General features: G+C 72.1%; 53 protein-coding genes. 20 read left to right on the top strand and 33 right to left on the bottom strand.

What is annotated here, in order from left to right; translation table 11 throughout:
• Positions 1-308: 308 nt before the first annotated feature.
• The 21 genes from ADK67_RS44780 to ADK67_RS44685 all read right to left on the bottom strand — a co-directional run bounded on the left by ADK67_RS44780 (position 309) and on the right by ADK67_RS44685 (position 20,325).
• On the bottom strand, positions 309-1,358 hold the full coding sequence (locus tag ADK67_RS44780; RefSeq protein WP_053722701.1) for a lysophospholipid acyltransferase family protein: 1,050 nt from the start codon (positions 1,356-1,358) through the stop codon (positions 309-311).
• 58 nt (positions 1,359-1,416) lie between these two features.
• On the bottom strand, positions 1,417-2,454 hold the full coding sequence (locus ADK67_RS44775; RefSeq protein WP_053722700.1) for an NAD-dependent epimerase/dehydratase family protein: 1,038 nt from the start codon (positions 2,452-2,454) through the stop codon (positions 1,417-1,419).
• Between the two features lie 221 nt (positions 2,455-2,675).
• The gene (locus ADK67_RS50180; RefSeq protein WP_015105422.1) at positions 2,676-2,777 is read right to left on the bottom strand and encodes a 30S ribosomal protein bS22; all 102 of its coding nucleotides are present in this window, start codon (positions 2,775-2,777) and stop codon (positions 2,676-2,678) included.
• Between the two features lie 122 nt (positions 2,778-2,899).
• Positions 2,900-3,103, bottom strand: coding sequence for a helix-turn-helix domain-containing protein (locus ADK67_RS44770; protein ID WP_053722699.1), 204 nt, complete (start codon positions 3,101-3,103; stop codon positions 2,900-2,902).
• A 120-nt stretch (positions 3,104-3,223) separates the two neighbouring features.
• Positions 3,224-4,036, bottom strand: a complete 813-nt coding sequence (gene proC / locus ADK67_RS44765) for a pyrroline-5-carboxylate reductase (RefSeq protein WP_053722698.1) — start codon at positions 4,034-4,036, stop codon at positions 3,224-3,226.
• A gap of 171 nt (positions 4,037-4,207) precedes the next feature.
• Positions 4,208-5,014, bottom strand: a complete 807-nt coding sequence (locus ADK67_RS44760; RefSeq protein WP_082404786.1) for a thioesterase family protein — start codon at positions 5,012-5,014, stop codon at positions 4,208-4,210.
• An 8-nt stretch (positions 5,015-5,022) separates the two neighbouring features.
• Entirely contained in the window at positions 5,023-5,943 is a 921-nt protein-coding gene (locus tag ADK67_RS44755; protein ID WP_053722712.1) for a proline dehydrogenase family protein, read from the bottom strand.
• A gap of 149 nt (positions 5,944-6,092) precedes the next feature.
• Positions 6,093-6,878, bottom strand: a complete 786-nt coding sequence (locus tag ADK67_RS44750; RefSeq protein ID WP_053722696.1) for a sugar phosphate isomerase/epimerase family protein — start codon at positions 6,876-6,878, stop codon at positions 6,093-6,095.
• The gene (locus ADK67_RS50175; RefSeq protein WP_082404784.1) at positions 6,875-8,062 is read right to left on the bottom strand and encodes a hypothetical protein; all 1,188 of its coding nucleotides are present in this window, start codon (positions 8,060-8,062) and stop codon (positions 6,875-6,877) included. Before ADK67_RS50175 ends, ADK67_RS44750 begins: the two co-directional genes overlap by 4 nt.
• Positions 8,062-9,072: a Ppx/GppA phosphatase family protein gene (locus tag ADK67_RS44740; RefSeq protein WP_053722711.1), complete on the bottom strand. Its 1,011-nt coding sequence runs from the start codon at positions 9,070-9,072 to the stop codon at positions 8,062-8,064. Before ADK67_RS44740 ends, ADK67_RS50175 begins: the two co-directional genes overlap by 1 nt.
• 27 nt (positions 9,073-9,099) lie before the next feature.
• Positions 9,100-9,780 carry a response regulator transcription factor gene (locus tag ADK67_RS44735; protein WP_053722695.1) on the bottom strand — a complete coding sequence of 227 codons (681 nt, stop codon included), beginning with the start codon at positions 9,778-9,780 and terminating at the stop codon, positions 9,100-9,102.
• Positions 9,777-10,976 (bottom strand): sensor histidine kinase, encoded by a 1,200-nt coding sequence (locus ADK67_RS44730; protein WP_053722694.1) that lies wholly within the window; start codon positions 10,974-10,976, stop codon positions 9,777-9,779. The genes ADK67_RS44735 and ADK67_RS44730 overlap by 4 nt, the downstream gene beginning before the upstream one ends.
• A gap of 287 nt (positions 10,977-11,263) precedes the next feature.
• Positions 11,264-12,010 carry a phosphoglyceromutase gene (locus ADK67_RS44725; RefSeq protein WP_053722693.1) on the bottom strand — a complete coding sequence of 249 codons (747 nt, stop codon included), beginning with the start codon at positions 12,008-12,010 and terminating at the stop codon, positions 11,264-11,266.
• A gap of 114 nt (positions 12,011-12,124) precedes the next feature.
• Positions 12,125-12,385, bottom strand: a complete 261-nt coding sequence (locus ADK67_RS44720; RefSeq protein ID WP_053722692.1) for a hypothetical protein — start codon at positions 12,383-12,385, stop codon at positions 12,125-12,127.
• Positions 12,386-12,503: 118 nt separating this feature from the next.
• Positions 12,504-13,247 carry a hypothetical protein gene (locus ADK67_RS44715; RefSeq protein ID WP_157621597.1) on the bottom strand — a complete coding sequence of 248 codons (744 nt, stop codon included), beginning with the start codon at positions 13,245-13,247 and terminating at the stop codon, positions 12,504-12,506.
• Between the two features lie 134 nt (positions 13,248-13,381).
• Positions 13,382-14,944 carry an AMP-binding protein gene (locus tag ADK67_RS44710; RefSeq protein WP_053722690.1) on the bottom strand — a complete coding sequence of 521 codons (1,563 nt, stop codon included), beginning with the start codon at positions 14,942-14,944 and terminating at the stop codon, positions 13,382-13,384.
• Between the two features lie 368 nt (positions 14,945-15,312).
• Positions 15,313-16,203: a DUF4349 domain-containing protein gene (locus ADK67_RS44705; protein WP_063797938.1), complete on the bottom strand. Its 891-nt coding sequence runs from the start codon at positions 16,201-16,203 to the stop codon at positions 15,313-15,315.
• Between the two features lie 68 nt (positions 16,204-16,271).
• Positions 16,272-16,754 carry a YbjN domain-containing protein gene (locus ADK67_RS44700; protein ID WP_053722688.1) on the bottom strand — a complete coding sequence of 161 codons (483 nt, stop codon included), beginning with the start codon at positions 16,752-16,754 and terminating at the stop codon, positions 16,272-16,274.
• Positions 16,751-18,004: a D-inositol-3-phosphate glycosyltransferase gene (gene mshA / locus ADK67_RS44695; protein WP_197289923.1), complete on the bottom strand. Its 1,254-nt coding sequence runs from the start codon at positions 18,002-18,004 to the stop codon at positions 16,751-16,753. The genes ADK67_RS44700 and mshA overlap by 4 nt, the downstream gene beginning before the upstream one ends.
• Complete coding sequence (locus ADK67_RS44690; RefSeq protein WP_053722687.1) at positions 18,001-18,798, bottom strand: alpha/beta fold hydrolase; 798 nt, start codon at positions 18,796-18,798, stop codon at positions 18,001-18,003. The genes mshA and ADK67_RS44690 overlap by 4 nt, the downstream gene beginning before the upstream one ends.
• Positions 18,799-19,179: 381 nt before the next feature.
• Positions 19,180-20,325 (bottom strand): L,D-transpeptidase, encoded by a 1,146-nt coding sequence (locus ADK67_RS44685; RefSeq protein WP_053722686.1) that lies wholly within the window; start codon positions 20,323-20,325, stop codon positions 19,180-19,182.
• Positions 20,326-20,415: 90 nt separating this feature from the next.
• Here ADK67_RS44685 and ADK67_RS44680 point away from each other — a divergent pair, with 90 nt between their 5' ends.
• Positions 20,416-21,147, top strand: a complete 732-nt coding sequence (locus tag ADK67_RS44680; RefSeq protein ID WP_053722685.1) for an SDR family NAD(P)-dependent oxidoreductase — start codon at positions 20,416-20,418, stop codon at positions 21,145-21,147.
• Here the strand turns inward: ADK67_RS44680 and ADK67_RS44675 are convergent, their stop codons facing one another.
• Both ADK67_RS44675 and ADK67_RS44670 read right to left on the bottom strand, forming a co-directional pair.
• Positions 21,148-22,110: a hypothetical protein gene (locus ADK67_RS44675; RefSeq protein ID WP_053722709.1), complete on the bottom strand. Its 963-nt coding sequence runs from the start codon at positions 22,108-22,110 to the stop codon at positions 21,148-21,150.
• A 171-nt stretch (positions 22,111-22,281) separates the two neighbouring features.
• The gene (locus ADK67_RS44670; RefSeq protein ID WP_053722684.1) at positions 22,282-23,391 is read right to left on the bottom strand and encodes a UDP-N-acetylmuramate dehydrogenase; all 1,110 of its coding nucleotides are present in this window, start codon (positions 23,389-23,391) and stop codon (positions 22,282-22,284) included.
• On the opposite strand from ADK67_RS44670, the gene ADK67_RS44665 reads away from it, so the two are divergent.
• The 6 genes from ADK67_RS44665 to ADK67_RS44640 all read left to right on the top strand — a co-directional run bounded on the left by ADK67_RS44665 (position 23,390) and on the right by ADK67_RS44640 (position 28,552).
• Positions 23,390-23,884, top strand: coding sequence for a DUF2505 domain-containing protein (locus tag ADK67_RS44665; protein WP_053722708.1), 495 nt, complete (start codon positions 23,390-23,392; stop codon positions 23,882-23,884). The two genes, ADK67_RS44670 and ADK67_RS44665, sit on opposite strands and share 2 nt — an antisense overlap.
• Positions 23,863-24,666 carry a methylase gene (locus tag ADK67_RS44660; protein WP_053722683.1) on the top strand — a complete coding sequence of 268 codons (804 nt, stop codon included), beginning with the start codon at positions 23,863-23,865 and terminating at the stop codon, positions 24,664-24,666. The genes ADK67_RS44665 and ADK67_RS44660 overlap by 22 nt, the downstream gene beginning before the upstream one ends.
• A 9-nt stretch (positions 24,667-24,675) precedes the next feature.
• A complete protein-coding gene (locus ADK67_RS44655; RefSeq protein ID WP_082404776.1) occupies positions 24,676-25,410 on the top strand; it encodes a maleylpyruvate isomerase family mycothiol-dependent enzyme in 735 nt (244 codons plus the stop codon).
• A gap of 12 nt (positions 25,411-25,422) precedes the next feature.
• Complete coding sequence (gene purU / locus ADK67_RS44650; protein ID WP_053722682.1) at positions 25,423-26,301, top strand: formyltetrahydrofolate deformylase; 879 nt, start codon at positions 25,423-25,425, stop codon at positions 26,299-26,301.
• A gap of 98 nt (positions 26,302-26,399) precedes the next feature.
• Positions 26,400-27,314 carry a hypothetical protein gene (locus tag ADK67_RS44645; RefSeq protein WP_053722681.1) on the top strand — a complete coding sequence of 305 codons (915 nt, stop codon included), beginning with the start codon at positions 26,400-26,402 and terminating at the stop codon, positions 27,312-27,314.
• 170 nt (positions 27,315-27,484) lie between these two features.
• Positions 27,485-28,552: an LOG family protein gene (locus ADK67_RS44640; protein ID WP_053722680.1), complete on the top strand. Its 1,068-nt coding sequence runs from the start codon at positions 27,485-27,487 to the stop codon at positions 28,550-28,552.
• Here ADK67_RS44640 and ADK67_RS44635 read toward each other — a convergent pair.
• Positions 28,524-29,924 carry an amidase gene (locus ADK67_RS44635; protein WP_197289922.1) on the bottom strand — a complete coding sequence of 467 codons (1,401 nt, stop codon included), beginning with the start codon at positions 29,922-29,924 and terminating at the stop codon, positions 28,524-28,526. The two genes, ADK67_RS44640 and ADK67_RS44635, sit on opposite strands and share 29 nt — an antisense overlap.
• Positions 29,925-29,940: 16 nt before the next feature.
• Between ADK67_RS44635 and ADK67_RS44630 the strand changes: the two genes are divergently transcribed.
• A complete protein-coding gene (locus tag ADK67_RS44630; protein WP_053722679.1) occupies positions 29,941-30,441 on the top strand; it encodes a TetR/AcrR family transcriptional regulator in 501 nt (166 codons plus the stop codon).
• On the opposite strand, the gene ADK67_RS44625 is transcribed toward ADK67_RS44630, so the two are convergent.
• Positions 30,438-30,986 (bottom strand): YbaK/EbsC family protein, encoded by a 549-nt coding sequence (locus ADK67_RS44625; RefSeq protein ID WP_053722678.1) that lies wholly within the window; start codon positions 30,984-30,986, stop codon positions 30,438-30,440. The two genes, ADK67_RS44630 and ADK67_RS44625, sit on opposite strands and share 4 nt — an antisense overlap.
• Before the next feature lie 71 nt (positions 30,987-31,057).
• Between ADK67_RS44625 and ADK67_RS44620 the strand changes: the two genes are divergently transcribed.
• Complete coding sequence (locus ADK67_RS44620) at positions 31,058-31,816, top strand: MerR family transcriptional regulator (protein WP_053722677.1); 759 nt, start codon at positions 31,058-31,060, stop codon at positions 31,814-31,816.
• Between the two features lie 49 nt (positions 31,817-31,865).
• On the opposite strand, the gene ADK67_RS44615 is transcribed toward ADK67_RS44620, so the two are convergent.
• The 5 genes from ADK67_RS44615 to ADK67_RS44595 form a co-directional block, all read right to left on the bottom strand.
• Positions 31,866-32,420, bottom strand: a complete 555-nt coding sequence (locus ADK67_RS44615; RefSeq protein ID WP_053722676.1) for a type 1 glutamine amidotransferase domain-containing protein — start codon at positions 32,418-32,420, stop codon at positions 31,866-31,868.
• A 9-nt stretch (positions 32,421-32,429) separates the two neighbouring features.
• Positions 32,430-33,092, bottom strand: a complete 663-nt coding sequence (locus tag ADK67_RS44610; protein WP_053722675.1) for an alpha/beta fold hydrolase — start codon at positions 33,090-33,092, stop codon at positions 32,430-32,432.
• A complete protein-coding gene (locus tag ADK67_RS44605) occupies positions 33,086-33,370 on the bottom strand; it encodes a DUF2516 family protein (RefSeq protein ID WP_269436179.1) in 285 nt (94 codons plus the stop codon). The genes ADK67_RS44610 and ADK67_RS44605 overlap by 7 nt, the downstream gene beginning before the upstream one ends.
• 116 nt (positions 33,371-33,486) lie before the next feature.
• Positions 33,487-34,185, bottom strand: a complete 699-nt coding sequence (locus ADK67_RS44600) for a hypothetical protein (RefSeq protein ID WP_053722704.1) — start codon at positions 34,183-34,185, stop codon at positions 33,487-33,489.
• A 5-nt stretch (positions 34,186-34,190) separates the two neighbouring features.
• Complete coding sequence (locus ADK67_RS44595) at positions 34,191-34,643, bottom strand: helix-turn-helix domain-containing protein (RefSeq protein WP_231648677.1); 453 nt, start codon at positions 34,641-34,643, stop codon at positions 34,191-34,193.
• A gap of 112 nt (positions 34,644-34,755) precedes the next feature.
• On the opposite strand from ADK67_RS44595, the gene ADK67_RS44590 reads away from it, so the two are divergent.
• The gene (locus ADK67_RS44590; RefSeq protein ID WP_053722703.1) at positions 34,756-35,880 is read left to right on the top strand and encodes a methyltransferase domain-containing protein; all 1,125 of its coding nucleotides are present in this window, start codon (positions 34,756-34,758) and stop codon (positions 35,878-35,880) included.
• A 118-nt stretch (positions 35,881-35,998) separates the two neighbouring features.
• Here the strand turns inward: ADK67_RS44590 and ADK67_RS44585 are convergent, their stop codons facing one another.
• Entirely contained in the window at positions 35,999-36,514 is a 516-nt protein-coding gene (locus ADK67_RS44585; RefSeq protein WP_082404774.1) for a TFIIB-type zinc ribbon-containing protein, read from the bottom strand.
• Positions 36,515-36,587: 73 nt separating this feature from the next.
• Here ADK67_RS44585 and ADK67_RS44580 point away from each other — a divergent pair, with 73 nt between their 5' ends.
• Positions 36,588-38,525: an NACHT domain-containing protein gene (locus ADK67_RS44580; RefSeq protein ID WP_231648676.1), complete on the top strand. Its 1,938-nt coding sequence runs from the start codon at positions 36,588-36,590 to the stop codon at positions 38,523-38,525.
• Here ADK67_RS44580 and ADK67_RS44575 read toward each other — a convergent pair.
• Positions 38,505-39,677 (bottom strand): pyridoxal phosphate-dependent aminotransferase, encoded by a 1,173-nt coding sequence (locus tag ADK67_RS44575; protein WP_053722672.1) that lies wholly within the window; start codon positions 39,675-39,677, stop codon positions 38,505-38,507. The two genes, ADK67_RS44580 and ADK67_RS44575, sit on opposite strands and share 21 nt — an antisense overlap.
• 29 nt (positions 39,678-39,706) lie before the next feature.
• On the opposite strand from ADK67_RS44575, the gene ADK67_RS44570 reads away from it, so the two are divergent.
• The gene (locus tag ADK67_RS44570; protein ID WP_053722671.1) at positions 39,707-40,963 is read left to right on the top strand and encodes a DUF445 domain-containing protein; all 1,257 of its coding nucleotides are present in this window, start codon (positions 39,707-39,709) and stop codon (positions 40,961-40,963) included.
• 143 nt (positions 40,964-41,106) lie between these two features.
• Here the strand turns inward: ADK67_RS44570 and ADK67_RS44565 are convergent, their stop codons facing one another.
• The gene (locus ADK67_RS44565) at positions 41,107-41,643 is read right to left on the bottom strand and encodes a CGNR zinc finger domain-containing protein (RefSeq protein WP_082404772.1); all 537 of its coding nucleotides are present in this window, start codon (positions 41,641-41,643) and stop codon (positions 41,107-41,109) included.
• A 152-nt stretch (positions 41,644-41,795) separates the two neighbouring features.
• On the opposite strand from ADK67_RS44565, the gene ADK67_RS44560 reads away from it, so the two are divergent.
• From ADK67_RS44560 to ADK67_RS44525, 8 genes are all read left to right on the top strand, one after another.
• Complete coding sequence (locus ADK67_RS44560) at positions 41,796-42,320, top strand: PadR family transcriptional regulator (RefSeq protein WP_053722669.1); 525 nt, start codon at positions 41,796-41,798, stop codon at positions 42,318-42,320.
• Positions 42,321-42,346: 26 nt separating this feature from the next.
• Positions 42,347-43,042: an ABC transporter ATP-binding protein gene (locus tag ADK67_RS44555; RefSeq protein ID WP_053722702.1), complete on the top strand. Its 696-nt coding sequence runs from the start codon at positions 42,347-42,349 to the stop codon at positions 43,040-43,042.
• Complete coding sequence (locus tag ADK67_RS44550) at positions 43,039-45,339, top strand: FtsX-like permease family protein (protein WP_053722668.1); 2,301 nt, start codon at positions 43,039-43,041, stop codon at positions 45,337-45,339. Before ADK67_RS44555 ends, ADK67_RS44550 begins: the two co-directional genes overlap by 4 nt.
• Positions 45,340-45,518: 179 nt before the next feature.
• Entirely contained in the window at positions 45,519-47,690 is a 2,172-nt protein-coding gene (locus ADK67_RS44545) for an FtsX-like permease family protein (RefSeq protein WP_053722667.1), read from the top strand.
• Between the two features lie 88 nt (positions 47,691-47,778).
• Positions 47,779-48,318: an RNA polymerase sigma factor gene (locus tag ADK67_RS44540; protein WP_053722666.1), complete on the top strand. Its 540-nt coding sequence runs from the start codon at positions 47,779-47,781 to the stop codon at positions 48,316-48,318.
• Complete coding sequence (locus ADK67_RS44535; protein ID WP_053722665.1) at positions 48,315-48,743, top strand: hypothetical protein; 429 nt, start codon at positions 48,315-48,317, stop codon at positions 48,741-48,743. The genes ADK67_RS44540 and ADK67_RS44535 overlap by 4 nt, the downstream gene beginning before the upstream one ends.
• On the top strand, positions 48,740-49,633 hold the full coding sequence (locus ADK67_RS44530) for a CHAT domain-containing protein (RefSeq protein WP_053722664.1): 894 nt from the start codon (positions 48,740-48,742) through the stop codon (positions 49,631-49,633). The genes ADK67_RS44535 and ADK67_RS44530 overlap by 4 nt, the downstream gene beginning before the upstream one ends.
• A gap of 369 nt (positions 49,634-50,002) precedes the next feature.
• On the top strand, positions 50,003-50,893 hold the full coding sequence (locus ADK67_RS44525; RefSeq protein ID WP_053722663.1) for a hypothetical protein: 891 nt from the start codon (positions 50,003-50,005) through the stop codon (positions 50,891-50,893).
• Positions 50,894-51,338 lie beyond the last annotated feature (445 nt).

Raw genomic sequence — 51,338 nt, 5'->3', positions numbered from 1 at the left:
CACTCCACTGGCAGGTCTTTCCTCAAAAGCAGGGCTTCGTGTCATCCCGCCGACCTGGCGCAGCCCTACCGCGCGTGTCAAGGGGGGCGCCTGTCCACCAATGCCTGGCGGCATCGACTGTGGGCCGCGCCCCCCTTGATACGTGTGGTAGCCCTTGTGGAGGTCGGTGGGATGACACGGAGCCCGGACCAACAACGGACCCGCCACAGAACCAGGCAGTTGGGGTCATCCTGCTGATCTGCCCGTCCGGCGAGGACATGCTTTTAAGCTTTTGATCTTTACGACGTCACCCACCACGTCGTGACCACTCACCCCAGGAACACGTTCCGACGCTGCGTGAGCAGCCGGTACAGGGTCTGCTGGATCGTCTCCCGCACCTGATCGGTCAGGTTGAACACGAGCATCGGGTCATCCGCCGCGTGCTCGCCGTAGACGTCGGTCCGGATCGGCTCCCCGAACTCGATGTACCACTTCGACGGCAACGGGATCGCGCCGAGCGGGCCCAGGAACGGGAAGAACGGCGTCACCGGGAAGTAGGGGAAGCCGAACAGCCTGGCCAGCGCCTTGATGTCGCCGATCTTGGGGTAGATCTCCTCGGCGCCCACGATCGAGCACGGGATGATCGGCACGCCGGTGTTCAACGCCGCCGACACGAAACCGCCGCGTCCGAACCGCTGGAGCTTGTACCGGTCCTTGAACGGCTTGCCGATGCCCTTGAAGCCCTCCGGCCACACGCCGACCAGCTCACCCGACCTGAGCAGGCGTTCCGCGTCCGGGTTGCACGCCAGCGTCTGCCCAGACTTGCGGGCCAGCGCGCCCAGCACCGGCGTCTTGAACACCAGGTCGGCGCCCAGCATCCGCAGGTGGCGGCGCTTCGGGTGGTCGGCGCGCACCGCGAACGCGGTCATCGTGGCGTCCAGCGGCAGGGTACCGGAGTGGTTGGCGACGATCAGCGCGCCGCCCTCGCCCGGCACGTTGTGCATCCCGATCGTCTCCACCCGGAACCACTTCTCGTACAGCGGCCTGAGCGGCGGCATCAGGACGTTGTCGGTCAGGTCCGGGTCGAAGCCGAACTCGTCGACCTCGTAGTCGCCCTGGATGCGCCTGCGGGCGAACGCCAGCAGACCCGCCAGGCGCCGCTCCCAGCCCGCCTGCTCCGCCCCGGACTCGTCCGCACCCATCGGATCCGCACCCATCGGATCCGCCGCGTGCTCCTCTGCGTGCTCCTCCGAGGGCGTCGCGTCCGACGCGGGCGGTTCGGGCACGGGAACCGGCCCGGGAGCCCGGTCCGCGGCGCGCCGTCGTCGGGCAGCCTCCCGGTCCGCACCGTGCAGCGGGATCACCCGTGCCTCTGCCACGCGTCCACCTCCTCGCCCTCGATCTCGCCCTCGTTCGGAACCCTCAAGCGGGAACCCTCTAGCGGAACCTGGCAGCCAGGTCGAGCACGCCCCGCTCGACCGACGCCACCAGTTCCGGGTCGATGAGCGGACGCAGCGCGCGCCCGCTCACGTAGTCGTCGAACGCCTGCTGGGTGGTCCACCTCGGAGTGAACCCGAACTCCCGCTTGAGCAGCGTCGTGTCCACCACCCGACCCCAGTTCAGGAACCTCATCTGGTCCGGGGAGAAGTCCACCAGCCGCGCGCTGCGGAAGAACCGGCCCATCGTCGGCACCGCCGCGCTCGGCACGGGCAGGCTGATCCGGCCCGCCCTCCGGATGGCCTGCGACAGCATCAGCACGCCGTCACCGCCCACGTTGTAGACGCCGGGCAGGTCGTGCAGCGCGGCCCGTTCCAGCACGGCCAGCGCGTCCTCGGAGTGCAGCAACTGCACCCTGGCGTCGTACCCCATCACCGTCGGCACGACCGGCAGGGCGAAGTACCTGGTCAGGACCGTGTCGATGCGGGGGCCGATGAAGTTGCTGAACCTCAGCGCGGTGACGTCCACGTCCGGCCTGCGGCGCGCGAACCCGCGCACGTACCCCTCGACCTCGACCGCGTCCTTGGCGTACCCGCTGGACGGCAGGTCCTTCGGGCCCATGTCCTCGGTGAACACCGCCGGATCGCGCGAGCTGGTCCCGTACACCGCGCTGGTCGACTTGACCACGAGCTTGCGCACGTGCGGCGACTTCTGGCACGCGGCCAGCAGCTGCATCGTGCCGATGACGTTCATCTCCTTCATCACGGTCCGCCCGGTCGGGCCGGCCGGGTTCGCCGTCACCGACGCGTGCACGACCGTGTCGACGTGCGCGGTGGCGATGACCTTCGCGATGAGGGGGTTGCGGATGTCGGCGCGCACGAACTCGGCGCGGCCCATGCGGCGCTGCAGGTCGCGCGACGGCGGTTCGGTGTCCACGCCGAGCACGCGGTCGATGTCGGGGTTCGCCGCCAAGCGCGCGGCGAGGTGACCGCCGAGGTATCGGCTGCATCCGGTGACGAGAACGACCTTGGGCGCCATGCGACTCCCTGTGCGGGTGGTGCGACTCGACGATGCTAACCGGGATCCGGTGGGGCTATCGGTCGCGGAACGTCGTCTTGACGCAGGTCACCGAGGCTTTACCGGTGAATCACCCGGATGGCGGGACGGCCCCGGAAGGGCCGGGGCGCCGTGGAACGAAGACACCGCCAGTCCCGCGACCGGTGAGGCCGGGGACTGGCGGTGCTAGAACCCGCAGGGGCTTACTTGCCGCGCTTCCTGCGCTGGACCCGCGTCTTGCGCAGCAACTTGCGGTGCTTCTTCTTCGACATGCGCTTGCGGCGCTTCTTGATGACCGAGCCCATGCGGGTTCCTTCACTACTAGACGTTGGTGGTCTCCACGCGCCGGTGGAGACACCCGTCAAGTGGGCGCGCCGACACCAGGCACGAACGGCCTATGAGTTTACCCGCCTGCCCGGACGCGCCCTCACCCGGCGTCGAAGTAGGCGTTCCGCAGGTACTCGTGGACCGCCTTCTCCGGCACTCTGAACGACTTTCCCACGCGCACCGCCGTCAGCTCACCGGAGTGGACCAGGCGGTACACCGTCATCTTCGACACGCGCATCATCAGCGCGACCTCGGCGACCGTCATGAATCTGACTTGACCGAGCGACTTCTCCTCCGCAGGCATGGATCACCGCGTCCTTCGACACGCGTCGTGCCGTCGGCTTCCCCACCGACGGTTCGACACGCACGTGCTGCCTTGAGGGTAACGGGACGGGTGGGACTGGTGCGACGGCCAATGGCGGTATCAGTCCGCCTCGTGGGCGCGTCCCAGTTCCACCGAACGGTCGCGGGCCGCCTCGATGGCCGCCAGCATGGCCGCGCGCACGCCGTGCTTCTCCAGCTCGCGGATGGCCATGATGGTGGTGCCGGCGGGCGACGTGACGGCCTCGCGCAGGATGACCGGGTGCTGGTCGCCCTCGTTCAGCATGGTGGCCGCGCCGACCGCCGACTGGATGATGAGCCGGCCGGCCAGGTCGCGCGGGATGCCGAGCAGGATGCCCGCGTCGATCATGGCCTCGACCAGGTAGAAGAAGTAGGCGGGGCCGGAGCCGGACAGCGCGGTGACGGCGTCCTGCTGGTTCTCCGGGACGCGGGCCACCTTGCCGACCGTGGTCAGCAGCTCCTCGACCAGGTTCAGGTGCTCGTCGGTGGCGTACTTGCCCGCGGAGATGGCGCTCATCGCCTCGCCGACGACCATCGGGGTGTTCGGCATGACCCGGACGACCGGGGTGCTGTCGGGCAGCCTGCGCTCGTAGAGGGACGTCGGCAGGCCCGCGCACAGCGACACGACGAGCGTGCCGGGCTTGAGCACCGGTGCCAGCTCGTCCAGCAGCGGTTCGATGTCCTGCGGCTTGACCGCGACCACGAGGACGTCGGCCCGCTGCGCGGCGCCGGGCACGTCGAGGCCCTCCACCCCGTACCGCTCGGTCAGCGCGGCGGCCCGTTCCGGGTGCTTCTCGGTGAACAGCAGGTCGTCGGCCTTCCGCCCGCCTTGAAGCAGCCCCGACAGCAGCGCTTCACCGATCTTGCCAGCCCCCAACACGGCGATGGTCGTCATGCGCCAAGCCTGCCACGCCCTCACCACCGCAACACCGCAGGTCCCCACGCGTGTCCCACCTCCAGAACGCGCGAGTCCTACGTTCACGTCGCGAGAGTCCTACGTTCAGAACGCGCGTGTCCTACGCTCAGAACGCGCGTGTCCTACGCTCAGGACACCTGAATTCAACGCTCAGGTCGCCGGCGTCAGCGCCAACTGCCGCGCCTGGCACACCAGCCGCCCGGCCGAGTCGATCACCACGGCGTCCTCGTCGAACCACTGCCCGTGCACCGCGCTGCACGACACCCGCACGCGCAGCCACCCCGGCGCCGGGTTCGCCCGCAGCAACGCCGTCAGCTGCACGGTCGGCGACCACCCGAACCGGCCCAGGTTGAACGTCACCGGCATCGAGATGTCACCGGCGATCAGCGCGAAGTACGGGTCCGGCCGCTCACCGAGCGGACGCGCCCACAGCCGCAGCACCAACGGGTCGCCGACCCGCCCGGCCAGGAACCCGGCGCCCGCCTGGTCCAGCCGCACGTCGCACACCGACCCGAGCTTGTACACCCCGCCGGACCCCATCGACGCCAGGTCGATCGCGTCCACGGGCGGCGCGGCGGGCATGTCGGGCAGGTCGACGTAGTCCGGCGCGGCCGTCGGCATCCGCCCGACCGTCACCACCGCCTCCACGCAACTGCGGCCCCGCTGCTCCAACGTGGACGTCACCACGGTCGCCGTCCGCCCCGCCTTGCGCACCTCGGTCCGCACCAGCACCGGCCCCACCTCGGGCGCGCGCAGGAACTGCGTGCTCACCGCCAGCGGCGCCAGGTCGTCGGCTCCCGGCACGGCCGCCCGCGCGCTGTCCACCGCCGCCCGCGCGACCAGGGCCAGCAGGAACCCGCCGTGCGGCTTGGGACCGACGGTCCACTCGGCGGGCAGGGACGCGGTGTACGTGCCGTCGCCGAGGGGGCGGACCGCACTGGCTACCGAGAAGGACACAGGGCTCCTCACGAGCGGCTGACCAGCGAACGCAGGAAGAACGCGACGTTGGCCGGTCGCTCGGCGAGCCGGCGCATCAGGTACCCGTACCACTGCCCGCCGAACGGCACGTAGACGCGCACGACGTGCCCCTCCGCCGCCAGGTGCCGCTGCTCGCCCGTCCGGACGCCGTAGAGCATCTGGAACTCGAAGTCCTCGACCGGCTTGCCGTACCAGCGGGCGCGTTCGGAGACGATCTCGATCAGGCGCGGGTCGTGGGTGGCGAACATCGGGTAACCGGAGCCGGCCAGCAGCACGTTGGCGCAGCGCACGTAGTTGACGTCGACCTCGTGCGGGTCGACGAAGGCCACCGACGGCGGTTCGGCGTACGCGCCCTTGCACAGCCGCACGCGCGTGTCCGCGAGTTCGCGCACGTCGTCCAGGGTGCGGCGCAGGTACGCCTGGAGCACCGCGCCCACCGACGGCCAGTGGCGGCGCAGCTCGGCGAGCACGCGCAGCGTGGCGTCGGTGGTGGTGTGGTCCTCCATGTCGAGCGTGACCGTGGTGCCCGCCTGCTCGGCCGCCGCGCAGATGCGGGAGGCGTTGTCCAGCGCGACCGTCTCGCTCAGGCCGAGGCCCACGGCGGACAGCTTCACGCTGACCTCGGCGTCCGCGGCGAGGCCGACGTCGTGCAGCTGGTCGAGCAGCTCCAGGTAGGCGCGCACGGTCCGTTCGGCGGTGGCGCGGTCGGCGGTGTCCTCGCCGAGGTGGTCGAGGGTGACGCGCAGGCCGTCGCCGATGAGCCGGCCGGCCGCGTCGATCGCGTCCGCGGTGGTCTCGCCCGCCACGAACCGGCGGACCACGTCGCGGCTGACGGGGGCGGTCGCGACGACCCGGCGCACCGTGTCGTTGCCCGCGGCGGCGAGGATCAACGTGCGCAACGGGTTCACGATCAAGACCCTAGCCGCTGACCGGCGCCGGAGCGGATGCGAGTTCGCCGTCCGTCGACCTGAGCGTTGAATTCACGCGTCCTGAACGTAGGACTCTCGCGACGCGAACGTAGGACACGCGCGTTCTGAAGGTAGGACACGCGCGGAGGTCAGAGGTGGAGGCGGGCGAACAGGAGGGATTCGGCCAGGAGCTCGGACCGCTCGGCGGCGGTGCGGGCGCGGCGGGTGTTGACCTCCAGCACGACCTGCCCGGTGAAGCCCGTGCGGGTCAGGTGGGACAGCAGCTCGGCGCACGGCTCGGTGCCGCGGCCGGGCACCAGGTGCTCGTCCTTGGGCAGGCCGGAGCCGTCCGCCAGGTGCACGTGGGTGAGCCCGTCGCCCATCCGCTTGGCCAGCTCCATCGTGTCCACGTGCGCGGCCGACGCGTGCGACAGGTCGAGCGTGTAGTTCCGGTGCCCGACGTCGGTCGGGTCGATCGACGGCCGGAACGCCGTGACCTGCACCGATCGCCCCCGCCCGAGGGGACGCCGCACCGGGAACATGTTCTCCACCGCGATGGCGACGCCGCTGTCGTCCTCCAGCGACGCGACCAGGTCGGCGAAGCCCTCCGCGTACCGCCGCTGCCACACGAACGGCGGGTGCAGCACGACGGTCCGCGCGCCCAGGTCGGCGGCGGCGCGCACGCTGCGCCGCAGCCGCTCGGCCGGGTCCGGCGACCACACGCGCTGGCTGATCAGCAGGCACGGCGCGTGCACGGCCAGCACCGGCATCGCGTAGCGCTTCGAGAGCCGTTCGACCGCGCGCACGTCCTGGCTCACCGGATCGGCCCACACCATGAGCTCGACGCCGTCGTACCCCAGCTCGGCGGCGGCCTCGAACGCGGCGCCGGCGGGCTGCGGCCACACGGCCGCGGTGGACAGGCCGACCGGGATCAAGAGTTCACCAGCAGCATCGCCGCGGGCGACACCGTCACGATCAACCCGACGAGCACCGCCAGGACCGTCGTCTGGAGGTCGTCCGCACGGCGGATCTTGCGGACCATCATCACCAGGCCGACGGTCACCGCCAGTGCCACCACCAGCGCCGCGGGCGCGGCCGTGCGCCACAGGTAGTTGAAGCCCAGCCACAGGGCCGCGCCACCGATCACGCCCGCGGCCAGCTGCCCGATCATGAGCAGCCACTCCTTGCCCGCCGAACGGTCGGCGGGGCGCTCGTCGTCCTCGTCGTCGACGTCGCCCAGCCCGGCGGGCCCGTCATCGTCGAGGTCGCGGCGCTGGAAGTCGCGGCGCGAGTAGTCGTCGTCGTCTTCCTCGTCGAGGTCGACGTACGGGTGGAACGCGGTGCTCTCGCCCTCGACGGCCTCTTCCGGCTCGTCGTCGCCGAACCAGTCCTCGGCGGACTGGTCGGGCAGCGGGTCGGGCAGCCTCGGCGGCGCGGGCGGCACGATCAGCACCGACTCGGTCGGCAGCGACTCCAGCGGCACGTTCGGCGCGAGCTTGTCGGTGATGCGCGGCATCACCTCGGTCACCGGCTCGCGCACCGGCGGCTTCGCCGCGGGAGGCGCGCCGGGCGGCACGGGCCGCACCACGTTGGAGCGCGACGTCTCGGGCTTGAGCGGCGGTTTCGGCAGGTTGGGCCGGGACTGGTCACCCTGGTAGTCGGCCACGATCGGCGGCACGACGCGGGTCTCCTCGGCCGGGTCGACCTCGGGCGCGCGTCTGCGCCCGGATTCGGCCTGCTTCGGCGGGTCGAGCCGGGACACGGGCGAGTCCAGCCGCGAGACCGGCGGTTCCAGCCGGGACACCGGCGGCTCGGGACGCTCGGGACGCGCCACCGGCGGCACCGGCGGCTGGTAGGCCGTGCGCTCGGCCTCGACCGGCCGCTGCCGCTGGGGCAACGGCGGCGCGGCGGGCGGCGCCTCGGACTCGTCCCGGATGGCGCGCAGCCGTCCGCTGTCGGAGTTGACGCGGTCGATGATGGCCTGCGGAGCGGTGTCCGAGGCCTCTTCGGCACGGCGCCGTCGCCGACGCGGCGTCACCTCGCCGGAGCCCCCGCCGTACTGGGCGAGCAACTCCGCGACGGTGCGCTGGGTCTGCTCCGACTCGCTCTCTCGACTCATCAACTCCACCGTGCCCCGTGGCGGCCAGTCCGTCCAGTGTCACCCGTCCGGCGGGTGCGGTCCGGCGGGGTGTCCGGGTCCGAACCATTAGTGTGGTCCAGCCGACGCAGGATGACACCTTCCCGCAGGGCCCAGGGGCAAATCTCCAGCTCGCCGAGTGACAGGGCTCGCATGGTGGCCTCCGCCACCAGAGCGCCCGCCACCAGCTGGTGGGCACGGCTCGCGCTCACCCCTTCGAGCTCCGCCAGGTCGGCCGCGGACATCCGCGAGACGAACGCGATGAGCTGCCGCAGGCCCGCGTCGGTGAGCACGCGCCGCGCGCGCGGACCGGCCGACGACGGCGCCGCGCCGGTCAGCCTGGCCAGCGTGCGGAACGTCTTGGACGTCGCGACCACGCGATCAGGGGTGCCCACCCGGCGGATCTTCTTCGCCACCGGCGCGAGCTGCTCGGCCAGCCACTCGGTGGTCTCGCGCACCTCGGCCCTGGTGGGCGGGTCGTTGCGGAACCTGGTCCGGGTCAGCCTGCCCGCGCCCAACGGCACCGAGAACGCCTCCTCCGGCTCCTCGTCCACGCCGACCGCCAGCTCCAGCGACCCGCCGCCGATGTCCAGGCACAGCAGCCTGCCCGCCGACCAGCCGTACCAGCGGCGCACCGCGAGGAACGTGTACCGCGCCTCGTCCTCGCCGGTCAGCACCTGCAGGTCGACGCCGGTCTCGGCGCGCACGCGGTCCAGCACCTCGGCGGAGTTGCCCGCCTCGCGCACCGCGGACGTGGCGAACGCCATCAGGTCCTCGCAGCCGAGCCGCTCCGCCGCCGCCTTGGACGCGGCGACGGTGCGCACCAGCTGGTCGGCGCCCTCACGCCCGAGCAGCCCGGAGCCGTCCAGCTGCTCCGCGAGGCGCAGCACGGACTTCTCCGAACTCATCGGCGTCGGGTGGGCACCACGATGAGCGTCCACCACCAAGAGGTGGACGGTGTTGGACCCGACATCAAGCACCCCTAGGCGCACGCGGTGCACCGTACCTGGTCGGGATGATCAGGATTCGAACTTGTATCCCAGTCCGCGCACGGTGACGAGGTACCGCGGCGCCGACGGGTCTGGCTCGATCTTCGACCGCAGCCGCTTGACGTGCACGTCCAGGGTTTTGGTGTCCCCGACGTAGTCCGCGCCCCACACCCGGTCGATCAGTTGGCCGCGGGTCAACACCCGGCCGACGTTGCGCAGCAGGTACTCCAAAAGGTCGAACTCCTTGAGCGGCAGGCTGACCTCGGCGCCGTCCACGGTCACCACGTGCCGCTCGACGTCCATCCGCACCGGCCCCGCCTCCAGGACCTGCGGCAGCAGCTCCTCGGACTCGCCGCCGCGCCGCAGCACGGCCCGGATCCGGGCGATCAGCTCGCGGGCCGAGTACGGCTTGGTGACGTAGTCGTCCGCGCCCAGCTCCAGGCCGACGACCTTGTCGATCTCGCTGTCCCGGGCCGTGACCATGATCACCGGCACGGCGGAGCGGGCGCGCAGCTGCTTGCACACGTCCGTGCCGCTCATCCCGGGGAGCATGAGGTCGAGCAGCACGATGTCGGCGCCGTTGCGGTCGAACTCCTCCAGCGCCTCCTGGCCGGTGGCCGCGAGCGCCGCGGTGAAGCCCTCCTTGCGCAGCAGGAAGGCGAGCGGATCGGCGAAGGACTCCTCGTCCTCCACGATGAGCACCCTGGTCACAGCTCTCCTCCGTGGTTGCTGCCCGCGCCGCTCGGCACGGGGCTCGCCAGCTCCTGTGTTGGCAGGTCCTGGGTGGGCTCGTCCTGGTCTGGATGAGCCGGGATGCGCAGCGTGAAGGTGGAGCCGGTGCCGGGCAGGCTCCACAGCTTCACCTCGCCGCCGTGGTTGTTGGCGACGTGCTTGACGATGGCGAGGCCGAGGCCGGTGCCGCCGGTGGCACGTGACCGGGCCTTGTCGACCCGGTAGAAGCGCTCGAACACGCGGGTCTGCTGGTCCTCGGCGATGCCGATGCCCCGGTCGGTGACGGCGATCTCGACGAAACCGTCGACGAGCTTGCGGCTGACCGACACCGGGCTGCCCGGCGGCGAGTACGCGACCGCGTTGTCCAGGAGGTTGCTCAACGCCGTGACCAGCAACGTCCGGTCGCCCTCGACCTCGAGGCCGCTCGGGTCGTCGGTGGCGATCTCGATGCCGGCGGACTCGGCGGCCAGCTTCGACCGGCTCATCGCCTCGTCGATGACCACGTCGACCTCGACCCGGCTGAGCTCCGGCAGCTTCTCCGCGCCCTGCAGCCGCGACAGCGCGATCAGCTCGGTGACCAGGGTGCCGAGCCGGGTGGCCTCCTGCATGATCTTGGCGCTGAACCGGCGGACCTCCTCCTGGTCGTCCGCGGCGTCCAGCACCGCCTCGGCCAGCAGCGCGAGCGCGCCGACCGGGGTCTTCAGCTCGTGGCTGACGTTGGCCACGAAGTCGCGCCTGGTCGCCTCCAGCCGCACCGACTCGGACTCGTCGGAGGCGTCGACCACCACGAAACCCTCGGTGAGCACCTTGACGGTGGCGTGCACGGCCTGCGGCTGGCGGCCCTTGATGACCTCCAGCGACGACAGGTCCACCGAGATCACGCCACCGTGGCTGCGGGCCATCTCGGCGGCGCGTCTGGCCCGGTCGTCCACCCGGTTGTTGCGGACCACGCCGAGGTCCTCGGCGCGGGCGTTGTGCAGCACGACGTCGCCGAAGCCGTTGAGGACGGCGATGCCGCTGGGTGAGGAGTGGACGACCCTGGCCATCAGGTCGGCGACGGTGAGGCCGCGCGGACGCGTCTCGCGAGCCCGTGCGGTGGTCCGTCCGGCGAGAAACGCGACGCCGCCGATCAGCAGAGCGCCGATCGACAGGACGAGGTAACCCGTTGCGGTCACAAGCGCATCGTAAGCAGGTCAGGCGGGGTACGGCCTAGAGCTCACGCCTGGTTCGTGACTCCTGCGACACCGTCCGGGACCGATGTTCTCCCAGGAGACGACCGCCGTTCACCCAATCGTGTCCAATTGAGTCAGGTCGCGTTCGGACAGGTGCCGATCGGCGGAAGCCGGGTTCTCCTCCAGGTGACGAGCGGAGGACGTGCCGGGAACGAAGGGTGCGGAAACGAGACGGCGGCACGGGCGCCGGGTGTTCCCGCGCACGTGCCGCCGTCGGAGTCCGACCTCGGTCAGCGACCCTGGTTGGCCACGGCCTTGATCGCGTCCGCCGCCGCGTCCGGGTCGAGGTACTCGCCGCCCGGCTTGAGCGGCTTCAGCTCCTCGTCCAGGTCGTAGCGCAGCGGGATGCCGGTGGGGATGTTCAGGCCCGCGATCGCCTCGTCCGAGACGCCGTCGAGGTGCTTGACCAGCGCGCGCAGCGAGTTGCCGTGCGCGGCGACCAGCACCGTCTTGCCCGTGCGCAGGTCCGGCACGATCGAGGACTCCCAGTACGGGATCATCCGCTTGACCACGTCCAGCAGGCACTCGGTGAGCGGCAGGTCGGGGCCGAGGTCGGCGTAGCGCGGGTCGGCGTCCTGGCTGAACTCGGTGCCGGGCTCGATCGGCGGCGGCGGGGTGTCGTAGGAACGGCGCCAGAGCATGAACTGCTCCTCGCCGAACTCCTCCAGCGTCTGCTTCTTGTTCTTGCCCTGGAGCGCGCCGTAGTGGCGCTCGTTGAGCCGCCAGTCCCGGCGGACCGGGATCCAGTGCCGGTCGGCCGCGTCGAGCGCGAGGTTGGCGGTGCCGATGGCCCGCCGCAGCAGCGACGTGTGCACCACCTCCGGCAGCACGCCCGCTTCACGCAGCAGCACGCCGCCGCGCTTCGCCTCGTTCACACCCTTCTCCGAGAGGGGGACGTCCACCCAACCGGTGAACAGGTTCTCCGCGTTCCAGACGCTCTCGCCGTGGCGGAGCAGCACCAGGGTTCCGACAGCCATGGGCGTCAGCCTGCCAGATGGACGGGGCCGGCTCACGCCGGTGGCAGGTGTGATCTTGATCGGTGCAGCGGGCGGCGGGGCCGGGCCTCTCGCGGGGCCCGGCCCGAAGCCGGATCAGCCGCCGAGACCACTGACGCCCACGAGCCCGCCGGTCAGGCCGCTGATCCCGCCGGTCCCGCCGGCCGCGCCGCCGAGGCTGGTCACCGGCGCCAGCACGCTGGACAGGGCGCCCAGCAGGTCGCCGCTGGGAACGGCGTCCATCGCACCCTTCGCCGTTCGCTCCGCCGGGGCGTCCGCGGCGTTGGCGGCGGGCGCGGCCAGCAGGATGACGGCGGTGGCGCCGGCCGCGAGGGCCAGCCTTCCGAGAATGCGCATGCGTGTCTTCTCCGATGTGTCGACTCCGATTTGCACCCGACATGGTTGTGGAGCGTGACGGGTCCGGCTCGCTGAGTGACGGGGATCAACACCATCGGGTGGTGCCGGCGAGGTGGTCCTAGCCCAACATGACGAGAACGGCGTTGGCCGCGCGCAGTCCGACGAGGTTCGACACGCCCACGGTGACCACGACCAGGGCGGTGGTCTTGGCCCAGCCCACGAAGCGCCACCGCGACACCGGTGTCTCCGCCGCGTTGGCGCGGGCGATCGCGGACACGACACCCCACATCCGGATCCAGCAGGTGGCGATCATCAGGAGGGTGAGCATGGTGGCGGTGTTGCTCACCATCCCCAGGAACCCCGAGAAGGTGAAGGCCTGGCCGCCGGGTTGTTTCGACGCGATCACCAGGGGCAGGGCCATCCGGCACCCCAGGAGGGTGCCCAGGATCGCGCCGATGCCGGCGTACTGGGCGACCCACGTCAGGAACTTCCTGGTGGGCTCCACGTCCCGGAAGAACACCAGGCAGTAGGCCAGGGTCGTCAACGTGGCCGTCGCGCCGAAGGCCACCGCCACCCACAACCCGTTCGAGTAGACCTCCCAGGCGCCGGACACCGTGGCCGGGTCGGCGAGCTGCGGTGCCGCCTCGTAGCCGAACACGATGATCGCCAGGAAGAGGAGCCCCGCGGTGATCCGGCCAGGCCGCTCCGGCAATGCCAGTGCCCTGCGCACGGCGGTGTCGCCGGCCGAACGTCGATCGCCTTCGGCGGGCGCGCTCGACACGGGTAACGGCTCGGGATCGGCCCGCTTCCGAGTGCCCCGGTTGCGCTTCTTCTTGCGGTCACGCCTCGATGGCCTCGACATCGGAGCACCCTTCATGCCGTCGCGCAGCCCAACGCCGCCTCCTGCCCGGCGCCCGCCACGGCAGGTACCCGTGACCCTGTTGGCGCAGGTCGGACCTGGTTCCAGCGGCCGACCCGCGCCAACCGGTCAGCGGATCAACGAGCTTCCCGCGCCCGGAGGTCCTTGCGCAGGATCTTGCCCGCGGCCGACTTCGGGATCGCTTCGATGAACTCCACGACCCTCACCTTCTTGTGCGGCGCCACCTGGGAGGCCACGAACTCCATCACGCCGGCCTCGTCCAGCGCCGTGCCCGGCTGGCGGACGACGAAGGCCTTCGGCACCTCCTCGCCCTCCGCGTCACGCACGCCGACCACGGCCGCGTCGGCGACCTCCGGGTGCGTCAGCAGCAGCGCTTCCAGCTCGGCCGGCGGCACCTGGTAGCCCTTGTACTTGATCAGTTCCTTGACCCGGTCGACGATGCTGACCAGGCCGTTCTCGTCGATGATCGCGACGTCGCCGGTGTGCAGCCAGCCGTCCTCGTCGAGCGTGGCGGCGGTGGCCTCGGGGTTGTTCAGGTAGCCCTTCATGACGTTCGGGCCGCGGCACCACAGCTCGCCGCGCTCGCCGACGCCCACGTCCTCGCCGGTGGCCGGGTCGATGAAGCGGCACTCCATGTTCGGCGCGATGACGCCGACCGTGCCGACGGAGATGTCGTCGCGGCCGTCCGGGATCGCGTGGCTGACCGGGCTCATCTCGGTCATCCCGTAGCCCTGCGAGACGCGGCAGCCGAGGCGCTTGGCGACGGTCGCGGCCAGGTCGACGTCCAGCGGCGCGGCGCCGGAGAAGATCGTGTCGATGCCGGACAGGTCGTACTGGTCGACCAGGGGGTGCTTGGCCAGCGCCACCGCGACCGGCGGCGCGATGTAGACGCGGTCGGTCCGGTGGTCCTGGATCACCCGCAGGAACTCGGGCAGGTCGAACTTCGGCAGCGTCACCACCGTCGCGCCGACGTGCAGGCCGTTGTTCATCAGCACCTGCATGCCGTAGATGTGGAAGAACGGCAGCACGGCGAGGATCTTCGTGCTCTCGCCGATCTTCAGCAGCGGCCCGCACTGGACGATGTTCGCGACCAGGTTGCGGTGCGTCAGCATCACGCCCTTGGCCCGGCCGGTCGTCCCGGACGAGTACGGCAGGACGGCCACGTCCTGGGCCGGGTCGATCGACACCTCCGGCGTCGGCTCGGCGTTCGCCAGCAACGACGACAGGCTGGGGTAGCCCTCGGCGGCGTCCAGCACAACGACGTCGGAGATGCCGGCCTTCTCCGCGCCCGGCGCGGCGTTCGGCAGCAGCACGGACACCGTGAACAGCATCTTCGCGCCGGCGTCCGCCAACTGGTGCGCGACCTCGTCCGCCGTGTACAGGGCGTTGATGGTGGTCGCGGTGGCGCCCGCGCGCAGGATGCCGTGGAACACGACGGCGTAGTAGGGGGTGTTCGGGCTGAGGATGCCCACCACGTCGCCCTTGCCGATCCCCCTGGCGGCCAGCGCGGCGGCCAAGCGGTCGACCGCGCTGGCCAGTTGGCGGTAGGTCAGCGACGCGCCCGAGGTGCCGTCGACCAGGGCCACCCGGTCGGCGCGCTCGCCGAGGTCGGCGAAGAGCAACTCGTGCAGCGTGACGTCCGGGACCGCGACATCGGGGAACGGACTGCGGAAGACCATGCGGCTGCCTCATTCATCCTGGGGGCCGGGATCCCGTCATCGTGAGTCAAGCCACATCGCTGGTCAAGGCGGTCGTCAGTCCCGCTACAGCGTTACTTAACTCGGCTAAGAACACACGAATGGAGTAGCGCCGGCCCTTGTGGTGATCACCGGCCATCTGCCAAGTTGGCAAGGCCCTCGCGGGTCGGCTCCCACGCACTCCGATCGACCCGCGCGGCAGAACCGCGGTTCGCAATCCCCCCGTCGAACCGCGGCCCGCTTGGAATCCCGGGCTCCCCCCGCCCGGATCCACGTCAGCGGGGAATGACGCGGGGCGGCTTGAGCTCGCGACTCCCCCTCTCTCCCAAGCCGCCCCGCGCTCCCGCCCCCTAAGGCGTGCTCGACGACGCGGCGGGCACCGCGGGCGCGACCTTCCGACGTCGCCGCCACCACAGGTAGCCGAACGCCGGCAGCCCCAGCACCACCGCGAACGGCAGCACGCCGCCCAGCACCACCAGCAGCCAGCCGAACGCCTTCACCAGCGCTCCCCAGCCACCGGCGAACGCCGCCAGGAAGTCGTTCTCGTCCTCCACGACCACCACCGGCTCGCTCTTCGCCGAGATGACGACGGTCAACGTCGACATGGCGACCTGGCTCTTCAACGTCTCGTGCCGGCGCTGCAGCGACTCCAGCTCGGACTGCCGCTTGGTCAGCTCGGCCTCGATGTCGGTGATCTCGGACGTGGTCGTGGCCCGGTCCAGCAGTCCGCGCACCCGCTCCACGCTGGCCCGCTGGTTGGCGAGCCGGACCTCGACGTCCACCAGCTGCTCGGTCACGTCCTCGGTCTGCAGTTCCCGCCTGCTGACCTCGACGCCCTCCAGCCCGCTGATCGACTCCAGCACCGGGTCCAGCCGGTCGCCGGGCACCTTCACCGTGACCGAGGCCCGGTTGGGCTGCGACTTCTCCTGCGCCGAGTACCCGCCTTCCGCGATGACCAGGTCCTTGACCCGGGACAACGCCGCGGTGGTGTCCGACGCGCGCAGTTCGACCGTCGCCGTGCGCACGAGCTGCCGGTTCTGCTGCGCCGACGTGCCCGCCTGCTTCGCCTCACCCGTGCCGGCCGACTCCTGCTTCGGCGTGCCACCCGGCTGCGCGTTGTCCTGCGCCGGCGCGGGCGCCACCGCCGCGTGGTCGGCCGCCGACCCCGACGAGCCCGCCGCGCACCCCGCCAGCGCCGCCAGCGCGAACGCGGCGACCACCAACCCCACCCGTCTGCCCATGTGACCCTCCCTGGTTTCCGGTCACCGCTGGGACGGGGCGCGGGCTCATCCCCGTTGCTCGTGCACGATCACGATTCGGACACCAGGTGCCGGAACGCCTGGAGGTTGGCCAGCGACTCGCCGCGCGAGACCCGCCAGTCCCACTCCCGCTGGATGGCGCCGGCGAACCCGATCTCCAGCAGCGTGTTGAAGTCGCCGTCGGCGGCCTCCACCACCTGCCCGAGCACGCGGTCCAGCTCGTCGGGCGTCACCGCGTGCGGGGCGAGCCGGCCGACCAGGTAGATGTCGCCGGTCGTGTCGATCGTGTAGTGGACGCCGTACAGCTTGGCGTTGCGCCGCAACAGGAACCGGTAGACGTCCTCGTGCGCCTCGTCCGGCTTGCGGCACACGAACGCCTCCACCACCAGCGCGTGCCTGCCGACGACCAGCCAGCAGTTCGTCTGGAGCTTCTTCGTGCCCGGCAGGGTCACGAAGAACCGGCCCGGCTCCTTGTTGTCGTAGCGCAGCTCGCGGTCGTCCAGGGTCGACCGGATCACGTCGTCCAGGCTCAAGCGATGACCTCCTCGCGGAACACGTCCCGTGCTTCGGCGTACCCGGCGAGGAGTGAATCAGTCGTGCGGTCCCAGGAGAACCGGCGGGCGTGGCCGACGGCGTTGCTGGCCAGTTCCTCCCGGTACGCGGGGTTCAGCGCGATGGCCGTCAGCACCCGCGCCCACGCACCGGCGTCGTGCCCGTCCACCAACGCCCCGGACACCCCGTCGCGCACCGCCACCGGCAACCCGCCGACCGCCGCCGCGACCACCGGCGTGCCACACGCCTGCGCCTCCAACGCCACCAGCCCGAACGACTCGTTGTAGCTGGGCACCGCCACCACGTCGGCCGCGCGGTAGACCCGCGCCAACGCCTCACCGCCCTGCGGCGGCATGAACCGGACCACGTCCGAGATCCGCAGCTCGGCCGCCAACCGCACCAGCTCGTCGGGCGTCTTCATCCCCGACCCCGAGGGCCCGCCGACCACGAGCACGACCAACCGCGACCGCAAGCCGGGATCGCGCGCCACCATCTCCGCCGCCGCGCGCAACAGCACGTCCGGCGCCTTCAACGGCTGGATGCGACCCACGAAAGCCAGCACGACGGCATCCGACCGCAGCCCCAGAGCCGCCCGGGTCCGGTCCCGATCACCGGGCGTGAACCGCTCCAGGTCCACCCCCGGCGGCACGACCATCACCTTCGACGGGTCCGCGTCGTACAGCTTGACCAGCTCGGCCGCCTCGACGTCGGTGTTGGCCACCAACCGGTCCGCCTCGGCGACCACCTGCTCCTCGCCGATCACCCGCATCCGGGGCTCGGGCATGTCGTCGGCCGCCAGCGCCAGGTTCTTCACCTTCGCCAACGTGTGCGCGGTGTGCACCAACGGCACCGCCCACCGCTCCCGCGCCAACCACCCGACCTGCCCCGACAACCAGTAGTGCGAGTGCACGACGTCGTAGTGCCCGGGCTCGTGCCGCGCCTCGGCCCGCAGCACACCCGCAGTGAAGGCGCACAGCTGACCGGGCAGTTCCTCCTTGCCCAGCCCTTCGAACGGCCCCGCGACCACGTGCCGCACCTTCACGCCGGGCGCCAGCTCGGCCACCGGCGGCAACTCCGAGGACGTGGCCCGGGTGAAGATCTCGACCGCGATGCCCCGCTGCGCCATCCGCGTGGCGGTCTGCACGATGTAGACGTTCATCCCACCCGCGTCGCCCGTGCCGGGCTGCTCCAGCGGCGACGTGTGCACCGACAACACCGCGACCCGCTTCACCGCGAGACCTCCGCGACGAACCGCCCGAGGTCGGCCGCGAAGCACTCCGGCCGTTCCAGGAACGGCGCGTGCCCAATTCCGTCGTAGCGGCGCAAGTCGGCTCCGGGGATCAGGGCCGCCGCGTACTCACCGGCGGCCGGGTCGACCACCTCGTCGGCGGTGCCGTGCACGACCAGTGTCGGCTTGTCGACCGCCTTCAGCACCCCGGCGCTGTCCACGTCCCTCCGGAACATGTCCCGACGGACCCACGGCGGCACCCGCAACGCCGTGCCCAACATCCGCTGCACCACGTCACCGCCCAACCCCGGCGCCTGGTCACGGCAGAACCCCGTCAACGCGGGCACGGCCACCGCCGGATCATCCGAGTACGCCTCCGGCAACACCGCGTCCGCCAGCCGCCCGGTGAGCCCACCCGGCCGACCGCGCCCCAGCTCCGTGATCGCTCCGACGAGCACCAACCCACTGAGCCCCGCCGTACCGTGAAAACGTAGGTAGTCGGCAATCACCAACCCGCCGTACGACCACCCGACCACCACCGCCGGCCGCCCGACGTGATCGAGGACGGCCTTCAGATCAGCCGCCCAGACCGCCGACTCGCGATACCCGCCGCCAGCAACCTCCGACGCGCCGTGACCGCGCAGATCCACCGCGTAACCACGCAACGACGACGGGGGCGACCACACCTCCCCGGACTGAGCCCATCCGTGCACCAGCACGACCGCAGGGGCGTCGGCGGGTCCGGACTCGCGAACCGACAACCGGACGCCCCCGGCGTCGAGGAGAGTGTTCCGCACGACCTACGACAACGCGCAAATCATCCCATCACTTCCCGCACAAGTGATTTTGCGCCATCAACCACACACGCAACGACCACCACTTGATCACCAGACACCCAGCTCAACGACCTCACAACCGCCCACCGACATCACCGCCCCAACAGCCGCACAACGGACCCGGCGCACCCCCGCAGAGGCCCGATTTGACATGGGTTCGGGTGCTTTAGGCTGGTCGAAGCCGGGCAGGCTTGGCGGACGCTCTTCCCGCCAGGCCTGCCCGGCTTTGGCCTGCCTGGAGTGCCCGTAAGGGCCCCATGTCAAATCGAGCCGGACTTGAGCGAGACCATCGGACGGAACCCGAACCACCGCACCGGACCCAACCACCGCGCCGAACTCAACTCACAGCGCCGACATCGTCTGCCACTGCGCCCAAGGGATCTGCCAGTCGTACCAGTCGAACTGCGCCGGCAACGTCGTGATCGACCCGGTCACCTCCACCGGATCACCCACCAACGCGCTGTCGTAGTACGCCTTGGCATCGGCCTCCAACAGGTTCGCGCACCCGTGCGACGAGTTGACCTTGCCGATGTTGCCCGCGTTGTCGTTGTTCTCGTGGATGAACTCACCGTGGTTGGAGAACCGCACCGACCACTTCTTCACCACGTTGGTGTAGCCGTACTGGGGGTTGTCGAAGCTCCACGTGTCGAACTTCTGCATCACGACGAACGTGCCGTTCGGCGTGGCCAGGGCCGGGTCCTCGTCCTTGCCGAACGACGCCGGGTAGGTCGCCACCGTCTGCCCGTCACGCTGCACGACCAGCTGGTGCGACGGCGTGTCGATCTTCACGACCTGGTTGCGGCCGATGGTGAAGTCACTGGTCACGTCCGCGCGGCCGTACGCGCCGCCGCCGTAGGGCACCCCGTACAGCTTCGCCTCGACGTGGATCTGCGTGTTCGCGGGCCAGTACTTCTCCGGCCGGTAGTGGACCTCGCGCGCGCCCAGCCACGCCCAACTGCCCTTGATGCCGGCCGAGTTGGTGACCGTCAACGCCTTCTCCACCGTCGCCCGGTCCGCGACGTCGGCGTCGAACTCGACCTTGATCGGCACGGCCACGCCCATGGTCTGGTTGTCGCCGGGGAACAGCGTCGCGCGCACCTGGGCAGCGGGGTTCAACGTCGTGAACCCGCCCTTCAGGTCGACCGGCCGGCCGTCCGTCCCGGTCGCCCGACCCGCGTACGCGTACGTCTTGCCGTACCCGAGCGGCTCCGTGCTGGCCCACGACTTCTTGTCGTCGGCGAGCTTGCCCTCGATCGCCTTGCCCTCGGGGTTGGTGACCGCGACCTGGTCGATCGTGCCCTCGGCCACGGCGACCTGCACCGGCACGTTCACCGGGGCATCGGTCGCGCCGTCCGCGGGCGCGGTGGTGAACTTGGCCACCGGCGGGTTGTCGCCGCCGACCGGCTTGGCCGTGCCCGTCTCCACCTTCGCCGAGCAGCCGGCCACCAGGGCCAAGCCGAGCAGCAGAGCCGCCACTGTCCTGTGCACGTTACGACCTCCTGATCGAAGGACGTCCCACCCGACTCCTGGTGCGAGTGATTCGCATCACAGCTACGTCTCGCACATAGGATCTCCGGTGTGAACCGTCCTATCGCAGTCGTGACCGGAGCCAGTGCGGGCATCGGTGAGGCCACCGCCCGCAGGCTCGCCGCCGAGGGCTTCCACGTGGTGCTCGGCGCCCGGCGGGTCGACCGCCTCAAGGCTATCGCGGATGAGATCGAGGGCACCGCGGTCGAGTTGGACGTCACCTCAGCTCCGTCGGTCGAGTCCTTCCTCGACGCCGTCCCGGCGGCGAACGTGCTGGTCAACAACGCCGGCGGCGCACGCGGCCTGACCACCGTCGCGGAGGCGGACGAGGAGCACTGGCGGTGGATGTGGGAGACGAACGTGCTGGGCACGTTGCGCGTCACCAAGGGCCTGCTGCCGAAGCTGATCGCCTCCGGTGACGGGCACGTCGTCACCGTCACCTCGGTCGCCGCCTACGAGGCCTACGACAACGGCTCCGGCTACACCTCGGCCAAGCACGCCCAGTCCGCGCTGCACCGCACCCTCCGCGGCGAACTGCTCGGCCAGCCCGTCCGCGTGACCGAGATCCTGCCCGGCATGGTCGAGACCGACTTCTCCGTCAACCGGTTCGACGGCGACGCCGACCGCGCCGCGGCCGTCTACCAGGGCGTCACCCCGCTGACCGCGGACGACGTCGCGGACGTGATCGCGTTCGCGGTGACCAGGCCGTCGCACGTCAACCTGGACCAGATCGTCCTCAAGCCCCGCGCCCAAGCCTCCGCGTCCAGGGTGCACCGGGCGTGATCACCCGGACGTGAGCAACTCCACGTCCAACTGGTCGAGCACCGGACCGATGGGGTTCGCGAATCCCCGGTCCGGGCTCCCGCCGCAGTACAAGCCGACCACGCGGTTCGCGTCGTCCAGCAGCACCGCGCCCGAATCACCGTGGTCGGCGAACCGGGGCGTCTCGATCCGGATCTGGTCGTGCAGCGTCCGCACGCCCAACCCCACCCCGAAGTCCAGCGTGATCGCCGCGTCCGTCGACGCCACCACGCCCTCGGTGACCGCCGTCGTCCGCCCGCGCTTGCGCACCCGATCACCGACCCGCGCCGACGCCCGACCCGTCACCGCGCCCAACCCCACCACCTCGGGCCGCACGCGCGGCGTGGTCAGCATGATCGCGGCCGCGTCCACCCGTGCCGACAGCGCCGCCCGCGCCAGCACGCCGATCCGGTCGTGCACCGGGTGCCCGCCGTCGACGCGGGACGGGTGCACCATCGCGTCGCCGACCGCCCAGGCGTCGTCGACGCAGGCCACGTGGAACGACGTCAACGCCATCACGGTGTGCCTGCGGCGCGGCGTGACCAGCGCGCCCAGCGTCCCGGCCACCACGTAGTCGTCCACCTCCGGCACGTCCGGCGGCACGAACCGGATCGCCCGGCTCGGCCCGATCCCGATGCCGCCGGCCAACGACTCGTGCCGCTCCGCCCCGCTCACGCCCTCGGGCGACGCGATGGTGTGGTGCAGCCAGAACGTGTCCTCGACCACGTCGGTCGGCACGCCGAGCACGTCCGGCGGGATGGCGAACTGGGCGGCGCGACCCTTGCGGCGGACGAACACGACGATGGCCAGCTCACCGGTCGGCCGGCCGCCGACGGTCTTCTCGCCGAGGTCGACCCCCACCACGCCGGGCCGGCTCAGGAAATCGTCCTCGACCAGCTTCTTGATCGGCCTGACGGCCGCGCGATCGTCGTCGGGGTAGGCCATGACGACCTCCAACGGGTGCCTCTACCTCCATGAAACGCGTGGAGTGAGGATTCGTCACACGGAGTCACCCGTTCGGCCGTTCAGCGGTGGGAGGTGATCCCAACCAGCGGACATCACCGGAGCCCGCAGGCCACCAGCGACATCACCCGAACTCGCACCCGACCGGCGACATCACCCGAGCTCGCAGCCCACCAGCACCGGTTCCGGGAGCAACTCCACCCCGAACGCCGCCCGCACCCCGTCGCGCACCTCGCGCGCCAGGTCCAGCAGGTCCTCGGTCGACGCGCCGCCCCGGTTCGTCAACGCCAGCGTGTGCTTGCCCGACAGCGCCACCCGACCGCCCGGCCCCCGGTGCCCGCGCCCGAACCCGGCCCGTTCGATCAGCCACGCCGCCGACAGCTTCGAGTACCCGACGCCCGCCGGGTACGTCGGCACGTCCACGTGCGGCCCGAGGCGTTCGGCGATCCGGATCAGCACCCCGGCCAACGTCGAGTCGTCCAGCAGCGGGTTGGTGAAGAACGAGCCCGCGCTCCACGTGTCGTGGTCGGTCGCGTCCAGCACCATGCCCTTGCCGCGCCGCAGTTCCAGCACCGCCTTGCGGGCCGCGTCGGCGGGCACCCGGTCGCCCGGCGCGACGCCGAGCACCCTGGCCAGCTCGCCGTACCGGATGGGCGCGGACTGCCCGCCCGCGGTCAACGCGAACCGCGCCCGCAGCACCACCGCGTGGTCGGTGCCCTTCAGCACGCTCGTCCGGTACGCAAGCCCCAAGCCGTCCGCGGGCACCTGGTGCACCCGGCCCGTGCGCCGGTCCAGCAGGTCCACCGACGTCAGCACCTGCGCGACCTCGACGCCGTACGCGCCGACGTTCTGCACCGGCGTCGCCCCGACCAGCCCCGGGATGCCGGACAGGCACTCCAGCCCGCCCAGCCCCTGCGCGACGGCCTCCGCGACGACCGAGTCCCAGTCCTCGCCCGCCTCCACGGTCAGCTGCACGAGGCCGTCGCCCAGCGGGTCGAGCCGACGGCCGGACGTGCCGACGGCCACCACCGTGCCGTCGAACCCGGCGTCGGAGACGACCAGGTTCGAACCGCCGCCGAGCAGCAACAACGGTTCGCCGTCCGCGTCCAACGCGCGCACGGTCTCGACGAGTTCGGCGGCTGTGGCGGCGCGCGTGAACCTCGTCGCGGGGCCACCGAGCCGCAGCGTGGTGCACTCGGCCAGCGGCACACGGGCACTGGAGGGCGGGGTGGTCACGACCGAGAACGGTAGCCTCCGCGACATGGCACGCCGCATCGAGCACCGAACCACGTCCCGCTGGCCGGCGCGGGACGTGTACGCAGCGCTGGTGGACCAGTCGTACCTGCGCGACCGGCTCGCCGAGCTGGGCGGCACGAACCCGGAGCTGGTCGCCTTCACCGCCACGGGCCAGAGCACGTCCTACCAGCTCAAGCAGGGTGTGCCCGCGGACAAGCTGCCGTCGGTGGCCCGCGGCCTGCTCGGCGGCGACCTCGTCATCGACCGCGCCGAGTCGTGGACCGAGGCCGGTTACGCGGGCACGGTCGAGGTGACGCTGAACGGCGTCCCGGGCCGGCTGGACGGCACGATCACGCTCGCCGACACCGCGACTGGGAGCGAACTCACCCTCACGGGTCAGGTCAAGGTGGGCATCCCGATCATGGGCGGCAAGCTGGAGGCGATGATCGCCGAACAGGTGTCGCTGCTGCTCGACAAGGAATCCGAGTTCACCGCCGAATGGCTCGCACGCCGCGCCTAGCCGCGGGCCGGGCCCGTGCGCTCGGCCTGCCGACGAGGGGCACCACCAACCCGAACCGCCTGCGCCGGGTCGACCGGTGGGTCGCGCACGCGTACCGCGACCTGCTCTCCACACCCGAGCCGCTGGTGGTCGACCTCGGCTACGGCTCCTCGCCGATCACCACCGTCGAGCTGGCGGCACGGCTGCGCGCGGTCAACCCGGACGTCCGCGTGCTGGGCCTCGAACTCGACGCCGAACGGGTCGCCGCGGGCAAGGAGGTCGCCGACCCGCCGCGGCTCGACTTCCGCCGCGGCGGGTTCGAGTTGGCCGGCGCCCGGCCCGTGCTGCTGCGCGCGTTCAACGTGCTGCGCCAGTACACCGAGGAGCAGGCGGCCGAGGCGTGGGACACCATGGTCGGCCGGCTCGCGCCCGGCGGCGTGCTGGTCGAGGGCACGTGCGACGAGATCGGCCGCCGTTGCTGCTGGGTGGCGTTGACCTCCGACGGGCCGCGGACGTTCACGCTCTCGTGCCTGCCCGCCGACCTGGAGACCCCGGGCGACCTGGCCGAACGGCTGCCGAAGGCGTTGATCCACCACAACGTGCCCGGTGAGAAGGTGCACGCCCTGCTGTCCGAGCTGGACGCGTGCTGGGCGACGTGCGCGCCGTTCGCGCCTTACGGCCCGCGTGCGCGCTGGGTGGAGTCCGTGCGGCTGCTGGCCGAACGCGGCTGGCCCGTGCTGGACGACCGGAAGCGGTGGCGGCTGGGCGAGGTCACCCTGCCCTGGGACGTGGTGAGTCCCTAGGCTTGTGGCGTGGACCACGCCGACTTCGTGCAGCACCTGAGGACCCAGTACGCCGCCGTGCGTGACGCGGCGGTGGCCGCCGGGCCGGACGCGCCGGTGCCCACCTGCGCGGGATGGACGGTGCGGGACCTGATCGACCACGTGGGGAGCGTCCACTCCTGGGCGTTGCGTGCCCTGCACACGCCGGCGGACGGTGAGAGGCCGCGGGCCGACGAACGCCCCGCCGACTGGGACGAGCTGCTCGACTGGTGGGACAAGAAGGTCGCCGAGCTGGCCGACACCCTGGCCGGCGCCACGCCTGACACGCCCGCGTGGACGTTCATCGGGCCGAAGACCTTCGGTTTCTGGTCACGCCGACAGGCGCACGAGACCGCGATCCACCGGCTGGACGCCGAGCACGCGCGGCACGGCGCGGACGTGCCGACGCTGCTGTTCGACGTCGAGTTCGCGGCCGACGGGGTGGACGAGTTCCTGACGCGGATGGTGGTGCGGGCCGCCCAGCGCAAGCCGGTCGAGCGGTCGGGCCGGGTGCTGTTCCACGCCGCCGACGCGGGCCGCGCCTGGGAGGTCCGGCTCACGCCCGGCCGACCGCCGGAGGCGGGTCCGATCACCGATTCGGCGACCGACGAGGACGCCACCGTGGCGGGCACCGCCGACGCGCTGTACCGGGCGGCGTGGGGCCGGCCCAGCGGCGCCATCACATCGGGTGACAGGTCACTGCTGGACGGGCTGCCGCGACCGTAGATACTTCCGGTCGTGCCTCTGCCTGAACGACGCTACGTGATCACCTTCGGCTGCCCCGACCGCACCGGCATCGTGGCCCGGATCTCCTCGTTCCTGGCCGAGCACGGCGGCTGGATCGTCGAAGCGGCCTACCACACCGACCCGACCACCAACTGGTTCTTCACCCGCCAGGAGGTCCGGGCCGACTCGCTGCCGTTCGACGTGGACGAGCTGCGGGCCCGGTTCGCGGAGGTGGCCCGTGACCTGGGCGCGCACCCCGGCTCGTGGCGGGTCGCCGACTCCGGCGAGCGCAGGCGGGTGGTGATCCTGGTGTCCAAGGAGGGGCACTGCCTGTACGACCTGCTCGGCCGGGTGGCGTCGCAGGAGCTGGACGTCGACGTGTCCGCGGTCATCGGCAACCACGCCGACCTGGCCGGGATCACCAGGGCGCACGGCATCCCGTTCCACCACGTGCCGTTCCCGGCGAACGACCCGGAGGGCAAGGCGGCGGCGTTCGCGCAGCTGCGGCAGCTCGTCGACGGGCACCGGCCGCACGCGGTGGTGCTGGCGCGGTTCATGCAGATCCTGCCCGCGGAGCTGTGCGCGGACTGGGCCGGGCGGGCGTTGAACATCCACCACAGCTTCCTGCCGTCGTTCATCGGCGCGCGGCCGTACCACCAGGCGCACAGCCGGGGCGTGAAGCTGGTCGGCGCGACGTGCCACTACGTGACCGCGGACCTCGACCAGGGTCCGATCGTGGAGCAGGACGTGATCCGGGTGGACCACACCGACTCCATCAACGACATGGTGCGCAAGGGGCGTGACATCGAGAAGGTCGTGCTGGCGCGCGGTCTGCGGTGGCACTTGGAGGACCGCGTGCTGGTGCACGGGAACCAGACCGTCATCTTCTGAGAAATTTTCTCCGAATCGGGTTGAACCGCTCCGGCGGTCCGCACGTGTCCTGGGTGTCGGCCACTCGGCGATGAAACCCTCACCATTCGGAGAATTCCATGCTGCGCAAGCATGTCGCGCCCTTTGCCGCCCTCATCGCGTTGGGTGCCCTGGCCCTGTCGGCCTGCGGTGTCGACGGCTCGGCCCAACCGGCACCCCAGGCGCAGCCCGTCGACCAGCGGGTTCAGCAGGAGTCGGCCGGTTCTGACCCGGCCGGGGTGTCGTTCCTCGCCGGGACGGCGCGGTCCAACAAAGCCGATCCGAACACCGGCGACCTCGCGCCGAAATCCGCGCCGCGCGAGGTGAAGGACAAGTGGGTGCAGTTGCGCGCCACGTCCGCCGGCGCGTTGAACCCCGTTGTGGTAAACGGCGCGGGAATGACGCTCTACCGCTTCGACAAGGACACCGCGAACCCGTCCGAGTCCACGTGCGACGGCGAGTGCGCGCAGACGTGGCCGCCGGTCACCATCGCCAAGGGCGGCAAGGTGTTCATCGCGGGCATCGCGAAGCGGGACGTCGGTTTCGTCAAGCGCGCCGACGGTCGGACGCAGCTCACCGTCGGCGGTTGGCCGGTCTACCTGTTCAGCAAGGACGTCAAGCCCGGTGACACGCTCGGCCAGGGCGTCGGCGGCACGTGGTTCGGCGTGACGCCGAACGGCCAGAAGGCGGGCACGCCCGTCGCCACCACCACGCCGCCCGCGCCGGCAGGCCCCGCCGTGCCGCCTGCCACGTCCGCGACCCTGTTCTCCGGCAAGAACTTCGACGACTTCAGCGGCACCAACTTCGCCACCGGCGTCACCGGGCCGGGCTGCCAGGACGTGCGGGGCGACTTCCTGTCGATCGCGCCCGGCGGTTCGGTGAAGCTGTGGTCCGAGCCGGGCTGCACGGGCAAGTCCGCCGTGATCACCGACGACGTCCGCGACGTGACCGCGCTCGGTTTCCCGACGGGCCCGAAGTCCCTGTTCTTCGGCTGACCTCACGTCCCGAACGTCGAACTCACCGCTCCCGAACGTAGGACTCTCGCGTCCTGAACGTAGGACTCTCGCGAGAGTCCTACGTTCGCGTCGCGCGTGTCGAACGCTCAGGTGCCGCGTGTCGAACGTTCGCGCACCCCGTGTTCAACGCTCGGCCGTAGGCTGCGCCGGTGCGCACCGAGTACACCGACCTCGACCAGGTCCGCGCGGCGGCCGAGCTGAGGCACGCCGTCCTCGTCGGGCTCGACCTGAGCGAAGAGGAGCTGCGCGTGCCGATGGACGGCGCGCTGTTCCTCGGCTGCACGCTCTCGCCGCTCGGCCAACGACGTGCGGCGGCGGCCGGCGCGCTGGTGTTCCCGACGATCCCGGACCTGCCGTACGACGTGTACCGGTCGCGGCTCTACACGCCGGCCGAGCTGTTCGCCGGGTTCGACCCGGACGACCCGCTGTCCTACGCCGACACCCCGGACGCCCTGATCTACCAGCACACCCGCGCCCAGGGCCACAACCCCGACCCGCTGCACGCGCTCGCCGAACGCCTGCACGACCACGCGATCACCGAGGCGTTGGACGACGCGCTGTCCGCACGTCCGGTCGCCGTGATGGGCGGGCACGCGCTCGGCCGCGACACGGACGGCTACCGGCGTGCCGTGCGGCTGGGCGCGGCGCTCGGCGAGGCCGGGTTCACCGTGCTGACCGGCGGCGGCCCTGGCGTGATGGAGGCCGTGCCGCTGGGCGTGCGGATCGGCGTGGACGAGCCGACGTTGAAGGACCTGGCGAAGGCTCCGGGCTTCGGCGGCGACGCCGAGTCCATCGGCCGCTGGATCGCCGCGTGCCCCACCGACCTGCCCACCTCCGACCGGCCGCGCACGATCGGCATCCCGACGTGGTTCTACGGCCACGAGCCGCCGAACCCGGCGTGCGAGCTGCACGCCAAGTACTTCGCCAACTCGGTCCGCGAGGAGGGCCTGCTCACCGTCGCCACCGGCGGCATCATCTACACGCCGGGCAGCGCGGGCACCGTGCAGGAGGTCTTCCAGGACTACTGCCAGAACCACTACGGCTCGGTCGGCCCGGCCGCGCCGATGGTGTTCCTGGGCCGGGACTTCTGGGTCGACGAGGTGCCGGCCGCACCACTGGTGCAACGCCTCGCCCGTGGCCGGGAGGCCGAGCGCTGGATCCTCGTCACGGACGACGCCGACGAGGCCGTCAGCTTCCTCCGGGAGTACGCGGCGTGATCACCCGCTCCACCACCTCGGCCGCGTCCAGGCACACGTCCTCGCGGTAGGCCCGCCCGATCAGCTGCACGCCGACCGGCAGCCCGTCGACCACCCCGGTCGGCACGGCCACCGCCGGCAGGCCCGCGAAGCTCGTCGCGGTGCACAGCCGCATCGCGCCGGTCACCAGGTCGTGCCCCTCGCGCGAACGCGACTCCAGCCCCGGCTCGGGCGGACGCGCGGTGAACACCGGCCCGAGCACCAGCGGGAACCGGCCCAGGAACTCCGCCCACGCCCGCTTCACGCCCAGCAGCACGCCGGTGAGCCGCAGGTACTCGGCGACGTCGACCGGCCCGGCCTTCGCCATCGACAGCTCGATGTACCGGTGGCCTTCCGCGCCGAGCAGGGTGCGCACCACCGGCCAGCTCGGCGTGAACTCGGTCATCAGCATGGCCCCGTACGCCGACAGCGCCTCGTCCAGCACCGGCACGTCCGCCTCGACCACCTCGTACCCGGCGTCCGACAGCACGCCGGCGGCGTCCTCGACCGCGGCCCGCACCACCGGGTCGACACCCGTCCCGCCGGGATCGGCGACCACGGCGACCCGACGCGGCACCGGCGGCCCGGTCAACGGCACGGGCACCGCCCGCGGGTCGCGCGGCGACGTGCCCGCCAACGCCTCGAACGCGAGCCGCAGGTCCCCGACGGTCCGGGCGAGCGGCCCGTCCACGACGAACAGCTGCGCGCCCAGCGGCGGGTCGTCCGGACCGAGCCGGTGGTCGGCCGGGAACCGCCCGTAGGTCGGCTTCAACCCGGCCACGCCGCAGAACGCCGCCGGGATGCGCACCGAGCCGCCGGAGTCGTTGCCCAGCCCCAACCCCGCCATCCCGGTGGCCACCGCCACCCCGTCACCACCGCTGGAGCCGCCGGGCGTGACGGTCGGGTCCCACGGGTTGACCGTGTCGCCGAACAGCTCGCTGCGCGTGTGCATGCCGGCCAACGTGAGCGTCGGCATGTTCGCGTGCCCGATGGGGATCGCGCCCGCCGCCCGCAGCCGGGCCACCGGCGGCGCGTCCAGCGGCGTCACGAAGTCCTTGAACCGCACCGCGCCGTGGGTCGTCGGCACGCCGCCGATCGCGATGCTCTCCTTCACCGTGAACGGCACCCCGGCCAACGGCCCGCGCGCACCGCCCCGGTCGACCTCCGCCGCCTCGGCCAACGCCTGCTCGGCCAGCAGCCGCGTGATCGCGTTGACCACCGGGTTCACCGCCTCGATGCGCGCCAGGTGGCTCTCCACCAGCTCGACCGCCGTGACGCGGCCCGATCGCACCGCGGCGGCCTGCTCCGCCGCCGTCCACTCCCACATGACGCCCCCGTTCCGATGCAAGTGCATCGGATAGTATCCACAGGTGCCCAAGCAGGTCGAATACGAATCCCGGCGCAGGCAGATCACCGACGCGGTGTTCCTGCTCGCCGACGAACGCGGCCTCGAAGGCGTGACGCTGAGGGACGTCGCGGCGCGCGCGGACGTCTCGATGGGCGCGGTGCAGCGGTGCTTCCGCACCAAGGACGAGATGCTGCGGTTCGCGCTGGAAGAGGTCGGCAGGCGCATCCTGGGCCGGGCGGGCGGCACCGCGGTCGAGGCGGCACGCGCCGTCGCGCTGCCCGAGCGCGCCGAAGCCAGGGTGTGGCTCGCGTTCGTCGCGCAGGCGGCCGTCAGCCCGGCGCTCGCGCCCGTCCTGCGCGCGAGCTACGCCGACCTGGAGGACATGTTCACCAGGCTCCTGGGCGACCGCGCGCGAGCGCGCACGGTGCTGGCGCTGGCCGACGGCCTCACCACGCACGTGCTCATCGGGCACCTCACGCACGACCAGGCGCGCGAGGTGCTCGACCGGCAGCTCGCGACCTAGCGGGCCAAGCCCTCGACGACCTCGGCGTTCGGCAGCTTCGCCAGCACCTCGCCCGGCACGAGGATCTTGCTGCCCCGGATGCCGCTGCCGATGACCAGTTCCGACGCCGCCGCCACCTCCGGCGACAGCAGCACGGGCCAGTCCTCGGGCAGGCCGATCGGCGTGATGCCGCCGTACTCCATGCCGCTGAGCGACACCGCGTCGTCCATCGGCGCGAACGACGCCTTGCGCGCGTCCAGCCGCCGCCGGACGACGCCGTTCACGTCCGCGCGCGTGGTCGCCAGCACGACGCACGCCGCGTACCGGACGGTGTCGCCGCGCTTGCCCGCGACGACGACGCAGTTCGCCGACGCCGCCAACGGCGAGCCGTAGTGCGCGCAGAACTCGGCCGTGTCCGCCAACGTCGGGTCGATCTCCGCGACCGCGAGCCGCGCGCCGTCCGCCATCGACCGCAGCGCCGCGGCGACCGGGTCCGCGACCAGGTCGAGCCGGTCGAGCACCGGCAAGGGGGTCAGGGTTCCTGCGATGGTCCACACACCGACCATCCTGCCGGCTGCCCTTGACGTTGACGTTACGTCAACCCCTAACGTGGTCGGCACAGGGAGGGAGCACGGGAATGGCCTGGTCGATCGCACAGGTCGCGCGCATGTCGAAGGTGACTTCGCGGACGTTGCGGCACTACGACGCGATCGGCCTGCTCGAACCGGCGTGGATCGGCGGCAACGGCTACCGGTACTACGAGCGCGAGCAGCTGCTCAAGCTCCAGCGGATCCTGCTGCTGCGCGACCTGGGACTCGGCCTCGACACCGTGGCCGAGGTCCTGGACGGGCGGCACCGGACGGTCGACGTGCTGCGCAACCACGCGCGGTGGCTGGCCGCCGAGCAGGAACGGCTGGCGAAGCTGGCCCGGACCGTCTCCCGCACGATCGAGGAACTGGAAGGGGGTGACGAAGTGAAGATGGAAGAGCTGTTCGACGGCTTCGACGCCGACCGCCAGGCCCGCTACGAGGCGGAGCTGGTGGAGCGCTACGGCGACCAGGCGCAGGAGCACATCGACGAGGGCAAGCGCCGGATGAAGGGCTGGACCAAGGCCGACGCCGACGGCTTCATGGCCGAGTGGAACACCCTCCGCCAGGCCTACGCCGAGCTGTTCGACGCCGGTGTCGCGGCCGACTCGCCGCGCGCGCTGGACGTGACCGACCGGCACTACCGGTGGGTCTGCCGCAGCTGGACGCCGAACCGGGAGTCCTACACCGGGCTCGGTGAGCTGTACGTGGACGCGCCGGACTTCAAGGTCCAGTTCGACGCGCACGCCGAGGGCTTCGCCGAGTACGTCCGCGACGCGATCGCGGCGTACGCGGCGGCCAGGCTCTAGTACGTCCACGGGGAGGTGCACATCCCCGTGGACCCGGTCCGGAACGCGGTCAGATGTCCTGGAGACCGAAGGCCTTGAGCGCCTCGCGGTTGAACGCGGGCAGGTCGTCGGGCTTGCGGCTGGTGACCAGGGTCCACCCGGCCTGGTGGCAGACCCGCACCTCCTCGTCCGACCAGTCGCCGCCCGCGTTGCGGATGTCGGTGGCCAGGCTCGGGAACGAAGTCAGCTCCTTGCCGCGGACCACGTCCGCCTCCACCAGCAGCCACGGCCCGTGGCAGATCGCCGCGACCGGCTTGCCCGCGGCGATGTGCTGCTTGACGAACTTCACGGCGTCGCGGTCCATCCGCAGGAAGTCGGCGTTGGCCACGCCACCCGGGATCACCACGGCGTCGTAGTCCATGGGGTCCGCGTGCGCGAACGGCACGTCCACGTCGAACGTGTCGGCGGGCTTGAGGTGGTCGTACGCCTGCACCGTTCCCAGCTTCGGCGCGAGCAGCCTCGGCACCGCGCCTGCCTTGTCCACGTGCTGCCAGGGGTCGGTCAGCTCGACCTGCTCGATGCCCTCCGTGTCGACCAGGAAAGCGATCCTCTTCTGTTCGGCCATGCGGTTCGGCTACCCGCGCAGGAAGTCGACCAACCACCCGCGGACGTCACCGCGATGGGTCAACCACGAGGGCACCAGCTCCAGCCTGCCGTTCGGGAACGCGGCGGCCACCTGCTTGGCCACGTCCTCCGGGTGCAGCGGGTCGTCCGTCGCGCCGATCACCAGCACCGGGGCCGTGACCTGGGCCAATGCCGCACGGTCGGTGACCGCGACCTGGCCGGGCAGCTCGGTGAGCGCGCCGTCGAGCCGCGCGAACGCCCGCCGCCGTTCCGCCTGGTAGTCGGGTGGCCCGCCGACGGCGGCGATCGCCTCCTCGCGGCCGAGCAGGCGCCTCGGCTCGTCCAGCACGGCGGGCAGCAGCAGGGCCACGCGCTCGAACGCGTCGGGTTCGCCGGCGAGCAGGGCCAGCAGCGCGCCCGCCGTCAACGACACGCCGACCGCCCGGGTCGCGCCGGTCTCCCGTGCGGCGGCACGCAGGTCGGCGGCGATGCGCCGGTAGGTCCAGTAGCCCTCGGGCGCGTCCGGCTCGTCGCCGTGCGAGGGGAGGGTGACCACGACTTTCGTGCCCGGCAGCCCGGACGTGGGCAGGCGGGCTTCGCCGGGTGTCGCGCCCAGGCCGTGGCCGACGAGCGTGACGGGCGCGCCGGAGCCGAAGCTCCGGTGCGTCACCACCGCGGGCCGCGCTGGACCTCGATCAGCCGGGGCCGGACGTCGACCACGTACACCGTGACCGCGACCAGCCCGGCGAGCCAGAACATGCCGCCGGCGGAGAACGGGTGGAAGAGCAGCAGCGCGAACGCGCCACCGCCGCTGATGCCGAGCCACGCGGGCTTGGTCATGCGCTCGGCCGCCGTGTAGGCGTCCGCCCGCTGCGAGAGCGCGTGCGCGAACGCGAACACGCCCATGACCAGCGCGGCGTAGTACGCCGCGAACATGACCCAGGCGTCCAGGTAGAGGGGACTGAAGTCTGGGAACGGTGGCAACACACCTCCAGCGTACGTGCGCGGCGTGCTCGCGGTACAGCCGAAACGGGGCGCCCCTGGTGGGACGCCCCGTCACGGTCGGGTCACTTGGCGCTGTCGGTCGGCTTCTTCGCCGTGGTCGAGCGGGCGCCGGTGGCCTTGGTCGTGCCCGTGGTCTTGGTCGCGGGCTTCGTCGCCGCGACCGGCTTCGTCGCGGCGGGCTTGCGCGGCGCGGCCTTGCGGGTGGTGTCGCGCACCTCGGCGGCGACGTCACCGCCGACCTCGACCACGGTCTCGGCCAGCTTCTCGCTCGCGTCGTCCAGGTCGTCGGCGACCTTCTCGCCGACCGCGCGGGTGCGGCGGGACACCTTGCCGAGCACGTCGTCGGCCAGCACGCGGGCGTCCGCGGCGGCGGCCTCGGTGCGCTTCTGCGCGGTGCCGACGGCCTCCTCGACCTGGTGCAGCGCCTTCTGCAGGCCCGGCTGGGTCTTCAGCTTCTCCAGCGCCTCCTCGCCGTGCTGGGCGAAAAACTGGTAGAGGTTCAGCGCGGACTGCGTGTAGGCGTCGACGACCTTGCGCAGCTCGGCCGGGTCGAGCCGGTCGCGCAGGTCCTTCTTCAGGTCGGCGGACTCGGCCGCGGTCTTCGCCGACTCGGCGCGCTCGCGGGCCTTGTTCAGCGCCTCGATGACCGCCTTGGCGGCCAGGTCACCGGCGCCCAGGGCGGCCAGCAGCGGCGTGCGGGCGGCGGCGACGGCCTGCTCGCCCGCCTTGCGCAGTTCCTCGGTGGTGGGCAGGTTCGGCATGGAGATCACTCCTCTGGCCGGGTTCGATCCGGCTTGTTCTGGTCGACGGTGGTCTGGTTGCCGGCTCCGCCGGCGGTCGTCCGACTACCGGCTCCGCCGGTGGTGTTCTCCCGCCGGAACGACTCGTAGACGTCGAGCAACACCTGTTTCTGCCGCTCGGTCAGGTCGGGGGCGGTGATGATGGCGTCCGCCAGGGCGCCACCCTCGCGCTGCTCCAGGAACCCGGCCTCGACGTACAGCGCCTCCGCCGAGATTCTCAGCCCTTTGGCGATCTGCTGCAGGATCTCCGCGCTCGGCTTGCGCAGACCGCGTTCGATCTGGCTCAGGTACGGGTTGGACACCCCGGCGAGCTTGGCCAGCTGCCGCAACGAGATCTTCGCCGTGTTGCGCTGCTGGCGGATGTACTCGCCGATGTCGCGGCCGAGATCGGCCACCGCCTCGTCGATGGACTTGTCCAACTTCGCGGCACCTCCTCGATCCGCTTCCGACGGTACGCGGAGGTGCTAGCTCCTGCAAGCGCTCTGCTAGCGATCGGGACGTGTGCTCGCCCACAGCGCTACGGTGGAGCCCGTGGACGTTGCGGCGAACCTGCGAGCACAGCTGGCCGACTCGCTGCTGGCCTCCGACGTGCTGCGCGACCTGCGGTGGGCGGACGCGTTTCGCCAGGTCCCGAGGCACGCGTTCCTCCCGGGGTTCTTCGTCCAGCGCCCCGACGGCGCCTGGGAGCCGGTGACCGCCGAGCACCCGGACCACCTCGCGCTGGTCTACCGCAACGACGTCTGCGTGACCCAGCTCGACAACGACGACCGCGCGTGGGAGCAAGCACTCACCACCGGTGCCGTGACGGGGATACCCACGAGTTCGTCGAGCATGCCCACGATCATGGCGATCATGCTGGAGGCCCTGGCCGTCGAGCCGGGCGACCGCGTGCTGGAGATCGGCACCGGCACCGGTTACAACGCCGCCCTGCTCTGCCACGTGCTCGGCGACTCCCGGGTGACCACGATCGACGTCGACCCCGGCGTGCTGGTGCGGGCCGAGGCCCGGCTGTCCGCCGCCGGCTACCACCCGACGTGCGTGCTGGGCGACGGCGAGCAGGGGCACGCGCCGCGCGCTCCTTACGACCGGATCCTCGGCACGTGCGCCGTGTCGCGCATCCCTGAGGCGTGGCTGGAGCAGACCGCGCCCGGCGGGCTGATCGTGACCACATTCAACCGGGCCATCGGCGCCGGTCTCGTGCGGCTGACCGTGCGCGACGGGCAGGCCACCGGGCGCGTGCTGCTGGAGGACGGCCGGTTCATGCCGCTGCGCGCGCACCGGCAGGCGTGGGCCGACGAGGCGCTGCTGGAGGCCCTGACCGCGGAGCCGACGACGTCCCGCACGACCCTGCTGGCCTCGCGCGCCGTGCTGGACCCGGCCAGCGCCTTCGAGTTCTTCGCCGGTCTCGCGCTGGCCGAGGTGGCGGTGGCGGCCGACCCGATCCGGCTCGTGCATCCCGACGGCTCGTGGGTCCGGCACCGCGGCGCGGTCGTCGACCAGGGCGGTCCGCGCGCGCTGTGGGACGTCGCCGAGGCCGCTCACCGCCAGTGGCGCGCGCTGGGCAAACCCCGCCGCCACCAGTTCACGTTCACCGCGACACCGACCGGGCAGCACTTCGCCCTGGACGGCACCACCCTGACCTGGCCGCTCCCGTGAGTCCTACGCCCAGCCCGCGAGAGTCCTACGTTCCCGTCGCGCGTGTCCTACGTCCAGAACGCGCGTGTCCTACGTTCGGAACACCCGAGTTCAACGCTCGGAACGCGCCGGCGGCCGTTCAGTCGAGCAGTTCCTCCAGGAAGCTGCGCTTGCGCCGCGGGTAGTGCGGCTGCGGCGCGTAGTACCCGCCCGGGTAGGCGGCCGGCGGCGGCGCGGTGCCGGGCGGCGGCTGGTACGGGGGCGGCGGACCGGTCTGCGTGCCGGGAGGCGGCTGGTAGGGCGGGGGCGGACCGGCTGCGGGCGCGGGCGGCACCGCGGCCGGCGGAACGTCGGCGGGCGGCACGGGCGACTGCTCACCCTCGACCGGCACGGCGCCGTCCGCGGGCAACGTGCCCTCGACCGGCACGAGCGCCGTCGGCCCGGCGGCGGGCACCGGCACCGGAACGGACACCGGCACCGCCACGGGCACGCCCTCCGGCCGGTACGGCTGCGCGTAGTGCGCACGCTCCGCGGCGATGATCTGTTCCAACTCGCCGCCGTCCAGGAACACGCCCTTGCAGTTCTCGCACTGCTCGATGTGCACGGAGCCACGGCTGATGGTCCGCATGAGGTCCTGGCATTTCGGGCAGATCACGCCTTCGAGGGTACGCACGACACAAGGGTCACCGCGTCACCACCATCCGTGACCGGTCAGTCATGATGCGTTGGTGTCCAGATTCCGCCAGCGGGCCGTGCTCACGGGGTGCGTGCTGGCCGCCGTGCTCGCCGCGGCCGGCCTGTTCGTCACCGACTACGGCATCGACCCCGACCTGTGGCTGACCGGCCTCGCCCTCGGCTTCCTCGCGCTGCTCGCGGCGCTGGACCCGTGGCTGCACCGCAGGCGCGCCGCGGGCCTGGCCACCGACGACAACCTCGACGCCGCCACGAGCGCCCTGGCCCGCGCCCTGCACGCGCAGTGGAACGAGGAGTGCCGTGCCCGCGGCCTGGAGGACCACCTCCTCGACCTGCACTGGAGCGCCACTCAGGGCGAACCCGGCCACAGCGACGCGGTCGTCCGCGCGTTCCAGCGCAACCACCGCATGGTGTTCCTCGGCGAGCCCGGCGCGGGCAAGAGCACGACGGCGATGCTGCTCACGATCGGCCTGCTCGACCGCCACGTGGACGGCCCGGTGCCGTTCCTGCTGCCGCTGTCCACGTGGCGCCCGGAGGCGGAGGACGTCCGCACCTGGATGACCCGGCGGCTGTACGAGGACCACCCGGCGCTGCGCAACACCGAGCTGTACGGCAGCTACGCCGGCGACCTCCTGGTCGAGCAGCGCCGCGTGTTCCCGGTGCTCGACGGCCTGGACCAGATCCCGCCCGAGCAGCGCGCCGACGCGCTCGACCGGATCAACCGCGCGTTCCCCGGCTCGCACCCGCTCGTGCTGACCTGCCGGGCCGACGAGTTCGCCGACGTGGCCGGCGCGGTGGCCGGCGCGCAGGTCCTGCGGTTGCAGCCGTTGGACCTGGAGGAGGTCGCGGGCTACCTGCGGTCGGTGTCGGACCCGGTGACCGCGGCCCGCTGGGAGCCGATCTTCCTGCACCTGCGCGCCGAGCCGGAGGGACGGCTGGCCGACGCGCTGTCCACGCCGCTGGCGGTGTGGCTGGCGGGCGTCGGCTACGGGTACGGCGAGCCGAGCGAGCTGCTGGACCGCGGCCGGTTCCCCGACCGCGCCGCCATCGAGAACCACCTGGCCGACCTGCTCGTCGACGGCGCGTTCGGCGACCGCGGGGTGGCGCACCAGGTCAAGGCCAGCCAGGTCTGGGCCAAGGACAAGGCGGCGCGCTGGCTCGCGTTCCTGGCCGGCGAGATGCGCCGGCGCGGCGTGCGCGAGCTGGGCTGGTGGGACCTGCGCCGTTCGGTCGGCAGCACGTGGCTGGCGCTGCTCGGCGCGGTCACGCTCGGCCTGATCGGCGGCTTCGGCGTCGCCTGGCTGATGGCCTACGCGAGCACGCCGGAGCTGGCGCCGATCACCGGCCTGGCCGCCGGGCTCGCGGTCGCGGTGGCCGCGCTGTACGCGTCGGGGCACCGCGTGGTGAAACCCCGGTTGGGCGTGTGGCGCAGCCTCCTCGTGGTCAGCGGCGTCCTCGGCACGGCGGCGGGCCTGGTGTTCGGCGCGCTGTACGGGCTGTCCGCGGGCCTGGTCGTCGGCCTCGGCATCGCGGTGGCGGTGGCGCTGCGGTTCGGGTTGGGCAGCACCGCCGAGCTGAGCCACCCGTCCAGTCCGAAGTGGACGATGGCGCGGGACCGGGTCGCGGTGTGGACCGGGTCGCTGGTGCTGGCCGTGGTGTTCGGCGCGGCGGCCGGGCTGGTGTTCGGGCCGACCCAGACGGGCATGGTCGGGCTCGGCCTGGCGTGCGGGCTGATGCTCGGCTTCACGCTGTCCGTGCTGCACCTGCGCTGGTGGTGGTTCACCGTGGCGCGGATCTGGCTGGCCACGCGCGGCAAGCTGCCGTGGGAGCTGATGCTGTTCCTGGAGGACGCGCGCAAGCTCGGCGTGCTGCGGCAGGCGGGCGCCGCCTACCAGTTCCGGCACGCGCTGGTGCAGGACCGGCTGGCGGGCGCGCGCCCGTCCCGGGTCACGTCAGACGCCGAGCTCGCGTAGCCGCTTGATCGCCTCGTCCAGCACCTCGTCGCGCTTGCAGAACGCGAACCGCACGAGGTGCCGCCACTCGTCCGGGTGGTCGGTGAACACCTGCACCGGCACGGCCGCCACACCGATCCGCTCCGGCAGCTCACGGCACAGCTGCGCGCCGTCGGTGAAGCCGAGCGGCCGGACGTCCGCGGTGATGAAGTACGTGCCCTCGCTCGGCCGCACCGCGAACCCGGCGTCGGCCAGGCCGTCCGACAGCCGCGACCGCTTGTCCTGCAGCGACGTGCGCAGGCCCTCGACCCACTCCAGCTCGTGCCGCAGCGCGTGCGCCACGGCCGGCTGGAACGGCGCGCCGCCGACGAACGTCAGGAACTGCTTGGCCGCGCGCACCGCGCCGACCAGCTCGGCTGGACCGCACGCCCAGCCGATCTTCCAGCCCGTGCAGTTGAACGTCTTGCCCGCGCCGGAGATCGTGACGGTCCGCTCGGCCATGCCGGGGAACGTGGCCAGCGGCACGTGCGCGAGGCCGTCGAACACCAGGTGCTCGTACACCTCGTCGGTGATGGCCACGAGGTCGTGCTCGACGCAGAGCGCGGCGACGGCGGCCAGCTCCACGTAGTTGAACACCGTCCCGGTCGGGTTGTGCGGCGAGTTGAGCAGCAACGCCCTGGTCTTCGGGCCGATGGCGGCGCGCAGCGCGTCGACGTCGAGCCCGAGCCGCCCCGTGCCCGGCTCCTCGACCAGCCCCACCGTGCGCCGGGTCGCGCCCGCCAGCGCCACGGACGCCGCGTAGGAGTCGTAGTAGGGCTCGATGAGCACGACCTCGTCACCGGGCTCCACCAGCGCCAGCAACGCGGCCGCGATGGCCTCCGTGGCGCCGACCGTCACCAGGATCTCGGTGTCGGGGTCGTACTGCGTGCCGTAGCGCGCCCGGTGCTCGGAGATCGCCTGCCGCAGGTCCGGCATGCCCGGTCCGGGCGGGTACTGGTTGAGGCCGCCGTCGATGGAGGCCTTGGCGACCTCCAGCATCCGGGCCGGTCCGTCGGTGTCCGGGAAGCCCTGCCCGAGGTTCACCGCCCCGGTGCGCGTGGCCAACGCCGTCATCTCGGCGAAGATCGTCGAGGTGAACGGCCTCATCCTGGTGACTAGCGCTGGTGCCCGCACAACGCCGAATCTTCACGGACAATGGCGGCGTGGAGCAACTGACCCCCGCTGACCAGCTCAAGCGCCAGGGCCTGCGCCGGATGAAGCTCGTGGCGACCGGCTTCTTCCTGGCCGCGACCGCGATCTTCGTCGTGGCCCTGCTGTTCGAGGACGGCGGCCCGGCGTGGCTCGGCTACGTCCGCGCGGCGGCCGAGGCGGGCATGGTCGGCGCGCTGGCCGACTGGTTCGCCGTGACCGCGCTGTTCCGCCGGCCGCTGGGCCTGCCGATCCCGCACACGGCGATCATCCCGACCCGCAAGGACAGCTTCGGCGACGCGCTGGGGTCGTTCGTCGGGACGAACTTCCTGTCCGAGGCGGTGGTGCGGGACAAGCTGCGCCGGGCGGGCATCGGACGGCGGCTCGGCGAGTGGGTCGCGCGGCCCGAGCACGCCGAGCGGGTGACGTCGGAGCTGGCCAACGTCGTGAAGGGCGCGGTCACCGTGCTGCGTGACGACGACGTGCAGGCCGTGGTGGAGCAGGCGCTGGTGCGGCGGTTGGTCGACCAGCCGTGGGGCCCGCCGCTGGGCAAGCTGCTCGGCCAGGTGCTCACCGACGGCGCCCACCACAAGCTCGTCGACCTGGTGTGCGACCGGGCGTACGACTGGGTGCGGGACAACTACGACAAGGTCATGAACGTGGTGTCGGACCGGGCGCCGACGTGGTCGCCGAAGTTCGTCGACTCGCTGCTCGGCGACAAGGTCTACACCGAGCTGCTGAACTTCGCGTGGGCGGTGAAGACCGACGTCAACCACCCGATGCGGCTGGCGGTGGACCAGTTCCTGATCGAGTTCGCGGCCGACCTGCGCACCGACCCGGCGACCATGCAGCGGGCCGAGCAGGTCAAGCAGCAGCTCGTGACGCACCCGGACGTGCAGCGGCTCATCGGGTCGGCTTGGGGCACGGCGAAGAAGATGCTGCTCGACGCGGCCGAGGACCCGTCGTCGGAGCTGCGCAAGCGGGTGCGCGAGGGGTTGATGTCGTTCGGCCGCCGGATGGTGGACGACGAGTCGATGCGCGAGAAGGTCGACGGGTGGCTCGAGGGCGCGGCGGGGTACGTGGTGACCAACTACCGCGACGAGATCACCACGCTGATCACCGACACCGTGGAGCGCTGGGACGCCGAGGAGACGTCGCGCAAGATCGAGCTGCAGGTCGGTCGCGACCTCCAGTTCATCCGCATCAACGGCACGGTCGTGGGCGCGCTCGCGGGCTTGGCGATCTACACCGTCAGCCAACTCGTGACGTGACCTGAGCGTTGAACTCGGGGTGCCTGAACGTAGGACACGCGCGTTCTGGACGTAGGACACGCGCGGCGCGAACGTAGGACTCTCGCGCGTGTCGAACGCTCAGGTCGCGCGTGTCGAACGCTCGGGCACCCCGAGTTCCGCGTTCAGGTCACGCTCAGGGCGCGCCGTTCCCGCCAGTTGCGCGCCTTCTCCCGGTTGCCGCACGTCTGCATCGAGCACCAGGTGCGCGAGCGGTTGCGCGAGCGGTCGAAGAACGCCCACCGGCAGTCGTCCGCCTGGCAGATCTTGAACCGCTCCCACGACCCGAGCACGGCCAGCCGTGCCGCCGCGCCGAGCACCGCGCCGAGCGCGTCGGTGCTGGACATGGTCGGCACGCCGTGGCTGAGGTCGACGCGGATCAGACCGGCGACCGGGGTCGGATCGGGTCCGTCGTGCCGTTCACCCAGCGAGGCCCGCAGCGAGGCGCGGACGGCGCGGACCTCGTGCGGATCACCCTCCCGGCCCAGGCCGCGTTCGGTGACCCACGCCCGCCAGGCGGCGGCGCTGTCCAGGACGTCCGTGCCGAGTTCGAGGTCTCGGGTGTTCAGGAAAGCGAGCAGCAGCTCCACATCGTGTTCCGCATCGCCGGCTCGACCCTGCGTGAAAGCCGCGTGGTCCCAGCCGGCCGCCAGACCAGTCACCCCTCCACTGTAGGCGTCGGAGCCTCACGATGTGGCGAAGTAACCGTCAAACCAGCACGATCGGTTACTCCCCCTGCCCGGTCGGACCAGCGGCCTTGCTGCGCCGATCGGGCTATGAACCGTGTGTATACCCCGTGTGTATAGTGCCCGGCATGTCGATCGGACACACCCTGCTGGGACTGCTCGAAAAGGGCCCGCGGCACGGCTACGACCTGAAGAAGGCCTACGACGAGCGCTTCGGCCAAGACCGGCCGCTGCACTACGGGCAGGTGTACACCACGCTCTCGCGCCTGCTCCGCAACGGCCTGGTCGAGGAGGCGGGCGTCGAAGCCGGCGACGGCCCGGAACGCAAGCGGTACGCGATCACGGACGCGGGCGTGACCGACGTGGAGCACTGGCTCGCCACGCCGGAGAAGCCGGAGCCGTACCTGCAGAACACGCTCTACACGAAGGTCGTGCTGGCCCTGCTGTCCGGTCGCCGCGCGGACGACGTGCTCGACGTCCAGCGCGCCGCCCACCTGACCATGATGCGCGACCTGACCAAGCGCAAGGCCGACGGCGACCTCGCCGACCAGCTGATCTGCGACCACGCCCTGTTCCACCTCGAAGCCGACCTGCGCTGGCTGGAGCTCACCGCCGCGCGCCTCGGCAAGCTCAAGACGGCGGTGACCAAGTGAGCGGCGACCCGATGACCAGCGGCCCGATGAGCGGCCCGGACCAGACCAGGGTCCTGCTGGAAGCCGTCGACCTGCACAAGTCGTTCGGCCCCACGCCCGCGCTGGACGGCGCCGGCCTGGGCGTGCGCGCGGGGGAGGTGGTGGCCGTGATGGGTCCGTCCGGCTCCGGCAAGTCCACCCTGCTGCACTGCCTGGCCGGCATCCTCACGCCCGACAAGGGCACCGTGCGCTACCGCGACGTGGAGCTCAGCGCGATGGGCGACGGCGCGCGCAGCGAGTTGCGGCGCACCGACTTCGGCTTCGTGTTCCAGTTCGGCCAGCTGGTGCCGGAGCTGAGCTGCCTGGAGAACGTGGCGCTGCCGCTGCGGCTCGGTTCGGTGAAGCGCAAGGAAGCCGAGTCGCGCGCCCGCGAGTGGCTGGAGCGGCTGGAGGTCGCCGACGTCGCGGACAAGCGCCCCGGCGAGACGTCCGGCGGCCAGGGCCAGCGGGTCGCCGTCGCCCGCGCCCTCGTCACGGGACCGCGCGTGGTGTTCGCCGACGAGCCGACGGGCGCGCTCGACTCGCTCAACGGCGAACGCGTGATGCAGCTGCTGGTGACGGCGGCGAAGGAGACCAACGCGGCGGTGGTGCTGGTGACGCACGAGCCGCGGGTGGCCGCCTACTCCGACCGCGAGGTCGTGGTGCGCGACGGCAAGTCCCGCGAGATGGAGCCGGTCACGTGAGGCTGTGGTTCTCCGACCTCGCGCTCGGCGTCCGGCTGGCGCTGGGCGGCGGGCGCACGTCCTGGGTGCGGCTCGCGCTGACCGGCGCGGGCATCGGCATCGGGGTGGCCGTGCTGCTGGCCGCGTCGTCGGCGACGACCGTGCTGTCCGAACGCGCCGAGCGCCAGGCCGCGGCCGAACCGGTCCTCTCGGAGACGCCGTCGGGCGACGTGCTCTACGCGATGTTCTGGGACAGCGACTACCGCGGCCAGTCGATCGTCGGGCGGTTCGTCCGCGGCACGGGACCGGACGCGCCGGTGCCACCGGGCCTGTCGAGGGTGCCCGGCGACGGCGAGGTCTTCCTGTCGCCCGCGTTGGCGGAACTCCTGGCGTCACCGGAAGGCGGGCTGCTCCGGGAGCGGTTCCCGCAGCGCGTGATCGGCACCATCGGCCAGGCCGGCCTGAACGCGCCGAACGACCTGGTGTTCTACGCCGGTGACGCGACCCTGGCCGAGGACGGCCTCAACGCGATCACGAGCTACGGCGGCCAGGTGAGCGAGCGCGTCCTCGAACCCGTGCTGCTCCTGCTGATCATGGTGGGGTCGGTCGCGCTGCTGTTCCCGGTGCTGGTGTTCGTGGGCGTCAGCACCCGGTTGGCGGGCGCCGAGCGGGACCGGAGGCTGGCGGCGTTGCGGCTGGTCGGCGCGGGTGCGCAGCGCGTGCGCCGGATCGCGGCGGGCGAGGCGCTGCTCGGCGCGTCCGTCGGCCTGGTCGTCGGCGCGGCGCTGTTCTTCGGCGCACGCCTGTTCGTCGAGGAGATCGCGCTGCTGGGGATCAGCGTGTTCGTCAGCGACCTGACCCCGTCGCTGACGTCGGCGGTGCTGATCGTGGTGCTGGTGCCGGTCCTGGCCGTGGTCACGTCGGTGGTCGCGATGCGCCGCACGGTGGTCGAGCCGCTGGGCGTGGTGCGCCGGACGAAGCCGGTGCGGCGGGTGCTGTGGTGGCGCGTGGTGCCGATCGTGCTCGGCGCGCTGGCGCTGCTCACCCAGGCGGGCGCGTTCGGCGGCGAGCAGGTCCAGGGGTCCGACAAGATCGTGATCGGCGGGATCATCCTGCTCCTGCTGGGCATCCCGGTGCTGCTGCCGTGGGTGGTCGAGCGCTCGGTCGGCAGGCTGCGCGGCGGCGCGCCGTCGTGGCAGCTGGCGATCCGCAGGCTCCAGCTGGAGAGCGGCACGGCGGCGCGCGTCGTCGGCGGTGTGGCCGTGGTCCTGGCGGGCGGGATCGCCTTGCAGTCGGTGATGGCCAGCGCGGAGACCAGGATCGTGGACCGGCCGACGCCGGAGGCGGACAAGGGCCGGATCGTGGTCGGGCTGCAGGACTCGTCGCCCCAGGAGGCCGAGCAGATCGCCGCCCTGCTGGCACGGACGGCCGGCGTGCGCGAGGTGCACCCGATGCGGGGCGTGACCCTCAGGGCGGGCGATGACGAGTACCACATGGCGACGGTCGGCACCTGTGACGCGTTCCGGACGCTGGCGGTGCTGCCGAACTGCCAGGACGGCAACGTCTTCTACCTCGCCGCCGGGCCGCGCCGTTCCGACGACGCGAAACTCGAAGCAGGCCAACAGATCTCGGTGCTGCTGAACTCCGCGGAGGAGGGCCAGGGCCATCCACAGTGGACGGTGCCGGCGTTCACCGACGTCCCGCCGCCCGACGACGACACGTCCCTGTTCCGGACGGGCCTGCTGGTCACCCCGGCGGCGGCGCGGGACCTGCCCGTCGACCTCGACAGCTCCAGCGTGCACGTGAAGGTGGACCCGGACCGGCCGGACATCGCCGAGCACGTCCGCAACGCACTCGCCCCGCTGACGTGGCGCGCCCACACGGCGTACTTCGGCGAGGTCGACGTGGCCGACCGGGTGAAGGAGTTCCAGAGCATCCGGCAGGCGCTGCTGGCCGGTTCGCTGATCACGTTGCTGCTGGCGGGCGCGAGCCTGCTCGTGCTGGCCCTGGAGCAGGTCCGCGAACGCAGGCGGCCACTGGCCGTGCTGGCGGCGAGCGGCGTGCCGCGTGGCGCGCTGGGCCGCTCCCTGCTCTGGCAGAACGCCGTGCCGCTGCTGCTGGCGCTGGTCGTGGCCGTGGGTGTCGGCGGCGGTCTGGCGGCCCTGCTGCTGCGGATCATCTCCCAGCCGATCGTGCTCGACTGGGCGGGCATCGGGGTGCTCAGCGGCGCGGCGGCCCTGATGGTCGTGGTCGTGACGCTGCTGTCGCTGCCGTCCCTGCGACGGGCCACCGGCGCCCTCGGCCTGCGTTCCGAGTAGGTCCGAGGCGGACGTCGCCGCCCCCGGCCACCCATGCCGGGGTCGGCGACGTCATCTCACTCGGCACGCCGAAGCCACGTCCGAGCACTCCGAGACGTCTGAGTAGATGTGACCCCACTTCCACACGATCCCCACCACGTCGCCCGCGCGGGCGGCCGGAACGCCCAGGGCGTGCTCCGATGAGGTGGGCCGACGACCTGGTCCTCGGCATCCGGCTGGCCGTCGGGGGCAGCCGGACGTCCTGGGCCAGGTTGGCGCTCACCGCCGCGGGCGTCGGCCTCGGCGTCACCGTGCTGCTGCTGGCCGCCTCGATCGGCCCGGCGCGGGAGGCCAAGTCGCATCGCGTCCAGGCCGCGTCGGTCGACTCGACGCCGGGCGACGCGAAGCTGAAAGCCCGCCACGTCAGCGTTTCCTGGCAAGGGCGGCTCATCACCGGCGTGGAACTCGCCGCCACCGCGCCCGACGCGCCCGCGCCGCCCGGCGTCGGCCGCATCCCGGGCCCGGGCGAGCTGGTCGTCTCACCCGAACTGCTCGACCTGATGCGCACCGAGGACTCGGTCCGCGCCCGGTTCCCGGAGAGCGTGATCGGCGTGATCGCCGACGCGGGCCTGCCCCGGCCGAAGTCCCTGATCTTCTACGCGGGCCTGCCCGAAGCCCACCACGACAGCGCCCACCCCGCCGCGGGCTTCGGCAGCGGCCGGCCGCCGGCCACCCTGCTGCCGATCTACCGGCTGCTGATGGTCGCCGCGATCAGCGCCCTGCTCGTGCCGCTCGGCATCTTCGTCCTGGTCGCCACCCGCCTCGGCGCGACCGGCCGGGCGCAGCGGCTGGCCGCGATCCGGCTGGTCGGCGCGTCCCGCACCCAGATCCGCTGGATCGCCAGCGGCGAGACGCTGACCGGGGCGGTGCTCGGGCTGTTCGTCGGCGTGGCGCTGTTCTTCGCCGCACGGCCCCTCGCCCGGTTCATCGAGGTCGAGGGCGTCGGCTTCTTCCCGACCGACCTGCTGCCCGACCCGCTGCTCGGCGCGCTGATCGCGTTGGGCGTGCCGGTGGTCGCCGTCCTGTCGGCGCTGCTCGCCCTGCGCACGGAGGACGTCGGCCCGCTCGGTCTGTCCCGCGCCGTCGAACTGCCCCGGCACCGGGCGGGGTGGCGGTTCGGGCTGATCGGCGCGGGTGCGGCGCTGATCGTGGTGATCTCGGCGATCGGCGGCTACTGGCAGGTCATGGCCGACGCGCGGCTGGCCGTCGGGCTCGGCCTCGGCATCGCGCTGGTCCTCGCGGGCACGGGCGCGGTGCTGCCGTGGCTGGTCGGCAAGGTCGCCCACCGCCTCGAACCGGACGGCATCGCGCCGCTGCTCGCCCTGCGGACCCTCCGCTTCGACGCGGGCACACCACGCGTGCTGTCCGGTGTCGTCGTCGTGTTGACGGGCTCGTTGACGTTGCAGGTGCTGCTGGGCGTGGCGGCCCAGTTCACCGCCGCGCCACCGTCCGACACCCCGGACCGCTGGGTGCTCGACCTGCCGCCGCGCGCCGAGGTCCGGTCGCTGGAAGAGGCGATCGCGCTGGTCGGTGGCGTGCGCCAGGTCAGCGAGGTCCGGGTGCACCCCTTCCGCGGCGGCCTCGTCACCAGCACCGACTGCGTCGAGATCGCCGAACGCCTCGACGTCGACGACTGCGTGAACGGCTCCGCGTACCTGGTCGGTTCGGCGCCGGCCCCCGGCACCAAGCTCAAGATCAACGGGCAGGACTGGGTCGTGCCGCAGCACAAGAAGGCGAACGGCGACCTGTGGGGGCTGGTCGTGGCGGGCGGCGCCGATCCCGTGCTGGCCTCCGTGCCGCCGACCGAGCTGGTCGTGCGCGGCGACCCGGACGAGTCGTTCGGCGACCGCCTGCTCGCCGCCACCGGGCGCGCCGACCGGGGCGTCACGCTGCGCCGCCAGTTCGAGGCCGGGCAGGTCGAGCTGTTCGCGTCCCTGCGCAGCGGCGTCATCGGCGGCTCGGTGCTGCTCACCCTGCTGGCCGTGATCGGCCTCGCGGCGGCGGCCGTCGACCAGGTCTGGGAACGCCGCCGCCCCACCGCGGTGCTGGCCGCGAACGGCGTGCCGCCGAAGGTCCTCGCGGTGTCCGCGCTGTGGCAGTCGGCGATACCCGCGGCCGTCGGCATCGGCCTGGCGATCCCGATCGGGCTCGGCACGGCGTGGCTCGTCGCGCCGTCCGGGCGGTTCCGGGTCGACTGGACCGAGATCGCCACCACGGTCGCCGCCGCGGCGGTCGTCGTGCTCGTGGTGTCGCTGTGCACGTTGCCCGCACTGCGCTCGGCGATCCGCCCGGCCAGCCTGCGAACCGAGTAGCGACGCACGGGAACGATCGCCGGTTCCGCCGTCCACACCATCGTGCGGCACCGGTATCCCCAGGTCAGAACGGGTGCTCTCAAGGAGCATGCGAGATCGGGACAACACTGAGCTGCTCATCGACGCCGACCGCGGCGACACCGCCGCGTGGCACGAGATCGTCCGCCGGTACGCGCGCCTGGTGTGGGCCGTGCCGCGGTCGCACCGGCTGAGCCGGGAGGACGCGGCCGACGTCTGCCAGGCCACCTGGCTCGCGCTGGCCGAGAACCTGTCCCGCATCCGACGCCCCGAGCGGCTGGGCGCGTGGCTGGTCACGACCACCCGGCGCGAGACGCTGACCGTGCTGCGGCTGCGCGGCCGGGAGGTGCCGCTCGACCTGTGGGAAGCGGCCGACGACGGGCCGACGCCGGAGGAACGCGCGCTGGCCCGTGACGCCGGGCTGTGGCGCGCGTACGCGACGTTGACCGACCGCTGCCGGGAGATCCTGCGGCTGGCCGCGTTCGCGCCGGAACTGTCGTTCACGCAGGTCGCCGAGGCGGTCGGCATCCCGGTCAACAGCCTCGGCGCCACCCGCGGCCGGTGCCTGGCCGTGCTGCGCCGCCGTCTCGGCGTCGAGGTGGGCCGATGATCGGGCTCAAGGTGGCGTCGGACCGTGCCCTGCTCGACGCCCTCGCGCTGCTGGTGGACGACCTCGACCCGACGCCGGAGTCCGTGGCCGTTCGGGCGCGGTCCGCCCTGGTCGAACGTTCCTCCTCCGACATGATCACCATGCGGTTGCTGTCCGACTCGGTCCACGCTCCCGGTCGCCCGCGGGAGTTGGCGTTCACCGGGCTCGACCTTCGGTTCGACCCGGTCGTCGGCGGCTGGGAGGTCACCGGGCCCGCTCGGGCCGGGACGTCCGTGGTCGCCCGGTGGCCGGGCGGTCAGGTGACGGCGGCGGTGGCGGCGGGCCGGTTCCACGTCGAACGGGTGCCGTTCGGACCGGTCAGGTTCGTGCTGCGCGGCGCGGACGCGTCGGGCCGCGATCACGTCACGCCGTGGTTCGTCGCATGATCGACCGGGACCGGATGGCGAGGCTGGAGCGGGAGGTCCGCGCGCTGTCGCGCTCGGCGGCGGTGGGGCGACCGGCCGTGCCGCTGAACGACGTGGTGGACGCGTTGGGCGACCGGGCGCTGCTGGTCTTCATCAGCCACCGGGAGCGGTTGGTCGGCGTGTCCGTCGCCGGGCGGCGGGTCAGGCTGCACGACTTCGGCGAGGCCCGGACCGTGGCGCGGCACGTCCGCTCGCTGCCGTCGCCGGACGCGGTGGCCGGGTTGGACTACCTCCTGCGGCCGGCAGGCGACCGTCCGCTGGTGGTGGTGCCGAGTCCCGAGGTGGCGCGGGTGCCGTGGGGCGCGCTGCCGTCGGCACGGGGGCGGGCGGTGTCGGTGGCGCCGTCGGTGGGTTGCTGGTTCCGGGCCGCCACCCGGCCGTTGGCACTGGCGAACCGCCTCTGGGTGGCGGGGCCGTCGCGCCCGCACGCGCGTCGGGAGGTCGAGACGTTGCGGCGGGCGCACGGCGGACTGGTCCGGTCCACAGTGGACGATGTGTTGCGGGAAATGGTGGATGCGGACGTCGTGCACATCGCGGCTTTGGGCGTGCGGCAAGACGAATTGTTTTCGTATCTGCAATTGGAGGACGGGCCGTTGCACGGGCACGATCTCGACGGCTTGGCGCGCGCGCCTTCGGTCGTGGTGCTTTCGGGGTGCGGGTCGGGTTTGTCGCGGGTCTTTCTGCGGCGTGGCGCGCGGGTGGTCGTGGAAAGCGTGCGGGAGGTGCCGGACGACCGGGTGGTCGACCTGGTGGTGGACCTGCACGCGAACCTGGCCCAGCCGGCGCAAGCGCTTGCGGACGCGCAGGTCCGGCACGGTGACCTGGGCTTCGTCTGCGTTGGCGCGGGGTGACCGTGCGACCGCTCGTCACCTATTTGAGTGTCGCCCATGTGGGTGATTTGGACCAGGGGTACCGAAGCCGCCGGTCAGGCGTCCAGCGGCGGTCCACACCGGACACGGGCAGGCGTCCACAAGGGACAATTAGCGCCATCACACCATCAGGTGGACACGACGGACTGTGTTCACGGACGGGTGGACGAACACGGACAGCCGCACCGCACCGCCCTTCCGAGTGGGTTCGGCGCCAGAACGTTCGAAAATGCGGTTCCCAGTGCTAGACATAGCAGAACGTCGACCTCGAACGGTCCGTCCCGTTCGCCTCACCCGGAACGGTGGTGATCCACAGTGGCAGCTCCCAACGCGGTGCGCCGGGGTGGATCGGTGCTGCTCCGGACGCTCGCGGTCAGCGGGTTCGCGGCGGCGGCGTGGTTCGTGTGCGCCGGGGTCGCGGGAGCCGACGAAGACCACTCGGACGAGGTGGCGAAGTCCCTCGACTCGGTGAACGTGGCCGACCCGGTGACCGTGGCGCTCGGCGAGCAGACGGCAGCGGCCGACCTGCTCGCCGAGGCCGTGCCTGCCGACGTGGCGCCGTACGCGAGCGTCGGGGTCGCGCCCCAGCCGTACGAGTCACCGTCGGTCGGCGGGGCGGAGCTGTTCGCGGTCGACTACGCCACCGTCGCCTCCCGCCCGCTCGCCGTGACGTCCGACCCGGCGGAACCGGAAGCCGACCGCTACCAGGAGCCGTACCCGACTCCCGGGTCGTCCTCGTCGTCCTCGGACACCGGCGGCCTCAGCTACTCGGGCGGCTATTCGAGCGGGTACAGCCACTCGGGCACGGCGTCGAACACCATGCCCGCCGCGCTGTACGAGGCGAAGGTGGCCGAGAAGGCCGCTCGCGCGGCCGTGCAGGTGTCCGCACCGGCGCCGCAGCCCGTTCCCGTCGCCGTGCCGGCCCGCGCGACCGTCCTGTTCGCACCGACCAGCCTGCCGGCACCGGCCGTCTCCCAGGTCACCTCGGACGCCGAGGTGCTGTGGGAGGTGCCGGAGCCGAGCGCTCCCGCGCCGACCCCGAAGCAGGCGCCCGCGCCCAGCGCGCCGACGGCGTCCTCGGGCAGCGCGGACAGCGGCGGCGGTGGCCACCGGGGCGGCGTGATCGCGTCGTTGACCGGTCAGTCGAACCTGAAGCCGCTGGCCGCTTGGTCGGCCGAGCGGCGGGACGACGGCCGGTCCCCGGGCAGCGTTCCAGGGCTGCCCAGCACGTCACCCGACTGAGGTACGACGGGACCCGTGTGCCCTGAGCACGCGTGACCACACACCGTCTGACCAGTCATTTCTCACATCACCTCGCTGTGCTTTGCCTTCCGCCGCACCACCCCTGGATTCCCGTCCTGCCAACCGCGCCCTGGCAGGACGGGCAAGGTCCCGTCGCCGCGCTGCCCCCGCGAGCGAAGGGACCGCACGGGAACCTGCGGCAGGGGACGCCAATCCCTGGAGCGTCCCCGCCGCAGGTCCACGAAACGCCGTCGGGCTCCGGCTCAACGAGGGGCTGCGCCGGACCCCGACGGCCGACCGGACTGACACGATCGGGTGGTCATCGCCCGAAAATGTACGGAAACACTGTTACCACCCCTCGGTTAAACCATGAGGACCCCCGCCAACCACCCCCCACGTCCCCGCACCCACCCCAACCACCGCCCAACCATCCCCACCCCACGCC

Source organism: Saccharothrix sp. NRRL B-16348 (assembly GCF_001280085.1).
Lineage (GTDB): Bacteria > Actinomycetota > Actinomycetes > Mycobacteriales > Pseudonocardiaceae > Actinosynnema.
The sequence above is the reverse complement of the archived record's forward strand: the minus strand, read 5'-3'. Positions and strand labels throughout refer to the sequence as shown.

What these genes read in the sequence shown, in the direction of transcription:
- ADK67_RS44775 (WP_053722700.1), bottom strand. Translation starts at nt 2,454, where the DNA reads ATGGCGCCCAAGGTCGTTCTCGTCACCGGATGCAGCCGATACCTCGGC.
- ADK67_RS50180 (WP_015105422.1), bottom strand. Translation starts at nt 2,777, where the DNA reads ATGGGCTCGGTCATCAAGAAGCGCCGCAAGCGCATGTCGAAGAAGAAG.
- ADK67_RS44770 (WP_053722699.1), bottom strand. Translation starts at nt 3,103, where the DNA reads ATGCCTGCGGAGGAGAAGTCGCTCGGTCAAGTCAGATTCATGACGGTC.
- proC (WP_053722698.1), bottom strand. Translation starts at nt 4,036, where the DNA reads ATGACGACCATCGCCGTGTTGGGGGCTGGCAAGATCGGTGAAGCGCTG.
- ADK67_RS50175 (WP_082404784.1), bottom strand. Translation starts at nt 8,062, where the DNA reads ATGAGTCGAGAGAGCGAGTCGGAGCAGACCCAGCGCACCGTCGCGGAG.
- ADK67_RS44725 (WP_053722693.1), bottom strand. Translation starts at nt 12,010, where the DNA reads ATGGCTGTCGGAACCCTGGTGCTGCTCCGCCACGGCGAGAGCGTCTGG.
- ADK67_RS44720 (WP_053722692.1), bottom strand. Translation starts at nt 12,385, where the DNA reads ATGCGCATTCTCGGAAGGCTGGCCCTCGCGGCCGGCGCCACCGCCGTC.
- ADK67_RS44715 (WP_157621597.1), bottom strand. Translation starts at nt 13,247, where the DNA reads ATGTCGAGGCCATCGAGGCGTGACCGCAAGAAGAAGCGCAACCGGGGC.
- ADK67_RS44710 (WP_053722690.1), bottom strand. Translation starts at nt 14,944, where the DNA reads ATGGTCTTCCGCAGTCCGTTCCCCGATGTCGCGGTCCCGGACGTCACG.
- ADK67_RS44705 (WP_063797938.1), bottom strand. Translation starts at nt 16,203, where the DNA reads ATGGGCAGACGGGTGGGGTTGGTGGTCGCCGCGTTCGCGCTGGCGGCG.
- ADK67_RS44675 (WP_053722709.1), bottom strand. Translation starts at nt 22,110, where the DNA reads ATGGCCTACCCCGACGACGATCGCGCGGCCGTCAGGCCGATCAAGAAG.
- ADK67_RS44665 (WP_053722708.1), top strand. Translation starts at nt 23,390, where the DNA reads ATGGCACGCCGCATCGAGCACCGAACCACGTCCCGCTGGCCGGCGCGG.
- ADK67_RS44670 (WP_053722684.1), bottom strand. Translation starts at nt 23,391, where the DNA reads ATGTCGCGGAGGCTACCGTTCTCGGTCGTGACCACCCCGCCCTCCAGT.
- ADK67_RS44660 (WP_053722683.1), top strand. Translation starts at nt 23,863, where the DNA reads ATGGCTCGCACGCCGCGCCTAGCCGCGGGCCGGGCCCGTGCGCTCGGC.
- ADK67_RS44645 (WP_053722681.1), top strand. Translation starts at nt 26,400, where the DNA reads ATGCTGCGCAAGCATGTCGCGCCCTTTGCCGCCCTCATCGCGTTGGGT.
- ADK67_RS44635 (WP_197289922.1), bottom strand. Translation starts at nt 29,924, where the DNA reads ATGCACTTGCATCGGAACGGGGGCGTCATGTGGGAGTGGACGGCGGCG.
- ADK67_RS44625 (WP_053722678.1), bottom strand. Translation starts at nt 30,986, where the DNA reads ATGGTCGGTGTGTGGACCATCGCAGGAACCCTGACCCCCTTGCCGGTG.
- ADK67_RS44620 (WP_053722677.1), top strand. Translation starts at nt 31,058, where the DNA reads ATGGCCTGGTCGATCGCACAGGTCGCGCGCATGTCGAAGGTGACTTCG.
- ADK67_RS44615 (WP_053722676.1), bottom strand. Translation starts at nt 32,420, where the DNA reads ATGGCCGAACAGAAGAGGATCGCTTTCCTGGTCGACACGGAGGGCATC.
- ADK67_RS44600 (WP_053722704.1), bottom strand. Translation starts at nt 34,185, where the DNA reads ATGCCGAACCTGCCCACCACCGAGGAACTGCGCAAGGCGGGCGAGCAG.
- ADK67_RS44560 (WP_053722669.1), top strand. Translation starts at nt 41,796, where the DNA reads ATGTCGATCGGACACACCCTGCTGGGACTGCTCGAAAAGGGCCCGCGG.
- ADK67_RS44555 (WP_053722702.1), top strand. Translation starts at nt 42,347, where the DNA reads ATGAGCGGCCCGGACCAGACCAGGGTCCTGCTGGAAGCCGTCGACCTG.
- ADK67_RS44545 (WP_053722667.1), top strand. Translation starts at nt 45,519, where the DNA reads ATGAGGTGGGCCGACGACCTGGTCCTCGGCATCCGGCTGGCCGTCGGG.
- ADK67_RS44540 (WP_053722666.1), top strand. Translation starts at nt 47,779, where the DNA reads ATGCGAGATCGGGACAACACTGAGCTGCTCATCGACGCCGACCGCGGC.
- ADK67_RS44535 (WP_053722665.1), top strand. Translation starts at nt 48,315, where the DNA reads ATGATCGGGCTCAAGGTGGCGTCGGACCGTGCCCTGCTCGACGCCCTC.
- ADK67_RS44530 (WP_053722664.1), top strand. Translation starts at nt 48,740, where the DNA reads ATGATCGACCGGGACCGGATGGCGAGGCTGGAGCGGGAGGTCCGCGCG.